Annotated in this window: 53 protein-coding genes and 1 tRNA gene (2 of these 54 running past the window's edge); 31 read left to right on the top strand and 23 right to left on the bottom strand. The window is 58.2% G+C overall.

Annotation, left to right across the window (positions count from 1 at the left end; all coding sequences use genetic code 11):
• Positions 1 to 677: the 3' portion of a deoxyguanosinetriphosphate triphosphohydrolase gene (locus tag BQ4888_RS01640; protein ID WP_240746286.1), read on the top strand. It extends 490 nt beyond the left edge of the window; 677 of the gene's 1,167 nt are visible here — the last part of the coding sequence; its start codon lies beyond the left edge, outside the window; it ends in the stop codon at positions 675 to 677.
• A gap of 182 nt (positions 678 to 859) precedes the next feature.
• Positions 860 to 2,908: a putative bifunctional diguanylate cyclase/phosphodiesterase gene (locus BQ4888_RS01635; RefSeq protein ID WP_092052786.1), complete on the top strand. Its 2,049-nt coding sequence runs from the start codon at positions 860 to 862 to the stop codon at positions 2,906 to 2,908.
• Positions 2,909 to 3,049: 141 nt separating this feature from the next.
• Here the strand turns inward: BQ4888_RS01635 and yhbY are convergent, their stop codons facing one another.
• On the bottom strand, positions 3,050 to 3,343 hold the full coding sequence (yhbY, locus tag BQ4888_RS01630) for a ribosome assembly RNA-binding protein YhbY (protein WP_092052784.1): 294 nt from the start codon (positions 3,341 to 3,343) through the stop codon (positions 3,050 to 3,052).
• Positions 3,344 to 3,790: 447 nt separating this feature from the next.
• Between yhbY and BQ4888_RS01625 the strand changes: the two genes are divergently transcribed.
• Both BQ4888_RS01625 and BQ4888_RS01620 read left to right on the top strand, forming a co-directional pair.
• A complete protein-coding gene (locus BQ4888_RS01625) occupies positions 3,791 to 4,375 on the top strand; it encodes an acetate uptake transporter (protein WP_092052781.1) in 585 nt (194 codons plus the stop codon).
• Between the two features lie 67 nt (positions 4,376 to 4,442).
• Positions 4,443 to 5,276 (top strand): alpha/beta fold hydrolase, encoded by an 834-nt coding sequence (locus BQ4888_RS01620; protein ID WP_170232763.1) that lies wholly within the window; start codon positions 4,443 to 4,445, stop codon positions 5,274 to 5,276.
• 100 nt (positions 5,277 to 5,376) lie between these two features.
• Here BQ4888_RS01620 and BQ4888_RS01615 read toward each other — a convergent pair whose 3' ends face one another.
• Positions 5,377 to 6,006, bottom strand: coding sequence for a lysophospholipid acyltransferase family protein (locus BQ4888_RS01615; RefSeq protein WP_092052777.1), 630 nt, complete (start codon positions 6,004 to 6,006; stop codon positions 5,377 to 5,379).
• Between the two features lie 134 nt (positions 6,007 to 6,140).
• On the opposite strand from BQ4888_RS01615, the gene BQ4888_RS01610 reads away from it, so the two are divergent.
• Entirely contained in the window at positions 6,141 to 6,500 is a 360-nt protein-coding gene (locus BQ4888_RS01610; protein WP_092052775.1) for a VanZ family protein, read from the top strand.
• Here BQ4888_RS01610 and bioA read toward each other — a convergent pair.
• Genes bioA through bioB form a run of 3 tightly spaced genes read right to left on the bottom strand, consistent with a single transcriptional unit; the run spans position 6,487 to position 9,537 of the window.
• Positions 6,487 to 7,836, bottom strand: a complete 1,350-nt coding sequence (bioA, locus tag BQ4888_RS01605; RefSeq protein ID WP_092053439.1) for an adenosylmethionine--8-amino-7-oxononanoate transaminase — start codon at positions 7,834 to 7,836, stop codon at positions 6,487 to 6,489. The genes BQ4888_RS01610 and bioA overlap by 14 nt on opposite strands.
• Before the next feature lie 2 nt (positions 7,837 to 7,838).
• On the bottom strand, positions 7,839 to 8,564 hold the full coding sequence (bioD, locus tag BQ4888_RS01600) for a dethiobiotin synthase (protein WP_170232762.1): 726 nt from the start codon (positions 8,562 to 8,564) through the stop codon (positions 7,839 to 7,841).
• Positions 8,545 to 9,537 carry a biotin synthase BioB gene (bioB, locus tag BQ4888_RS01595; protein WP_092052771.1) on the bottom strand — a complete coding sequence of 331 codons (993 nt, stop codon included), beginning with the start codon at positions 9,535 to 9,537 and terminating at the stop codon, positions 8,545 to 8,547. The genes bioD and bioB overlap by 20 nt, the downstream gene beginning before the upstream one ends.
• 190 nt (positions 9,538 to 9,727) lie before the next feature.
• Here bioB and BQ4888_RS01590 point away from each other — a divergent pair, with 190 nt between their 5' ends.
• From BQ4888_RS01590 to BQ4888_RS01470, 25 genes are all read left to right on the top strand, one after another.
• Positions 9,728 to 10,294, top strand: a complete 567-nt coding sequence (locus tag BQ4888_RS01590) for a helix-turn-helix domain-containing protein (RefSeq protein ID WP_092052769.1) — start codon at positions 9,728 to 9,730, stop codon at positions 10,292 to 10,294.
• Positions 10,295 to 10,334: 40 nt separating this feature from the next.
• Positions 10,335 to 10,901 carry a helix-turn-helix domain-containing protein gene (locus tag BQ4888_RS01585; RefSeq protein ID WP_092052767.1) on the top strand — a complete coding sequence of 189 codons (567 nt, stop codon included), beginning with the start codon at positions 10,335 to 10,337 and terminating at the stop codon, positions 10,899 to 10,901.
• 19 nt (positions 10,902 to 10,920) lie between these two features.
• The gene (locus BQ4888_RS01580) at positions 10,921 to 12,177 is read left to right on the top strand and encodes a tetratricopeptide repeat protein (protein WP_092052764.1); all 1,257 of its coding nucleotides are present in this window, start codon (positions 10,921 to 10,923) and stop codon (positions 12,175 to 12,177) included.
• 130 nt (positions 12,178 to 12,307) lie between these two features.
• The gene (locus BQ4888_RS01575) at positions 12,308 to 12,586 is read left to right on the top strand and encodes an integration host factor subunit beta (protein WP_092052762.1); all 279 of its coding nucleotides are present in this window, start codon (positions 12,308 to 12,310) and stop codon (positions 12,584 to 12,586) included.
• Between the two features lie 170 nt (positions 12,587 to 12,756).
• Positions 12,757 to 14,211, top strand: coding sequence for an OmpA family protein (locus tag BQ4888_RS01570; RefSeq protein WP_092052760.1), 1,455 nt, complete (start codon positions 12,757 to 12,759; stop codon positions 14,209 to 14,211).
• Positions 14,212 to 14,259: 48 nt separating this feature from the next.
• Positions 14,260 to 14,739 (top strand): cyclic nucleotide-binding domain-containing protein, encoded by a 480-nt coding sequence (locus tag BQ4888_RS01565; RefSeq protein ID WP_092052758.1) that lies wholly within the window; start codon positions 14,260 to 14,262, stop codon positions 14,737 to 14,739.
• A 26-nt stretch (positions 14,740 to 14,765) separates the two neighbouring features.
• Positions 14,766 to 15,410 (top strand): hypothetical protein, encoded by a 645-nt coding sequence (locus BQ4888_RS01560; RefSeq protein WP_092052756.1) that lies wholly within the window; start codon positions 14,766 to 14,768, stop codon positions 15,408 to 15,410.
• 128 nt (positions 15,411 to 15,538) lie between these two features.
• Positions 15,539 to 17,230: a Na/Pi cotransporter family protein gene (locus BQ4888_RS01555; RefSeq protein ID WP_092052753.1), complete on the top strand. Its 1,692-nt coding sequence runs from the start codon at positions 15,539 to 15,541 to the stop codon at positions 17,228 to 17,230.
• The gene (locus BQ4888_RS01550) at positions 17,231 to 18,136 is read left to right on the top strand and encodes a Ppx/GppA phosphatase family protein (protein WP_092052751.1); all 906 of its coding nucleotides are present in this window, start codon (positions 17,231 to 17,233) and stop codon (positions 18,134 to 18,136) included.
• Positions 18,137 to 18,196: 60 nt separating this feature from the next.
• Positions 18,197 to 19,966 (top strand): indolepyruvate ferredoxin oxidoreductase subunit alpha, encoded by a 1,770-nt coding sequence (gene iorA / locus BQ4888_RS01545; protein WP_092052749.1) that lies wholly within the window; start codon positions 18,197 to 18,199, stop codon positions 19,964 to 19,966.
• Positions 19,956 to 20,534: an indolepyruvate oxidoreductase subunit beta gene (locus BQ4888_RS01540; RefSeq protein ID WP_092052747.1), complete on the top strand. Its 579-nt coding sequence runs from the start codon at positions 19,956 to 19,958 to the stop codon at positions 20,532 to 20,534. The genes iorA and BQ4888_RS01540 overlap by 11 nt, the downstream gene beginning before the upstream one ends.
• A 37-nt stretch (positions 20,535 to 20,571) precedes the next feature.
• On the top strand, positions 20,572 to 21,876 hold the full coding sequence (locus tag BQ4888_RS01535; RefSeq protein WP_092052745.1) for a phenylacetate--CoA ligase family protein: 1,305 nt from the start codon (positions 20,572 to 20,574) through the stop codon (positions 21,874 to 21,876).
• A gap of 27 nt (positions 21,877 to 21,903) precedes the next feature.
• Positions 21,904 to 22,335 (top strand): ACT domain-containing protein, encoded by a 432-nt coding sequence (locus BQ4888_RS01530; protein WP_092052742.1) that lies wholly within the window; start codon positions 21,904 to 21,906, stop codon positions 22,333 to 22,335.
• 23 nt (positions 22,336 to 22,358) lie between these two features.
• Complete coding sequence (locus BQ4888_RS01525) at positions 22,359 to 23,699, top strand: phenylacetate--CoA ligase family protein (RefSeq protein ID WP_092052741.1); 1,341 nt, start codon at positions 22,359 to 22,361, stop codon at positions 23,697 to 23,699.
• Between the two features lie 103 nt (positions 23,700 to 23,802).
• A tRNA-Pro gene (locus BQ4888_RS01520) sits at positions 23,803 to 23,879 on the top strand.
• Positions 23,880 to 23,958: 79 nt separating this feature from the next.
• Positions 23,959 to 25,707, top strand: coding sequence for an arginine--tRNA ligase (gene argS, locus BQ4888_RS01515; RefSeq protein ID WP_170232761.1), 1,749 nt, complete (start codon positions 23,959 to 23,961; stop codon positions 25,705 to 25,707).
• Between the two features lie 267 nt (positions 25,708 to 25,974).
• On the top strand, positions 25,975 to 27,723 hold the full coding sequence (locus tag BQ4888_RS01510) for a DEAD/DEAH box helicase (RefSeq protein ID WP_092052738.1): 1,749 nt from the start codon (positions 25,975 to 25,977) through the stop codon (positions 27,721 to 27,723).
• A gap of 262 nt (positions 27,724 to 27,985) precedes the next feature.
• Positions 27,986 to 29,260, top strand: a complete 1,275-nt coding sequence (locus tag BQ4888_RS01505; protein ID WP_092052735.1) for a DUF4236 domain-containing protein — start codon at positions 27,986 to 27,988, stop codon at positions 29,258 to 29,260.
• 209 nt (positions 29,261 to 29,469) lie between these two features.
• The gene (locus BQ4888_RS01500) at positions 29,470 to 29,715 is read left to right on the top strand and encodes a type II toxin-antitoxin system Phd/YefM family antitoxin (RefSeq protein WP_092052732.1); all 246 of its coding nucleotides are present in this window, start codon (positions 29,470 to 29,472) and stop codon (positions 29,713 to 29,715) included.
• The gene (locus tag BQ4888_RS01495; protein WP_092052730.1) at positions 29,705 to 29,989 is read left to right on the top strand and encodes a type II toxin-antitoxin system RelE family toxin; all 285 of its coding nucleotides are present in this window, start codon (positions 29,705 to 29,707) and stop codon (positions 29,987 to 29,989) included. The genes BQ4888_RS01500 and BQ4888_RS01495 overlap by 11 nt, the downstream gene beginning before the upstream one ends.
• A 111-nt stretch (positions 29,990 to 30,100) precedes the next feature.
• Complete coding sequence (locus tag BQ4888_RS01490) at positions 30,101 to 30,379, top strand: type II toxin-antitoxin system Phd/YefM family antitoxin (RefSeq protein WP_092052727.1); 279 nt, start codon at positions 30,101 to 30,103, stop codon at positions 30,377 to 30,379.
• A complete protein-coding gene (locus BQ4888_RS01485) occupies positions 30,376 to 30,672 on the top strand; it encodes a type II toxin-antitoxin system RelE/ParE family toxin (RefSeq protein ID WP_092052725.1) in 297 nt (98 codons plus the stop codon). Before BQ4888_RS01490 ends, BQ4888_RS01485 begins: the two co-directional genes overlap by 4 nt.
• Before the next feature lie 56 nt (positions 30,673 to 30,728).
• On the top strand, positions 30,729 to 31,754 hold the full coding sequence (gene trpD, locus BQ4888_RS01480) for an anthranilate phosphoribosyltransferase (protein WP_092052722.1): 1,026 nt from the start codon (positions 30,729 to 30,731) through the stop codon (positions 31,752 to 31,754).
• 4 nt (positions 31,755 to 31,758) lie between these two features.
• Positions 31,759 to 32,469: an indole-3-glycerol-phosphate synthase gene (locus BQ4888_RS01475; RefSeq protein WP_092052720.1), complete on the top strand. Its 711-nt coding sequence runs from the start codon at positions 31,759 to 31,761 to the stop codon at positions 32,467 to 32,469.
• On the top strand, positions 32,466 to 33,146 hold the full coding sequence (locus BQ4888_RS01470; protein WP_092052718.1) for a phosphoribosylanthranilate isomerase: 681 nt from the start codon (positions 32,466 to 32,468) through the stop codon (positions 33,144 to 33,146). The genes BQ4888_RS01475 and BQ4888_RS01470 overlap by 4 nt, the downstream gene beginning before the upstream one ends.
• A 51-nt stretch (positions 33,147 to 33,197) precedes the next feature.
• Here the strand turns inward: BQ4888_RS01470 and BQ4888_RS01465 are convergent, their stop codons facing one another.
• The 15 genes from BQ4888_RS01465 to lepA form a co-directional block, all read right to left on the bottom strand.
• Positions 33,198 to 33,866 carry a flavodoxin family protein gene (locus BQ4888_RS01465; protein WP_092052715.1) on the bottom strand — a complete coding sequence of 223 codons (669 nt, stop codon included), beginning with the start codon at positions 33,864 to 33,866 and terminating at the stop codon, positions 33,198 to 33,200.
• A gap of 24 nt (positions 33,867 to 33,890) precedes the next feature.
• Complete coding sequence (locus BQ4888_RS01460; protein ID WP_092052713.1) at positions 33,891 to 34,202, bottom strand: RNA recognition motif domain-containing protein; 312 nt, start codon at positions 34,200 to 34,202, stop codon at positions 33,891 to 33,893.
• 17 nt (positions 34,203 to 34,219) lie between these two features.
• The gene (gene ylqF / locus BQ4888_RS01455) at positions 34,220 to 35,077 is read right to left on the bottom strand and encodes a ribosome biogenesis GTPase YlqF (RefSeq protein ID WP_092052711.1); all 858 of its coding nucleotides are present in this window, start codon (positions 35,075 to 35,077) and stop codon (positions 34,220 to 34,222) included.
• Positions 35,078 to 35,442: 365 nt separating this feature from the next.
• Positions 35,443 to 35,790: a type II toxin-antitoxin system RelE/ParE family toxin gene (locus BQ4888_RS01450; protein ID WP_092052709.1), complete on the bottom strand. Its 348-nt coding sequence runs from the start codon at positions 35,788 to 35,790 to the stop codon at positions 35,443 to 35,445.
• Positions 35,771 to 36,046, bottom strand: a complete 276-nt coding sequence (locus BQ4888_RS01445) for a hypothetical protein (RefSeq protein ID WP_092052706.1) — start codon at positions 36,044 to 36,046, stop codon at positions 35,771 to 35,773. Before BQ4888_RS01445 ends, BQ4888_RS01450 begins: the two co-directional genes overlap by 20 nt.
• Before the next feature lie 99 nt (positions 36,047 to 36,145).
• A complete protein-coding gene (gene recG, locus BQ4888_RS01440; protein ID WP_092052703.1) occupies positions 36,146 to 38,299 on the bottom strand; it encodes an ATP-dependent DNA helicase RecG in 2,154 nt (717 codons plus the stop codon).
• A 15-nt stretch (positions 38,300 to 38,314) separates the two neighbouring features.
• On the bottom strand, positions 38,315 to 38,518 hold the full coding sequence (locus BQ4888_RS01435; RefSeq protein WP_092052700.1) for a DUF1858 domain-containing protein: 204 nt from the start codon (positions 38,516 to 38,518) through the stop codon (positions 38,315 to 38,317).
• 17 nt (positions 38,519 to 38,535) lie between these two features.
• Positions 38,536 to 39,012: a transcription elongation factor GreA gene (greA, locus tag BQ4888_RS01430; protein WP_092052697.1), complete on the bottom strand. Its 477-nt coding sequence runs from the start codon at positions 39,010 to 39,012 to the stop codon at positions 38,536 to 38,538.
• A 94-nt stretch (positions 39,013 to 39,106) separates the two neighbouring features.
• Positions 39,107 to 42,352 carry a carbamoyl-phosphate synthase large subunit gene (carB, locus tag BQ4888_RS01425; protein WP_092052695.1) on the bottom strand — a complete coding sequence of 1,082 codons (3,246 nt, stop codon included), beginning with the start codon at positions 42,350 to 42,352 and terminating at the stop codon, positions 39,107 to 39,109.
• A 75-nt stretch (positions 42,353 to 42,427) separates the two neighbouring features.
• On the bottom strand, positions 42,428 to 43,564 hold the full coding sequence (gene carA / locus BQ4888_RS01420; protein ID WP_092052693.1) for a glutamine-hydrolyzing carbamoyl-phosphate synthase small subunit: 1,137 nt from the start codon (positions 43,562 to 43,564) through the stop codon (positions 42,428 to 42,430).
• A gap of 82 nt (positions 43,565 to 43,646) precedes the next feature.
• Positions 43,647 to 44,918, bottom strand: a complete 1,272-nt coding sequence (locus tag BQ4888_RS01415) for a dihydroorotase (protein WP_092052690.1) — start codon at positions 44,916 to 44,918, stop codon at positions 43,647 to 43,649.
• A 33-nt stretch (positions 44,919 to 44,951) separates the two neighbouring features.
• Positions 44,952 to 45,884, bottom strand: a complete 933-nt coding sequence (locus tag BQ4888_RS01410) for an aspartate carbamoyltransferase catalytic subunit (RefSeq protein WP_092052688.1) — start codon at positions 45,882 to 45,884, stop codon at positions 44,952 to 44,954.
• Positions 45,885 to 45,905: 21 nt separating this feature from the next.
• Positions 45,906 to 46,442, bottom strand: a complete 537-nt coding sequence (pyrR, locus tag BQ4888_RS01405) for a bifunctional pyr operon transcriptional regulator/uracil phosphoribosyltransferase PyrR (protein WP_092052686.1) — start codon at positions 46,440 to 46,442, stop codon at positions 45,906 to 45,908.
• A 214-nt stretch (positions 46,443 to 46,656) separates the two neighbouring features.
• Positions 46,657 to 47,322: a signal peptidase I gene (gene lepB / locus BQ4888_RS01400; RefSeq protein WP_092052683.1), complete on the bottom strand. Its 666-nt coding sequence runs from the start codon at positions 47,320 to 47,322 to the stop codon at positions 46,657 to 46,659.
• The gene (gene lepA, locus BQ4888_RS01395) at positions 47,322 to 49,127 is read right to left on the bottom strand and encodes a translation elongation factor 4 (protein ID WP_092052681.1); all 1,806 of its coding nucleotides are present in this window, start codon (positions 49,125 to 49,127) and stop codon (positions 47,322 to 47,324) included. The genes lepB and lepA overlap by 1 nt, the downstream gene beginning before the upstream one ends.
• Before the next feature lie 241 nt (positions 49,128 to 49,368).
• Between lepA and BQ4888_RS01390 the strand changes: the two genes are divergently transcribed.
• Positions 49,369 to 51,264 (top strand): AMP-dependent synthetase/ligase, encoded by a 1,896-nt coding sequence (locus BQ4888_RS01390; RefSeq protein ID WP_092052679.1) that lies wholly within the window; start codon positions 49,369 to 49,371, stop codon positions 51,262 to 51,264.
• Positions 51,265 to 51,494: 230 nt separating this feature from the next.
• Here the strand turns inward: BQ4888_RS01390 and BQ4888_RS01380 are convergent, their stop codons facing one another.
• The 3 genes from BQ4888_RS01380 to BQ4888_RS01370 form a co-directional block, all read right to left on the bottom strand.
• Positions 51,495 to 54,218 (bottom strand): response regulator, encoded by a 2,724-nt coding sequence (locus BQ4888_RS01380; protein ID WP_092052675.1) that lies wholly within the window; start codon positions 54,216 to 54,218, stop codon positions 51,495 to 51,497.
• Positions 54,219 to 54,359: 141 nt separating this feature from the next.
• Entirely contained in the window at positions 54,360 to 55,001 is a 642-nt protein-coding gene (locus BQ4888_RS01375) for a class II aldolase/adducin family protein (protein WP_092052672.1), read from the bottom strand.
• A 94-nt stretch (positions 55,002 to 55,095) separates the two neighbouring features.
• On the bottom strand, positions 55,096 to 57,157 hold the 3' portion of the coding sequence (locus BQ4888_RS01370; RefSeq protein ID WP_170232760.1) for an AsmA family protein. Its footprint extends 329 nt past the window's final position; 2,062 of the gene's 2,391 nt are visible here — the last part of the coding sequence; its start codon lies off the right edge, out of view — the gene reads right to left on this strand; it ends in the stop codon at positions 55,096 to 55,098.

The following is a 57,157-nucleotide window of genomic DNA, read 5'->3' as shown; positions in this document are numbered from 1 at the left end:
GCGAGGGGATCATCAAGCATTCCACCGACTACGACCAGGCGGCCGATGCATCCGTCGCCGAATACGATCCCAAACTGCGCCCGACCCTGGAAGCGCAAATCATCGATCTCGCCGACGAAATCGCCTACAACAACCACGACATCGACGACGGGCTGAAGGCGGGGTACATCGGGCTGGAGGATTTGGACACCCTTTCCCTGTGGCGGGATACCTGGCGGAGGGTAGAGGGGAAGTTTCCCGGGCTCGATCGCCAGCGGCATATTCACCAGACGATCAGCCATCTCATCGGCGTGTTGATCGACGATCTGGTGCGAACGACCGAAGACGGTCTGCGCCATGCGGGCATCACGACCCAGGAGGAAGTTCGCCGCCAGCCCCGTCGGCTGGTCCGGTTGAGTGACGAAATCCGCCTGAAAAACAACGAATTGAAGATCTTTCTGCGCAACAAACTCTATCGCCATTACAAGGTAGAACGGATGCGGGTCAAGGCCGAACGCATCCTTGAGTCCCTTTTCGAGAACTACCGCCGCCATCCGACCCTGCTTCCCTACGAAATCCAGGACAAATTTCCCCAGCACGGTATGGAGCGTTCCATCTGTGACTATGTCGCCGGTATGACTGACCGCTTCGCCATGGATGAATATATTCGTTTCCATGAACCCTACGAGCGGGCTTAATCCTGCTGGCGTGTTAATTGCAAGTGATTAAAAACGTTTACCCGTGATCAAATAAAGTTCCGGGAAAGACTGTATTTTCATTTGGTTAGAACTTAGATAGGGATGGCAGAAATGGATTTCAACCGGAGAGAGACATCCGGTTCAGTCATTTGGCGGAATCCTTATCGCCTTTTGGGGGTTCGATGAAGTTTACCCTTAGCCGCTTACGTCCTTATGGAAGCCCCGGGCTGATCCGGCGGATCGTTGCGGTCTATGTCGGATTGGGGATCCTCTGGATTTTAAGCTCAAACTATTTGCCCCGTTTTTTCTACGAGGATTCGACGCAGCAGGCCCGCCTGGAAATCGTCTTCGACATTCTTCTGGTCATTCTCAGTAGCTTCGCCCTGGCTTGGTTTGTCGGCCGCTTTTTCCGCGCGCTCAACGCCCAGCAGGATGAGTTCTACCGCATGATCCGGGATGTCGGTTCGGCTCGCGGCAGCGACTTTTTTGCCACGCTGGTTCGCAGTCTGAGTGAAATAGCCGGTGCTGATTATGCTTTCGTCGCTCGTTTCAGCGATGAAAGCGAACGGCGAGTGCGCACGGTCGCGGCCTTCGGCCATGGCCAGCTACTGGAAAATTTTGAATTCGAACTCGAAGGGACTCCCTGCGGTATCGCCGTCAAGCAGGGGCGCGAGCTGGTTGTCGATCAGCTTCGGCAGTTTTTCCCCATGGATCATCTCGCCGAGCAGTTGGATGTGGACAGCTACGTCGGCATCGCCCTGACCGACTGTTCCGGCAAGGTGCATGGGGTGATGGCGGTGACCGGCAAGGGACCTCTCCAGAAACAGCGCCTGGCCGAAGCCATGTTGGAGCTCTTCGCTGTGCGGGCGGCGGCCGCTCTGGAAGGGATGCTCAGCCGCGAAGCCGTCGATTATCTCTCCCTCTATGATTCCCTCACCGGACTGCCCAACCGGCGCATGTTTGCCGAGCAGTTGGCGCCGATTCTCGTCCAGGCCCGGAAGCACTCGGAGATTCGTGCGGTTCTTTTCCTTGACCTGGACCGTTTCAAGAATATCAACGACAGCCTCGGTCATGCCATCGGCGATCTACTGCTCAAGGCGGTCGCCACCCGCCTGACCCGCAGCCTCCGTCATGGCGACCTGATCGCCCGTCTCGGCGGCGACGAATTCATGATTCTGCTGCAGGGGCTCACGAACAAGCAAGATGCCGCCAAGATCGCGGTCAAGGTGCTCGACTCCCTCCGCCCGCCCTTCAAGATCCAGGGGCACGACCTGCATGTCGCTTCCAGCATCGGCATCGCCATTTCTCCTGAGGATGGCGACGATGTCGATACCTTGCTGAAAAATGCCGATACCGCCATGAACCGCGCCAAGGAGATGGGACGCAACAACTATCAATTCTTCGCAGTGGAGATGAGCGATGTTTCCATTACCCGCTTGGGTCTGGAGAACGATCTGCGCAAAGCGCTGGAGAGGCAGGAACTGGTTCTTTACTACCAGCCGCAGTATTTTATGGATTCGGAGCGGATTAACGGGGTCGAGGCGCTACTGCGTTGGAATCATCCCAAACGGGGAATGATTCCCCCGGGAGATTTCATCCCCATGGCGGAGGAAACGGGGCTGATCGTGCCGATCGGCAGCTGGGTGTTGCGCACCGCCTGCGAACAGTGCATGGCCTGGCAGCATGCCGGACTGGCACCGATCCGCGTGGCCGTGAATCTTTCCGCCCGCCAGTTTCATCAGCAGGATCTCCCCGATGTGGTCGCGGGCATTCTGCAGGAGACGGGGATCGATCCGGAATGCCTCGAACTGGAAATCACCGAGAGCATTCTCATGCAGAATATGGAAACGACCGTCGATCAGCTGGTGCGGCTGATGTCTCTGGGGGTGAAGATCTCCATCGACGATTTCGGTACCGGCTATTCTTCCCTCAACTACCTCAAGCGCTTCCCGCTGCACGCCCTGAAAATCGACCGTTCTTTCGTCAAGGATATCGGCGAGGATTCAGACGACACCTCCATCGTCAGCGCGGTCATCGCCCTGGCCCATACGTTGAGTCTCGAGGTGGTGGCCGAAGGGGTAGAGACGGAGGCGCAGCGTCAGTTCTTGCGTGACCAGAACTGCGACCGCTATCAAGGATTTCTGATGAGTCGCCCGGTACCGGCAGAACGCATCCGCGAGATGCTGGTGGAACGCAGCGCGGCGGACTGCGAAGTGGCGGCAAACGTTTAGGCCGCTGAATAAACACATCGTCGGGCAGCCGACCGTGGCTGCCCGACTCATTTCTTCCTAGGACGAGGGCTGGCACCGAGGCCTGCTCCTCCAGCGTTTTCACGAAGGTTTTTTCGGTTTATCCTCTGTCCCCTTGTGCAATCAAGGAAGTTCGATCTTCCGTTCTTCCGCTGGGCGATAAAGCAGGATTGTTCGTCCAAGAACCTGCACCACCGCCGCGCCACTCTCTTTCGCCAGCAGGGCCGCAACCTCCTTGCGGTCCATCACACACCCCTCCTGAACCCTTACCTTAATCAATTCATGCACCGTCAGGGCTTCGTCCAGGGAAGTCAAAAGGGCGGGAGTGACTTCTTCCTTGCCGACCATCACCACCGGATTGAGGTGATGACCCAGGCCCTTGAGGAAACGTCCTTGCTTGCCGGTCAGTTTTGTCATCGGCGTATTCCTTTCTTTGCTTAAAGCATGATGTCTTTTGGAAAGCATCAAATGGTGGCGCATTATACGTGAACGACCGCTTCGCGCAATCCTTTTGCCGGTGGAACACTTTCGCATAAATGCAAAATATATAAAGCTGTTTTGATTTTTTTGAGAGAAAGCCCAAAGGCACTTGCAAGTAACCGTCATCTTTATGGAAAAGTTATTTTTCCGTTTTATTCAGAGACTCCTGGGAGCCGATAGGGTGTGTTTTGCGTTATCTGGTTCGCATTCGTGCAAAATCCATTCGTCTGTAAAATCTCTCTTTTATGGTTTTTGCCGTTTGTAATATCCCGATAATACTAAGAAATAAAAAAATTAGAAAATAACTAAAACAATGGTATACGAATTGCTCTTAAAAAAGACGACAGACAGCCAATCATATTCGTCCGCCCCTTGGAGGTCCCCATGCTCAATACATCCCATCTCAGTCGTACCGATCTGATTTCCGTCACCGAGTCCAACATCACCTCTTCCGGCCTTTTCGGTTTCGGTCTCTGCGCCATCCTCGTCAATCTTTTTTCCGCCGGCCTCTTTCCCGTCGCGCCGGTGATCCTGGCGATGGGGGTAGGGTACGGCGGTCTCTCGCAGATCGTCGTCGGCCTGATGGAATGGCAAAAGCAGAATGTCTTCGGCGCGATTACTTTTGTCTCTTTCGGCCTTTTCTGGCTCTCCCTCGTCGGTTTGCTGGTGTTGCCCGAAGCCGGTCTCGGTACCCTGCCGCAAGGGGTGGTTCTCTCGGCCTATCTCCTCTTCTGGGGAGCTTTTTCCGGCCTGTTGCTGGCAAGTGCGGTCAAGGTCAGCCGGTTAGTGCGCGGGATGTTCTTTCTCCTCCTTGGCTACTTCGGTCTTTACTTCCTGGGCGAAGTGACCGCAACTCCGGCGCTGAGTCGTCTAGCCAACCTTTCCGGTCTGGCCAGTGGCTTTGCCGCCCTGGCAGCCGGCGCCGAACTTATCATTCGGCAGATCATTGAGCGCTCCACCAGCCGCTAGGCGGAGGAGCCAATCGAATTTAGTCTTGATCCTGTCCCCATCAAATAGCATGCAAAGGAGATCGCCCATGCAGGCAACCATCCACGGAATTTCCCTGGCCTATGACGATTTCGGCGCGGGTCCGGCGGTTGTATTGGTTCACGGATTCCCCCTTGACCGGCGCATGTGGCAGCCGCAGACGGCGGAACTGGTTCGGTCCGGTTATCGAGTGATCGTTCCCGATCTCCGCGGCTTCGGTGAAAGCCAGGTGCCGGCCAAAGGCTGGACCTTGGGCCATCTGGCCGCCGATCTGGTTGCCCTCCTCGGTTATCTGGGGATTGGTCGCGCGGCCTTCTGCGGTTTCGGCATGGGCGGTTCGATTCTGCTGCAACTTCTGGAGAAGCATCCCGACAAGGTCGCCGGCGCCTGCTTCGTGTCGAGTCGCGTCCGCACAGACGACATCCTCGAAAAGGTTCGTCGTTCGGAGCTCGTGGATAAGCTCGCGGCGGGGAACCGGGAGGAGGTTCTGGCGGTGCTGTCTTCAGAGCTGCTGGGAGAGGGGGGCGGAACGCGCCGACCCGAACTAGCCGCCACCCTGCGGGAGTGGCTGGAACTGGTCGATACCCGCAGCCTGATCTGGGGTTTGCAGGCGATCCGCGACCGCAAGGATCACAGTTTAGGGATCCGCGAATTTTTCCAGCCGACCCTGGTGATTTCCGGTGATCGCGACACCCTGGTCAACCCGGAGCACGGTGAGCAGCTGGCCAAAGGGGTTCCCCTGGGAATCGGTCTGGAATTTGCCGAAACGGGGCATCTGGTCAATCTTGAACAGCCCGAACAGTTCAACGCCTGCCTCCTTGATTTCCTCGGCGACATCCGCCAAAAGCGCCGCAAGCGGGTCGAACTCAAAGACGTTGCCTGACAAAAAAGCCCTCCGCGAAAGCGGGGGGCTTTTTTACGTCAATTTCGAAGCCGCGAGCCGGTTGCAGAAACGCAGCCGGTGGTGAGTTTTGGCGACGCCATCAGCTTTCCAGCTGTCGGCCGATAGCCTGCATCACCCGTTCGACGATGAGGACGTGGGTTTCCTTGCAGTCCTCCAGTTCGAACAGGTCGGAGAAGTCGAGAGGGGGACCGAACACGACCCGCGCCTTCTGGCCGAAGCCCGGAAATTTCCAGTGATTCAGCCCACTCAGGGCGGTGGGGATGACCTGGGGCCGGACTTCGTAGATGAGCTTGCCGACGCCGCGATTACCGGGGCCGAGTCGGCCGTCCCGGTGGCGGGTGCCTTCGGGGAAGAGCATGACCTTGTCCGTGCGCAGCAGCTCGTTCAAGGTCTTGCCGGCGCGCACATCGCGCCCGCGCTTGACCGGGAAAGCCCCCCAGGAACGGAAGAGCCGACTCCAGAAGGGATGGCGGAAAAGCTCTTCCTTAGCCGGCGCCCAGAGCATCTGCAGGGGATGATGCTTGATGACCGCCCAGGGAAGGAAGACCGTTTCGTATTCGGAAATATGGTTCGAAGCCAGAAGAACGCCGCCGGAGGCGGGAATATGCTCACCGCCGACAATCTCAAAACGGTTTAAAAATGACGCGTAAATACCTATGATATAAGCGGAAAAAGTTACCCAGATACGTCTTGCCAGGGAAGTCTTCACCTCGCCCTCCATCCTTCTTCGTAAAAATTTGATCGTTACTGCGCCGCTATCCTTTGGCCTTCCGGCCGAATTTTGTTGTATATACCACCGGTCCGCATAAACAACAACCCCGCGCAACTGCTACGGAGTTCCCCTTGCCCTGGATTGCCCTCGCCACCCTGACGGCGCTTTTGTCCTGGTTGTCTCTGACCCCGGCCCCGCCGAAGATCGACCATGAACTTCTCGGTTGGGACAAGTTTCAGCATGCCCTGGCCTATGCCTTTTTGACCCTGGCGGCAGGTCGTGCCTTTCGCCGCCTTCCCATTCAGTCAAATACCGCCTGGATGACGGCGGCGGTTTACGCAGCACTGGTCGGCGGCGGGCTGGAGGTTCTGCAAGGGCTTTCCCGCACCGGCCGCTTCGCCGACTGGGCCGACCTGGTGGCGGATCTGCTCGGCATCCTGGCGGTATTGATCCTTGTGAGCTTCAGGCGCTTTCGATCTAGTCGGCCGTGACCTCGACAATCGCCTCATAAGCAATATCGACCAGCCGGCTCAGATCCGCTTTTTCAATAGTTAAGGGCGGCATGAAGTAGACGACATTCCCTAAGGGGCGCAGGAGCGCTCCCTTTTCCAGCGCCTTACGATAAACGGCGTAGCCGCGCCGTTCCTGCCAGGGGTAGGGGGTTTTCCCCACCTTGTCCCGCACCAGTTCGATGGCGCCAACCAGCCCCAGTTGCCGGAACTCGCCGACCTGGGGGAGGGCTTCGAAGCGGTGCTTTTGGCTCGCCAGAATCGCCATCTTCGGCACCATTTTCTCCAGAATCTTTTCCTCCGTAAAAATATTCAGAACTTCGCAGGCCAGGGCGCAGGCCAGGGGATTGCCCGAATAGCTGTGGGAGTGAAGAAAGGCCTTGAGGGTCGCGTAGTCGTCATAAAAGGCGTCGTACATTTCCTGGCGGGTCAGAACCACGGAAAGGGGCATGTAGCCGCCGGTGATCCCCTTGGAAAGACAGAGCAGATCAGGACTCACCCCGGCGTGTTCGTTGGCGAAGAGGCGCCCGGTGCGGCCGAAGCCGACGGCGATTTCGTCGGCGATGTAATGAATCCGCCAACGGTCGCAGAGTTCTCGAAGCTTTTTCAGATAAATCGGCGGATAGATGCGCATCCCCGCCGCGCACTGGATGAGCGGTTCGATGATGACGGCGGCGATCTGCCGATGATGCTCGGCGACCACTTCCTCCATGGCGGCGAAGCACTCGGCGTTACAGCTTTCGCGCTCGCAACCGTAGGGGCAGCGGAAGCAGTCGGGACCTTGAACCTGAAAACCGTCGAGGAGGAGCGGCTGGTAGATGTCTTTGTAAAGACCGCAGCCACCGACAGAGAGGGCGCCGAGGGTTTCACCGTGATAAGCCTCGGTGATGGAAACGAACCGGGTCTTCTCCCCCTGTCCCGTCTGCCGCCAATACTGGAAGCTCATCTTCAGCGCGGCTTCCACCGCGGCAGAACCGTTGTCGGTGAAAAAGACCTTTTCCAGCCCCGGTGGCGCCAGTTCGCAGAGGCGGGCAGCAAGGGTCGCGGCCGGCTCATGGGTGAACCCGGCGAAGATATGATGAGCGACCTTGCCCGCCTGTTTGCTGAGGGCACGGTTGAGCCGGGGATGGTTGTGGCCGAAGAGATTTACCCACCAACTGGAAACCCCGTCGATATAGCCCTTGCCGTCAAAATCGTAGAGATAGGCGCCGTCCCCCCGGGCGATGGGGATCGGCGGCAGGGCTTCGTGATCCTTTTCCTGTGTGCAGGGATGCCAGACGTGGCGCCGGTCAAGACGGAGGATTTCTTCTTTGGTCATCATCAGACGTCGAGCCCGGAAAAAAGCCAGTGCAGGGTCGGCACCCGTTCCAACTGGTCGGCCAGGGCTTGGGCCTGCTCCCGGGGCGTTCCCGGCACCTGCCCGAGAACCGCGAGCAGGTCGCCGGAGGCGACCTCGACCAGGGCGTTGGGCGCCTGGGCCTCGGCTTCGCTGGGGGTTTGCGGCATATTGTTGACGATGTAGCCGGCCAGGGGAATGTCGTTGCTGCGGGCGGCATGCATGGTCAGCAGGGTATGGTTGATGGTGCCGAGGGTCGGGCGGCAGACCGTCAGCAGGGGATGGCCGAGGGCCTTGACCAGATCGAGCAGCAACACCGCCCCGGAGAGGGGGACCATGAGGCCGCCGGCCCCTTCGATGAGCAGATAGCCGTGGCGCTCGGAGAGGGTCTGGGCCGCTTCGAGCAGATCGCCGAAAATGATGCGCTTCCCCTCTTTTTCCGCCGCCAGGGAGGGGGCCAGCGGCGCCCGCAGACGGTAGGGACAGATCAGGTCGATCTCGTCGCCGCTGTCGGCGGCCCATTGCAGCAGTTGTCCGTCAGCGCCCAAGCCGGAAGGATCCTCCACGCCCGTCTCCACCGGTTTCATTACCCCCACGTCATAGCCCCGCCGGCGCAAAAAGAGCGCCAGGGCGGCGGTCACCAGGGTCTTGCCGACGCCGGTATCGGTGCCGGTAACGAAGAGGCCTTTCTTAGTTCGTGTCACGCTCATCGAATTCCATCTCCAGATCGCGGAACATGCGCAAGTCATCCTCCAGCTTGCGTCCGCTGGTCGTCAAATAGTTACCGATCATGACGCCGTCGGCGCCAGCCATAAAAATCCAGGATTGCAGATCGCGCAGGTTGTGCTCCCGTCCGCCGCAGACGCGGAGCGATGTCTTAGGTAGCAGATAGCGGAAGAGGGCGATAGCCCGCAGGCAATCGAGGGGAGTCAGGAAGGAACTCCCCGCCAGCGGTGTGCCGGCGATCGGGTTGAGAAAATTCAGCGGCACCGAATCGACCTCCAACTCGCGCAGGGTCAGGGCCAGTTCCAGCCGCTGCTCCGGCGTTTCCCCGAGCCCGAGAATCCCTCCGCAGCATACGCGCAGGCCCGCCGCCTTGGCAACCCTGACCGTGGCGATGTCCTCCTCGTAGTCATGGGTGGTACAGATCTGCGGAAAGAAGGAGCGGGCGGTTTCCAGATTATGATGATAGGTGACGCAGCCCGCTTCAGAGAGGGCGGTGGCCGTCTCCTTATCTAGTATGCCGAGGGAGGCGGAAGGGTGGATCGCGGTCGTCGCCCGGATCTCGCGGATCGTCGCAAGCAATTCGTCGAATTCACGACCGGGCGTCACACGGCTGCCGCTGGTGACGATGCCGAAGCAGTGCGCGCCGACAGCGTCAGCTTTTCGCGCCTCTGCCACGATCTCCCGGGAGCTTTTCAGGGGATAGACCGGCGCTTCGGTCTGATGATGGGAAGACTGAGCGCAAAAGGCGCAGTTTTCGGCACAGCGTCCCGATTTGGCGTTGACGATGGCGCAGGAATGCACCTTGTTTCCGAAATTATGTTCACGCAGCAGTTGCGCTCCGGCGAGGATAAAACCGAGGTTTGCTCCTTGCGCGGTGAGGATTCCGAGGGCTTCCTCGCGGGTGAGGGTTTCCTCCCGCAGGGCCTTGTCGAGTATCTTACGATGGCTGGGTTCCATATCCACTCCTTTAAATTAGGTCGTGATTATAGGCATCTTGATGATCCTGTCAACCACTTCCAACAATCTGGTTCACAACTGATTTCTAACCTGGACCCAAAATATGGAATAAATTTCCCCTATTCGTATTGACAGCATCTTTTGACGATGATAAAACGCTATTCTATTTAACCGTCGATGGGGGCTTTTCATGGTCAAGAAAATGATCGGCAAGAAACTCAAATCCACCCGTTTAAAAAACGAGATGACGATCCAGGACTTGGCGGACCGCTCCCGCGTCTCCTCCAATATGATTTCCCGGATCGAGCGCGGCCTGACCGTTCCTTCCGTCGAAATCCTGATGAAATTGGCCAACGCCTTCGGCATGAGCATCAACTATTTTGTCGAGGAAGCGGAGAAAGGATCAACCGTCGTTTTTACCAAAGCTGGGCAGGGGGAGCCGATCTTTTTCTTTGAGGACAAGCATCAGATCACCAGCCTCACCCAGGGTATCCGCGACCCCAATTTCGCGGTTTTCTATGATGCCCTGGAGAAAGATTGCAGTAGCGGCGAGGGGGGGATGATTCACACCGGGGAAGAGTTCGCCCTGGTCCTCGAAGGGCGCATGCAATTTATGATCAACGGCGACACTTACGTGCTGGAAAAGGGGGATTCCCTGGTTTTCAAGGCCTCTTTGCCCCATACCTGGAAAAACCTCCACGACGGCCAGACGATCGTGATGTGGGTGGTTTCTCCGGCCCCGAACCTGGCGCAATGATCCGTCGCTCGATAAAGGCCGTCCCCAGAAGGAATACGCCATGAAAATCAAAAAGATCGTTGGGAAAAAGCTGAAGAATATCCGCCTCAAACGGGATCTCACCATTCAGGAGTTGGCCGATCGTTCCAAGGTGTCGTCGAATATGATTTCACGTATCGAGCGGGGGTTGACGATCCCCTCGGTAGAGATCCTGATGAAACTGGCGGCGGTTTTCGACAAAAGCATCAACTACTTCGTCGAAGAGGTCACGACCACTAACGAAATCGTCTACACCTCGCCGGGGAATCGGGATCAGACGGTTTACGATGACGAGCACAACATGCATACCGAGTCTTTCACCTCGGGCTTGCGCGACCCGCAATTCATGTCTTTTTTCTGCACGGTAAAAAAAGGTGGGACAAGTGGCGTCCAGAAAATGTATCATCCGGGCGATGAACTGATCTACATCCTGGAAGGCACCCTGGAAATCACCATCGCCGGGGAGCGCTATCTGCTACGTCCGGGGGACAGCATCTCCTTTAAATCCCATTTGCCTCACCGTTGGGACAATGTCGGTGAGCAGGACGCCAAGGTCATCTGGACCCTCTCTCCCTTCACCACGATCTAATCATTGAAAGGCCCCGTTCATGGGCTTGCTGAGCCGTTTTTTTGCCCCCAAGGATCCGTTGGAACATCTTCGCCGCCTGGCCCGTGAAGAACGCTGGGCCGATCTTCTCCGTCAGGGAGAAGAGCCCGTGGAGGGGCTGGCCCCTGATGCCCGGGCCGAGTGGCTGTCTCTGTTGACTGAGGCCGGGGATCGCCTGGCGGAACTCAATCTCGCGGAAGGGGAGGCCTGCCTCCAGATCGACGACCGGGAACGGGCTTTGGAACATTTTCAACTGGCCGCTGAACAGGGTCGGTCCCCCGCTTTATGCGAAACCGCGCAAAAACGCCTTACTGATCTTTCCGCTCCCACTGTTGTGAATCCTCACGCAAAAGCGAATGCTTCATCCTGTTGTGCCTCAGGCTGCGCCTCTACGGCTTCGTCTTCGGCCGAAGAGGCCGATATGCCCGATCCGGAAACGCGACTGGAGCTGGTACTAAGCAACTATCCCGCGGATTTGGCTGAACGTTACTGGCATACCGGCGCAGACTTCCGCCAAGCCTTTCTGGCCGCCCACGAAGGGCGCGATGTCGAGGCTTTGGCCGGTTTCGATGCTCTGCCTGGCAGCGAGCGGGATGACCTTTTCCATTTCGAGCGGGGTGCCCTGCGCGCCCGTATGGGGGATGTCGCCGCCGGGCGTCAGGACCTGGAGCAGGCGGTGGTGATGAATCCCGCCCATGCTCTTGCTTTCGAAACCCTGGTGCGCCTCGATTTTCTCGAAAACCGTCCGAAAGAGGCTGAAGCGCGTCTTAATCGCATGCTCTCCGCGAACCTGGTACCGGCCTTCTGCCATGGCTGTCTGGCCCGTCTGCGAGCGGCCGAGGGGAACCTGCCCGCGGCTTTGGCCCATGGCGAGGAAGCCCTGCAGGAAGGTCCGGCGGAGCTGGAGGTTCTGCTCCTGGTGGCGCGCCTGTATGAGCAAAATGGACGTTTCGCCGAAGCGGAGGAGCTGTTGAAACGCCTGCCGTCTTCTGGCTGTGGCGGCGCCCCCCATGTTTTGCTTGCCGAGTTCTGGCTGCGGCATGGACAATCCCTGAAAAAAGCCCTGGAATCGTTCCGCGCCGAGGCTTCTCGCGATCCCGCCAACCCCCGTTGGCCGCTGCGCATGGCTCAGGCCTGCGCGGCCCTGGGCCGTCTCGGTGAGGGGCGCCCCTGGCTGGAACGGCTGCCGACGGTGGACGAGCTCGCTTCCGATTTGCGCGAAGAGGCCCGCGAAACCCTGATGCGCTATGGTAAGTAGCTGATAATTCATAAGCTCCTATTGACAGAGGTCGGCCAGAAAGTATATTGTTAAAAACATTGCGGGAACGAAAAAGCTACTATGCAAGGGGAAGAGCGAGTTCGCAGGGTTCATACCTTTAGGAGGCGTCATGAACAAGTCGGAACTGGTGGAAAGCCTGGCCAACAAGAAGAATCTGACCTATAAGAAGGCCGAGGAAATCGTCAATCTCATTTTCGATTCCATGACCCAGGCTCTGGTCGAGGGGGGGCGCATCGAGATTCGCGGTTTCGGCAGCTTTGTGGTCAAGGATTACAAGTCGTACATGGGGCGCAACCCCAAGACCGGCGAAGTGATTCAGGTGATGCCCAAAAAACTACCTTTTTTCAAAGTCGGCAAAGAACTGCGCGAGCGGGTTAACAATTCTTAGAGACGCTTTCTCTCTCTTCCTCCCCATATTGAAAAATGTCCGAACCGGGGCCCAGGCCCCGGTTTTTTCATGATATTGAGGGGAGTACGTTGCATTCTGGGTCCATGAAATGGTATTTTCATCCCTGACCCCATTTTCCTTTTTCCGACGCGCTTCCGATTCGGGACTTCATGAAACGCTGGCCGATCATCCTGCTTTTTTCCTTCCTGCTTATCGGCGGGCCAGTTCGACAGGCCTCGGCCAATCCCACCCAATATGGCGACACCGGCCTTCTGTCGCAACCTTCCGCTGAAACCCTCAACGCCGGCAATATCTGCATCGGACTCTGGGCCAATTGTGCCGCATCCAAAGGGGGAGGGGGGGAAGCCACCATCCTGCCGGCGACCATCACCCTCGGGTTGGGAACCTTCATGGAAGCCTACGGCTCCTTTCCCAATCTGCTCTTCAATGATGACGAACTCGAGAGCGGCCGCGGGTACGCCAATCTCGGCTTCAAACTTCGCGTCCTCGGAAAACGTTCTTCCCCCTTCAAGCTCGCTGTCGATGGCCAGATGCGGCGCCTGGTGACGGACGATCCCGAATACGACGGCCTGACCGATGTTCTCGGGCGGCTGATCGCCAGTTACAAACCGGGGAAGTTCGGGATCCATCTCAACGCGGGTTATCTCACGACCGAATCCCCTCCCGATATCGACTATGACGATCAGTATATTTTCGGCGCCGGCCTTGAATTCCTGCCGGCTTACCGCCTGCGTCTGATTGCCGAGCTCGAAGCCCAGACGGAAAAGTTCAAAGGGGCCGATGCGCCGCTGGAGGCGACCTTGGGCATGCAATATTTTCTGATGCCGCACCTGACCCTCAACTTCGGTGTCGGTCTCGGAATGAGCAATGCCAGTCCGGACTGGCGGGCGCTGGTAGGGCTCAGTGGTTGCCAGGGCGTCGGCAACTTCATCACTCCCATCGAGCGGGTCACCGAAGATGCCCCGGAAAATGGCGGGGACAAGGCTGAGGAACAAGAGAAAAAGATCCGTCTCAAGACCCTGACGCCGTTGCTCTCCCTCGGCGAGCAGGATACGTCCCCCGTTGCCCGGTGGGAGTTGCCGGTGCCCGCCGATGAACCGGAAATCATTGTCGGTCCCGAGGAAAACCTCAAGGTCGAGACCCAACCGGTGCTGGAAGGGTTGGCGGTAGCTTCCTTCGATGCCGGCCAGGTTGCGCCGTCGGCGAGTGAATCCGTCGTCCCGACCCGTGCCGCTGTTTATCGCCAATTCCGTCTGCCCGATACGATTTTCGCTGCCGACCAACGCAGCCTTTCCGACGAGGGGCGGGAAAACCTTGCTCTGCTGGCCGAAGCCTTGCGTGCCGACCGGCAATGGCTGCTGGTGCGGATCGATGCCCATACCGACAACGTCGGGCCCGACCAGTACAACGAGGAACTCTCCCGGCAGCGGGCGGCGACCGTCGCCAGTTATCTGGTGCTGCGTCAGGGGATCGAACCGAAGCGGGTCTTCGTCAAAGGCTTTGGTGAGAGCCTGCCGATTGCCGATAACGCCCTCCCGGAAGGGCGTACCGAAAACCGCCGGATCGAAGTGCGGGTCTTGACCCCTCGGGAGATCGTGGAATGAGTTGGCCCCGCCCTTTTTTGTCGAACCTCTGTCCGGATCGGACTGACCATGAGTGACATCAATCTTTTGCCGCTCAAGGCAAGCGCCCTTTTCGTCGGCATGTCCGAGGCGGAAATCGGGTCCCTGAGCGGCCTCTTTGAAGAGAAGCCGGTTCCGGCGGGTAAGACGGTTTTTATCGAAAACATGCCCGGGGAATCCCTCTACCTGATCCGCGAGGGAACCATCCGCATTTCCAAGATGCTTGCCGAAGGGGACGAGCAGACCCTGGTGGTCCTCGCCGCCGAGGACACTTTCGGCGAGATGGCGGTGCTGGACAGCGCCCCCCGCTCCGCCACCGCCCGGGTGATCGAGGATGCCCGCCTGCTGAGCATCGGCCGGACGCCTTTCGAGCGTTTTTGCGACAGTCACCCGGCCTTGGGGCTGAAGCTGTTGCGGAACCTCAGCCGCATTCTCGCCCGTCGGGTGCGCGAGGAGCATGAGGATTTCCGCGCCCTGCTCAATCTGGCCCTGGGGCGCAAAGAGTCCTGATCCTTAAAGCGAAAAGAGGCCTGCCCATGAAGACCACCGGAGCCTGCTTGCTGGTTGTGCTTGTTGTCTGTCTGAGTGGCTGTGGCGTTACCGTCGTTCCCCGCGCCACCGCGACCGCTCGGGTCGACCTGGCCGACAACTCCATCAGCGAAAGCCGCGACGGCGTCACGGTCAAGGCTCGTCTGCATGACCCGGATTTCGCCCCCGTCCTGAGCGAGGGGAATCTCTCCGCTTTCGAGCTGACCGTCGGCAATCGGACGGGGAAATCCTTGTCCTTGCCCCTTTCCGCGTTTCTGCTGATGGATGATCGCGGAACGCAGTATTCTCCGCTGCCTCCCGAACGCGTTAACGAAATCCTCCGCCGCAATTCTCCTTACCTGCTTCCTTATCCCTACGTCGGCTACTATTATCTGGAAGATATGGAGAAAGCCGCGGCGGCGCGGGGATTCACCAGCTCGCGACCTTATTTCGCCCAGAACCGTCCCGCCGATGCCCTGGTCGGAGCCCTCGACAACCTGGACCTGGTTCCCGATGCGCAGGTGACCGGCCTGGTCTTTTTCACCATCGATCTGACCCGCGTCCGTTCGGTGGAATTACGTGCCTACCTGTCCGAGTCGGCCAAGGACGGAATTGCCGATTTTACGCTCCCCTTTTCCGTTGAAAAAAAGTGATGCCTCCTTTATAGTTCCCCCGCGTTTTTAAAACCCATCCCTTTAATCCTCCTCGACGGCCCGATGAGTCGTACACTGGCGGCCTTCATTTCCGCGTGCCGGTCCGCTCCATTTTAAGGGAGTAATATATGCTGGATATTCTTCTCAATGAGAAACTGATTTTCGGCCTGGTCGGCGGACTGGGCATTTTCCTTTTCGGCATGAAGATCATGTCCGAAGGGTTACAGAAGATCGCCGGCGACCGCATGCGCAAGATTCTCGCGGCTCTGACCAACAACCGGGTCATCGGCACCCTGGTCGGCATCGCCGTGACCGCCATTATCCAATCTTCCAGTGCCACCACGGTCATGGTCGTCGGCTTCGTCAATGCCGGTCTCATGTCCCTGGTCCAGTCCATCGGCGTTATTCTCGGCGCCAATATCGGCACCACCATCACCGCCCAGCTCATCGCCTTCAAAATCACCAAATTCGCCTTACCCGCCATTGGCCTCGGCGCCGGACTCAAGCTCTTTTCCCGCAGTCGTAAATGGATGTACATGGGGGAGGTTCTGCTTGGTTTCGGTTTCCTCTTCTTCGGCCTGCAGATCATGGAACAGGCCTTCAACCCCCTGAAGACGAGCGACGAGTTTCGTGACATTTTTATGCTGGTCGGCGATATGCCCTTGCTGGGTGTCATGATCGGGGCGATTCTGACCATGATCGTGCAGAGCAGCAGTGCCACTTTGGGGATCACCATCGCCCTGGCCAGCGCCGGGCTCATCTCCTTCGAGGCGAGCATCGCTCTGGTTCTGGGGGAAAATATCGGCACCACCATTACCGCCAACCTGGCCGCCATCGGCACCAACCTGGCGGCCAAGCGTACGGCTTTTGCTCATTTTCTTTTCAACTTTCTCGGCGTCGCTTACATGCTGTTGCTGATGCCGTTTTTTCTCTCCTTCGTCAACAGCATCACCCCTGGGGATGCCGATTTTGTCATTCAGACCCAACAGCAGGCCCAGACCCTGGGTGGCGTCATCGGCGACAAACCCTTTATCGCCCGACATATCGCCAATACCCATTCGCTCTTCAATATCATCAACACCATTATCTTTCTGCCCTTGGTCGGTATCCTGGCCAAATTGACCACCTTCATTATCCGTGGCCGGGACGAGGAGATGGAATTTCATCTGAAATACATCGATAACCGTGTCCTCAATACGCCGCCGATCGCCTTGGGGCAAGCCCAGGCCGAAACCCGGCGCATGGGCCAGATCGCCTTGGAAATGCTTGACGAAACCCTGCTCTTTTTAAAGGACGGCAACGACAAGCACATTGCCGTCCTGGAGAAGAAGGAGGACATCGTCGATTTGCTGCAAAAGGAAATCACTGACTTCCTTGTCGCTCTGTCGCAGAAATCGATCACCCAGGACACCTCCCAGGAGATCGCCTCGATGATGCACATGGTCAACGACCTGGAGCGGGTGGGGGATCATTGTGAAAATCTCTGGCGACTGGGTCAGAAAAAAGCCGCCCAGAAGATCTGTTTCTCGGATGTCGGCGAAGCCGAATTGGTGGAGATCGGCGAAAGCACCAAGGGCCTGCTGGAATTCGTTCTGTCCGGATTGGCCAGGGAGGATCAGACCATTTTGGAGAAGGCCCGGCACATGGAAGACAACATCGATTATTTGGAAGAGTCGATGCGCAACAATCACATCGCTCGGCTCAACACCGGAGAATGTGCCGTATTACCCGGTCTGGTCTTCATCGATATGCTGCACAACTTCGAGAAGATCGGCGACCACACCTACAATGTTGCGCAAGCGGTGGTGGGAGAGAAGTAGTTGCTCGGCGCCATCGACATCGGCACCAATACGGTTCGCATGTTGCTGGCCGAAGTCGGACCTGAAGGTCTGGCGCCAGTTCGTTACGAACGCAGCATAACCCGCCTTGGCGGCGGATTTTGCCCCGTGAAGGGTCTGGCTCCCGATGCCCGGGATCGGACCCTTTGCGCGTTGCGCGCCATGAAAGCGTGTCTGGATGCACACAACGTCCCCCGGTTGCGGGCGGTCGGCACTCAGGCCCTGCGTCTGGCGGCGAACGGCGCGGATTTCGTGCACGCCATCCGGCAGGAACTGGGCATCGCCATCGAAATCATCAGCGGCGACGAGGAGGCTCGCCTCAGCGCCCTCGGCGTCCGCGAAGCGCTGCATCCCCGGCCGCCGTCCTCTCTGATTTTCGACATCGGCGGCGGCAGCACCGAGTTTATCCTGCTCGAAGGAGAGGAGCGCCGGTTCGTCCGCAGCTATCCCCTGGGCGTGGTTCGTCTGGCCGAATCGTCAGAGAACCCGGATGAGGTCATCGACGGCATACTTGACCGCCTGGAAGGGGATCTGCGCGAAGCCGGGATCGAACTCGTCGACACCACCGCGCTGGTCGGCACCGCCGGCACCGTCACCACCATCGCCGCCCTCGACCTGGAAATGACCGATTACGATTGGCGGCGAGTGAACAACCACCGGGTTTCCCGGGGACGGGTCGAGGATTTTCTTCACCGCCTGCGGCCCATGTCCGTGGCAGAACGGGAAGCTCTTCCAGGGATGGAAAAAGGGCGCGGCGATCTTATCGTTCCGGGTCTTTCGATCGTCTCCGGTCTTCTTCACAGATTCGACAACCAGGAAATTATCGTCAGTGATTTCGGGCTTTTGGAAGGAATTGTTGTGGATCTGGCGCATGCTTCCGTAAATTGACTTTTCCCCCCCAATTGTCTATATTCGCCTTTCTTCATTACATCCCAACCGAGGAGTTCTATGTCACAGGCTATTCTGTCCGGCAATGAAGCCTTCGCCCGCGGCGCTTTCGAGGCTGGTGTGCGTGTTGCTTCGGCCTATCCCGGCACGCCAAGCACCGAAATTCTGGAAAATATCGCCCAGTACCAGGAAATCGATTCCAGTTGGGCGCCCAACGAGAAAGTCAGTCTTGAAGTCGCCATCGGCGCCAGCTTCGGCGGCGCTCGCACCATGGTGGCGATGAAACATGTCGGCCTCAACGTCGCCGCCGATCCCTTCATGACCATGTCCTACATCGGTGTGCGCGGCGGACTGGTGGTGGTGGTCTGTGACGACCCGGAAATGCACTCGTCGCAGAATGAGCAAGACAGCCGCCATTACGCCCGTCTGGGTAAGGCGCCGATGCTCGAACCGGCCGACAGCGCCGAGGCCCTGGCCTTCACCCGTTTGGCTTTCGAGTTGAGCGAGCAGTTCGACACCCCGGTGCTGCTGCGTTCCAATACCCGCATCTCCCACGGCAAATCGATCGTCGCCCTGGGCGAGCGGGTCACCGGTCTGCCCGAAGCGAAAATCGAGCGTAATCCCGGCAAGTTCGTCATGCTCCCGGGTAACGCCCGCAAGCGTCATCCGGTGGTGGAACAGCGCCTGCTCGATCTGAAAGCCTGGGGTTGCGACCACGAAATCAACCGTATCGAGGAAGGGGAGGGGGAGATCGGCGTCATCACCGCCGGCATCTCCTACCAATACGCCAAGGAAGTGCTGCCCAAGGCGCATATCCTCAAGCTCGGCATGGTCTATCCTCTGCCCGAGCAGTTGATTCGCGACTTTGCCGCCCGCTGCAAGATCCTCTATGTCATCGAGGAGCTCGACCCCTTCATCGAAGAGCAGGTCAAGGCGATGGGGATTGAGGTCAAGGGGAAGGAGATTTTCCCCATCTGTGGCGAATTCTCCCCCAGTCGCGTTGCCGCCGCTTTGGGCATGCCCCAGCCACAGGGGGTCGAGGTAGCGTCGGAACCGCTACCGAATCGGCCGCCGAATATGTGCCCCGGTTGTTCTCATCGTGGGGTCTTTTTTGCGCTGAAACGCCTTGGCGCCTTTGTCACCGGTGATATCGGCTGCTATACCCTGGGCGCGCTGCCGCCCCTGTCGGCCATGGATACCTGCGTCTGCATGGGCGCCGGCATCAGTAACGCCACCGGCGTCGCCAAGGCTCTGGGCGAGGCGGAACGGTCCAAGGTGGTTGGGGTCATGGGCGACTCGACCTTTCTCCATTCGGGCATCACCAGCCTGATGGACATGGCCTACAGCAACACCCCGGCCACGGCCATCATCCTCGACAACCGCATCACCGCCATGACCGGTCGCCAGGACAATCCCGGTTCGGGCCACACCCTCGCCGGAATCGAAGCGATTCCCGTCAACCTCGAGGCGATCTGCCGCGCCGTCGGCATCCGCCATGTCCAGATCGTCGATCCCTACGATCTCGCCCGTACCCAGCAGGTTATCGACGAAGAGATGCGCCGTCCGGAACCGTCGGTGGTCATCGCCCGCCGTTCCTGCATGCTCGACCGCCATGGACGCGGGGTGCGGAGCACGCCGCTTTTCGTCAAGGCGGACGCCTGCACCGCCTGCAAGGCCTGCGTGAGGATCGGCTGTCCTGCCATCGAATGGCAGGCGGGAGAAGAAGGCGGCAAGGGCTGCGCTCATGTCAACCAGGCACTCTGCGTCGGCTGTGGTCTCTGTCGGCAGGTCTGTAAATTCGATGCTTTTGGAGTCGGTCATGAGTCCTGATGTGAAAAATATCCTGTTGGCTGGGGTTGGCGGCCAGGGCACCCTGCTGGCGAGCGAGATCCTTTCCGAAACCCTGATGCTCGCCGGCTTCGATGTGAAAAAAAGCGAAGTTCACGGCATGTCCCAGCGGGGCGGCAGCGTCACTTCCCATGTCCGCTACGGCAAAAAGGTCTACAGCCCGCTGATCCCCGATGGGCAGGTCGACGTGCTCTTCGGTTTCGAGCTGCTCGAAACCTACCGCTATCTTTCCACTCTGCGTCCCGGCGGGGCGGTGGTGGTCAACGATCTGAAAATCATGCCTTCGACCGTGGCCATGGGGACGGAAACCTATCCCGAGGATATCCCCGGGAAGATCCGCGCCATCTGTCCCGAAGCCAAGATCGTCGACGGCCTCGATCTGGCCCTGAAGGCCGGGAACATCCGTACTGTCAACACCGTCCTTCTCGGCGCTCTGTCGCAACGGATGGAGATCGCTGAAGAGCTGTGGCTGGCGGGTTTGCGGAAGATGGTTCCGGAGAGGTTCCTGCAGGAAAATCTCGCGGCGTTCCAGTTGGGGCGTCAGGCCTGATTTCTGGAACGACCGCATTTTGGAAAAAGGGTGTGTCATGATCTGGAACGATGAATTTGAAACCCTTCCCCGGGAAGTCATCGAGTCGCTGCAAGTCAAGCGTCTGCGCCAGACTTTGCAGCGGGTCAACGCTACGGTCCCTTTTTATCGTGAGCAGTTCCGCAAGGCCGGGGTGACGCCGGAGCAGATCAAAAGCCTCGACGATCTGCGCCGTCTGCCGTTTACCCTCAAGCAAGACATGCGCGACAACTACCCCTACGGCCTCTTCGCCGTACCGCTGGAGCAGATCGTGCGCATCCACGCCTCCTCCGGCACCACCGGCAAACCGACGGTGGTCGGCTACACCCGGCGCGACATCGACACCTGGTCCGAGCTCATGGCCCGTTCCTTCGTCGCTGCCGGCGCCCACAAGGGAGACGTCATCCATAACGCTTACGGCTACGGGCTCTTCACCGGCGGTCTCGGCGCCCATTACGGCGCGGAGCGTCTCGGCGCCTCGGTCATTCCCATGTCCGGCGGCAACACCAAGAAACAGCTGATGATCATGCAGGATTTCGGCTCGACGGTGCTGACCTGCACCCCTTCATACAGCCTCTATCTGGCCGAAGTGGCGGCCGAGGAGGGGATCGATTTCAAATCCCTGAAACTGAAAGTCGGGATTTTCGGCGCCGAACCCTGGAGCGAGGAGATCCGCAACGAAATCGAGGCCAAACTCAATATCAAGGCGATCGATATCTACGGACTCTCGGAAATCCTCGGCCCCGGCGTCGCCATCGAGTGCATCGAGGCGCAGAAAGGGCTGCATATCTGGGAGGATCATTTCATCCCCGAGATCATCAACCCCGATACCGGCGAGGTGCTTCCCCATGGCGAACGGGGGGAACTGGTGATTACCACCATCACCAAAGAGGGGATTCCCATGATCCGCTATCGCACCCGCGACATCACCCGGATCATCCCCGAGCCCTGTATCTGCGGCCGCACCCATGTGCGTCTCGAACGGATGAGCGGGCGTAGCGACGACATGCTCATCATCCGCGGGGTCAATGTTTTCCCGTCCCAGATCGAGAGCGTGCTGATCACCATCGAAGGGGTCGAACCCCATTACCAGCTCATCGTCGACCGGGAAGAAAATCTCGATACCCTGGAAGTGCAGGTCGAGGTCAACGAACAATCCTTTTCCGATGAAATCAAGGTTTTGCAAGGCCTTTCCACGCGCATTCAGAAGGAGATCAAGGAAATGCTAGGCGTCACCTGCAAGGTGCGCCTGGTGGAGCCGAAGAGCATCGCCCGCAGCGAGGGCAAGGCCAAACGGGTGATCGACAAGCGCAAGGAACAGTGACCGTTCGCAACCAGTCAAGGGGGTACCATGAAGGTCGAACAGATTTCCATTTTTATAGAAAACAAATCGGGACGGCTGGCGGAAGTCACCCGGGTGCTGGGCGAGGCGGGTGTCAATATCCGCGCCCTGTCCCTAGCGGATACTTCGGATTTCGGTATCTTGCGGCTCATCGTTAATAAAACGGATGAAGCCAAGGCGGTGCTGAAAAGCAAAGGTTTCACTGTCAACAAAACCGACGTGGTGGCGGTGGAAGTTCCCGACCGCCCCTTGGGTCTGAACAGCATTCTTGAGATTCTCGACCAGGGTAAGGTGAATGTGGAATACATGTATGCCTTCGTCGAGCGCTGCGGGGAGAATGCCGTGATCATTTTCCGCTTCGACAACACCGATGATGCTATTCAGGTCTTGACCCAGGGCGGCATTACGATTCTCACAGGTGAACGCATCTACAATATGTAGAAAGATTGGATTGTTGATTTCTGATGTCTAGTATCGAAAATAAGCAGCGTGTAGCCCCGGTCGAACGTATCTGGGATCCGACCAACGAATGCATGTCGCGGGAGGAACTGGATAAGCTTCAGTTTGCCCGTCTGCAAGAGACTCTGCGTCGGGTCTGGGAACGGGTTCCCTGTTATCAGGCGAAATTTCGTGAACTCGGCCTGGTCCCCGAAGATATCCGCAGTCTCGCCGATCTCGCCCGACTGCCTTTCACCACCAAGGAAGACCTGCGGCTGAACTATCCTTACGGCATGTTCGCCGTGCCGTTGCGCGAAGTGGTGCGGATTCATTCCTCTTCCGGGACCACCGGCAAGCCGACGGTGGTCGGCTATTCCCGCAACGATCTCGATAACTGGTCGGAACTGGCAGCCCGCTTCATGACCGCCGCCGGTGTCACCCAGGACGACATCGTCCATATCGCCTTTGGCTACGGCCTCTTCACTGGCGCCTTCGGCCTGCACTACGGCGCCGAACGCATTGGCGCCTCGGTCATCCCCATGTCCAGCGGCAATACCGACAAGCAGCTGATGATCATGCAGGATTACCGCTCCAGCGCCCTCGTCTGCACGCCCTCCTACGCCCTGACCATGGCCGAGCGCATGGACAAACTCGGCATCGACCGTTCGCAGCTCTCGTTGCGGGTCGGACTCTTCGGCGCCGAGCCCTGGAGCGAGGAGATGCGCCGCGAGATCGAAAATCGCCTTGGCGTCATCGCCACCGACAACTACGGCCTCTCCGAGGTCATGGGGCCGGGCGTCGCCGGCGAGTGTCAAGAGCGCTGCGGCATGCACGTCTTCGAGGATCACTTCCTGCCCGAGATCATCGATCCGGACAGCGGCGAGGTGCTCCCCCCCGGCTCCGTCGGCGAACTGGTGCTGACCAGCCTCACCAAGGAGGCCTTCCCGGTCATCCGCTACCGCACCCGCGACATCACCTGCCTCGATTACGCCCCCTGCGCCTGCGGCCGCACCCTGGTCCGCATGCGCAAGACGATGGGCCGTAGCGACGATATGCTGATTATCAAAGGCGTCAACGTCTTCCCGACCCAGATCGAAGAGGTGCTCTTCCAGGTTGAAGGCTGCGAGCCCCATTATCAGCTGGTCGTCGACCGGGTCGGCAATGTCGATACCCTGGAAGTGCAGGTCGAAGTCTGCGAGAGCATCTTCTTCGATGAAATGAAGAAACAGCGGGCCTTCGTCGAAATGCTGGAGAAGCGCCTGTTCTCCACGCTCGGGGTCGGCGCCAAGGTCAAGCTGGTCGAGCCGTCGTCCATCACTCGCCACGAGGGGAAGGCCAAACGGGTCCTCGACAAACGTCAGCTCTGATTGCCAACCACCTGACTTTATAGGATAAAATAAAATTCAAGCCGGATGAATTTATCCTTGACATTCCCGGCGCTATCGCCGATAATCCGGCCTCGTTGATTGACGGGGCGTAGCGCAGCCTGGTAGCGCACGTGCATGGGGTGCACGGGGTCGGAGGTTCAAATCCTCTCGCCCCGACCAACGAGAAAAAGGGAGTGACTTGGTCACTCCCTTTTTTTTCGGCGTGGCTCTTAAAAGTCCGCCGAGAAGGATGAAGATCATGAAAGAACAGATTCAGCTCTTGCTGGAAGAAGCCCTCACCGCCCTGAAAGGGAAGGGGCTCCTCCCCACCGACCTCGAACCGGCCATTCAGATCGACCGCACCAAGGACAAGGCCCACGGCGACCTCGCCACCAACCTGGCCATGATCGGCGCCAAGGCCGCGAAAAAAAATCCCCGGCAACTGGCCGCCGAGATTATCGAGCATCTGCCGCCGTCAAAACTGGTGCGCCAGGTCGAGATCGCCGGTCCCGGCTTTATCAACTTCTATCTCAACCCCGATTGGCTGGCCGAGCAGCTGGAAAACGCCCTGGCCGATCCGCGTCTGGCCATACCTCTTGCCGCGCCGCCGCAGACGGTGGTGGTCGATTATTCCTCGCCCAATCTTGCCAAGGAAATGCACGTCGGCCATCTGCGTTCGACCATCATCGGCGATGCCGTCTCCCGCACCCTGGAATTCCTGGGCCACAAGGTCATCCGCCACAACCATGTCGGCGACTGGGGTACCCAGTTCGGCATGCTGCTGGCCCATATGGAGGAACTGCAAGGGGAGGGGAGTGCGATCCGCATGCAGCTCGCCGACCTGGAAAGTTTCTACCGCGAAGCCAAGGGGCGCTTCGATGCTTCCCCCGTCTTCGCCGACCGCGCCCGGCAATTGGTGGTCGAACTCCAATCCGGCGACGCCCACTGCAATCGCCTCTGGCGGGAATTCCTCGACATCTCCCTCTCTCATTGCCAGCAGATTTACGACCGCCTCAACGTCGCCCTGACCCGCGCCGATGTGCGCGGCGAGAGCGCCTACAACGACGACCTGGCCCAGGTGGTCGAGGATCTGACGGCCGCCGGGTTGCTCACCGAGGATCAGGGCGCCCGCTGCGTCTTTCTCGACGAGTTCAAGGGGAAAGATGACGAGCCCCTGCCGATGATCGTGCAGAAGAAGGATGGCGGTTATCTCTACGCCACTACCGACCTGGCGGCCATCCGCTACCGCCTGAGCGTCCTCAAGGCCGACCGGCTGCTCTACTTCGTCGATCACCGCCAGTCCCTCCATTTCCAGCAGCTCTTCGCCGTCGCCCGCCAGGCCGGCTTCGCCGGTCCCGACACCCAACTCGAACACATGGCCTTCGGCACGGTCATGGGCGAGGACGGCAAGCCTTTCAAGACCCGCTCCGGCGGCGTCGCCAAGCTCGCCGATCTGCTCGACGAGGCCGAGGCTCGCGCCTATGAGCTGGTCAAGGCCAAGAATACCGAGATGAGCGAGGAGGAGTTGCGCCACATCGGCCGGGTGGTCGGCATCGCCTCGGTCAAGTACGCCGATCTCTCCAAACACCGCACCAGCGATTATGTTTTCAGCTTCGACCAGATGCTCAGCTTTGAGGGAAACACCGCCCCCTATCTGCTCTACGCCTACACCCGTGTGGCGAGCATATTCCGCCGGGGGGAGATCGACGCCGAGGCTTTGCAGGGGAGCATCCGCCTGGAAGAGGAAGTGGAGAAGGAACTCGCCGGCAAGCTCGCCCAGTTCAGTGAAGTAGTCCAGCGCGTCGCCGAACGCGGCTGGCCGCATCTGCTCTGCGCCTATCTCTACGACCTGTCCGGGATTTTCTCCAGTTTCTACCAGAGCTGTCCGGTCCTCAACTGCGAGGACGCCGCCATCCGCGCCAGCCGCCTGAAACTCGCCCGCCTCACCGCCCGGACGATTCAACAAGGCCTGGCGCTCCTCGGCATTGAAACGCTGGAGCGGATGTGAATTGTCTTGAAAAAGCATTTTTTACAGGGATGAAGGGGATGAAAGGGATAAAACCAGATCCTGTTTATCCCCTTCATCTCTGTATTACTTGCCTGTAAGCGTCCAATCAACTCGGTCGCCGCTTCATCGCCGTATTGTCGCGAACAGCTTTTTTCAGATTTCTCAAGGCGTCCTGACTTTTCCCGTCACGGCGCCTTTTGTTTTTCTTCTTGAACGATTATGATGGGGCAATTTTCCATTGTTCCACTCCCTCCGCAAAGGATTCCCATGAGCGAAGAAGCCATCGTCAGTTTTGCCGAGCTCGCCCTGGCCCCGGCCGTTTTCCGGGTCATCGACGAAGTTGGTTACGAAACCCCCTCGCCGATCCAGGCCCAGAGCATCCCGCCACTCCTCGAAGGGCGCGATCTGCTCGGTCAGGCGCAGACCGGCACCGGCAAGACCGCCGCCTTTTCCCTGCCGCTCTTGAGCCGTATCGATCCGGCGCTGAAGTATCCGCAGATTCTGGTGCTGACCCCGACCCGCGAGCTGGCCTTGCAGGTCGCCGAGGCGATGCAGACCTACGCCCGGCATTTACCGGATTTTCAGGTGCTGCCGGTCTACGGCGGGCAGAACATGAGCCAGCAGTTGCGTCAGTTGCACCGGGGCGTGCAGGCGGTAGTGGGGACGCCGGGGCGGATTCAGGACCATCTGCGCCGGGGGACGCTCAAGCTCGATCGCCTGCTGGCGGTGGTGGTGGACGAAGCGGACGAGATGCTCAAGATGGGCTTTATCGAAGAGGTCGAGCAGATTCTCGAACATGCGCCGCCCACGCGGCAGACCGCGCTCTTTTCCGCGACCATGCCGAGCGAGGTCTTGCAGGTGGCCCGCCGCCATCTCAAAAATCCCGTGGAAATCCGCATCAAGAACAAGACCTCGACGGTCGAGACCATCAGCCAGCGTTTCTGGCAGGTGAAGGGGCTGCACAAGTTGGACGCCCTGACCCGGATTCTCGAAGCGGAAGATATCGACGGCATGATCATCTTCGTCCGCACCAAAATCGCCACCGTCGAGCTTGCGGAAAAACTCGAAGGGCGGGGCTTTTCCTGCGCGCCCCTCAACGGCGACATGACCCAGGCGATGCGCGAGAAGACTGTCGAGCGTCTGAAAAACGGCAGCCTCGACATCGTCGTCGCCACCGATGTGGCGGCCCGCGGCCTCGACGTCAAGCGCATCAGCCACGTGGTCAATTACGACATTCCCTACGACACCGAGGCCTACATTCATCGTATCGGCCGCACCGGGCGGGCGGGAAGGGAAGGGAAGGCAATCCTTTTCGTCGCCCCCCGCGAACGGCGCATGCTCAACGCCATCGAACAGGCGACCCGCCAGCCGATTACGCCCATGACCCTGCCGAGCCGCAAGGATATCACCGACCGGCGCATCGGCCTCTTCAGGGAGATGATCGCCGAGACGATGGAGTCGCAGGATCTGGAATTTTTTGAGGAGTTGATCGACAACTATCAGGATGAATACGATGTCGGCCTGCGCCGCATCGCCGCGACTCTGGCTTATCTGGTACAGAAGGACAAACCCTTGCAAATGGAGGGCGGCGCCGAAGAGAAGATCGAGGCGGCGCCCGAGTTCGTAGACCGTCCCCGCGTCCGCGAAAAGACTGGTGATAGCCGCCGTTACCGCATCGAGGTCGGCCGCATCCACGGCGTCGAGCCGCGTCACATCGTCGGCGCCATCAGCAACGAGGCGCAACTGAGCAGCACCCACATCGGGCAGATCAAACTCCACGACGCCTTCAGCCTGGTCGACCTCCCCGCCGATCTGCCCAAGGAAACCATCCGCCTGCTCAAGGACGTCTGGGTCTGCGGCCAGCGCCTGCAACTCAGCCTCGACGGGGGAAGGCCCGAGTCGGGCAAAGAAAAACCGTTCAAGAAAAGACCGGGGAAGAAGGTCGAAAAAGCGGTCAGGGCAAAACCGATTGGGAAAAAACCACCGGTGAAGAGGAAAAGCAAGGGAGAGAATTGACAAGACCTAAGGAAGGGGCTATAAAAAACGTCTTTAATGTGTGATGGTTCTGTTTTGGTTGGTCGTGGAGGGAACGTGAAAATCTCCGATTGATTCAATAAAAGCCGCCGATTTCGGATTTCATGCCGAAATGGCGGCTTTTTGTGTCGAGAGCTCTGGGAATCGGAATTTTATTCGGATCCGTCTAGATATTGATAGATCTTAACAAATGATACGTCCGTGAACTTTATTCCCATGGATATTTTGCATAAAGGAGGAAGAAATGGGGTTTTTCATAAGAAAAAGCTTTAGAGCTGGTCCTATAAGATTCAACCTGTCAAAAAGTGGAATCGGAGTCTCGGCTGGAGTAAAGGGCGCTAGAGTTGGGGTAGGTCCCAGAGGTGCCTATGTTGCTGGTGGCCGCGGAGGTTTGTACTTTAGAGAGACAATCGGTGGCAGCAGTGCGAGATCTGGAAATAGAATTTCATCAACTTCTGTTCAGGCACCAAGGGGAACGGGTGAACTGTTCGATGAATTTCTAGATACGGGTTTAACTTACGAATCCCCAATTAAAAAATCAACGCTGCATATCAAGCAACCTCCCGCCCTTCCAGAACCTAAATCCTTTAAAGCAACACTTGTAATCGGAATAATTTTTCTTCTGATTAGTTTGCTCAATTTTAGTCCAAAAAATCCGCCGATTTTTTCAATCATAGTAACAATCGTTTTTCTAGGAACATCAGCATATTTCATTCTTTACAACAAGGATGTCAAGCAACATGCTGAATTAACTAAACAGTTTCTAGAAAAGTTGTTTAAAATAGTTGAAGAGGGGAAAAAGCCGCCATCTACCTATATCCCAGAGTCTTTATCAAATGCTTCATCCAATTTTAAAAAACATTACAGCAATAAAGCTATTCGCGCCTATATAGCATCGTTTTGTAATGAGGTGATCGCTGAAAAAGAGCTTGAAACTGCCAAAATGAAACTTGAAATATCTAATGACGAATTTTTAAATGCAAAACTTCACGTATTTTCAAATCTTTTTGATACCTACCTAGAAGACGGGGAGTTAGACGTCGAGGAGGAAGCCAGCATTAAGAGCGTTGCAAAAAAGTTGAATATTCCAAGAGAAACTATTGAAAGCGAGATGCAAGTCATTTCGGTTATGTCTAGCATCAGAGAAGATGTGAATTCCGCATTATCCCCAATAGAGACCCCCTTGCCTTTGCAAAAGGGCGAAATCTGTTACTACCGTTCAGATGCAAAAATACTCAAAGAAAAGACACTTAGCACACAGACCATAAGTGGAACAAAATACAAAAAGAAAGGTTTTGACATAGAAAAAGAAGGGACAGCGTACCTCACCAATAAAAAAATTGCTATTGTTGGTGCTGGCGTTTATACAATTCCGATCAGTAAGATTGTCGATGTCGTTCTAAATATTGAAAACAGTATTATAGAGCTATCACTAGACAATAGAAAAACATCTCTTTATTTAACTCTTGCAATGGCAATACCATTTGCGGCAAAATTAGAGAAAATAATGCAGAAGTAGTTTGTTTTTTGCCTCTTCCGCTAAATCTGTGGGTCGGGGGGGTCGCGGGGTCTGGGAAAGTCGCTGGGGTCGCGTCTTGCTTCGAAATACTGCTTGAAGGCATTCCATAAAAATCAATTGTTTTCTCCCTTGAGAAAAATAAATCTTTTGTTCCCTGCGATTCACACGCTATTATGGTGCCATATTTAAACCTATTTCGAGGGCTTATTATGGACCGAATTTTTGCCTCCGCATCCGTCAGCATCAGCGACCTCAAGAAAAACCCCAGTCGCGTCATCCTTCAGGCCGAAGGCGCTCCCGTGGCGATTTTGAATCACAACAAACCGAGCGCCTATCTGGTTCCGGCCGCGACGTTCGAGGCGGTTATGGAAAAACTCGAAGAGTACGAGTTGGCGAAACTGGTGGAAGAACGGGCCGAGGAAGCGACGGTGAAGGTCGGCCTTGATGACCTATGAACTCGAATTCAAGGTGTCCGCGCTCAAGGAATGGCGCAAACTCGACGAGTCGGTTCGTCATCAGTTCAAGAAAAAACTCGTCGAAAGACTTGTCCAGCCCAGAGTTGAAGCAGACCGTCTGCGCCACTTGCCGGATTGTTACAAGATTAAACTGAGAAATGCCGGTTATCGGCTGGTCTACCAGGTTGACGACCGCAAGGTTCTGGTGATTGTGGTGGCGGTCGGCCGCCGTGACCGCCTGACCGTCTACCGCGCGGCCAAGGATCGCACCTGAACGCGAAAGCCCCCTGCCTCCAAATCAAAGGCGTGACATCACCCGAAAAAAGATCGTTGCGTCAGCCACCTCCAGATGCTACTTTCAAAAGTACAACAGGAGGTACAACCAATGCCAAGAGTCCCGAAAATTATCCCCATCTCGGATCTTCGCCAGGACGCCAGCGGCGTCATCAAGCGCGTATCCGCTTCCCGCGAACCCCTGTTTATCACCCAGCGCGGAAGGGCCGCCGCCGTGATGGTCAGCATGAAAGAGTACGAACAAACCCAGCATGAGCTTGAAATCCTGCGATTGCTTGCTCGTGGCGAGCGGGACATCGAGGCCAGCGTCGGCTTCAACCTGGAAGCCGTGCTGGCTGACGCGGATGCGCTGCTGGCGGAACAGCAATGAAAATCGTCTTTACCCCAGCGGCACGCGATCAGTTTCTCCACGCATTGGTCTATATCCGCCGCGACAACCCGTTCGCGGCGATTTCTTTTCGGCAGAAAGCCGAAAAAATCCTCTCTCGTCTCCGCGATTATCCCGAAACCGGGCGAATCCTTCCTGAGTTTCCGGTCATTCACTACCGTGACATCATCGTGACGCCCTATCGGTTTTTCTATCGGGTCAAAGACGATGTGGTCTGGGTCGTGGCCGTCTGGCACGGCGCACAGATTCCTGAAGACCCTTCAGAAATCATCTAAAAACGTGAAAGCCCCCTGACTCTGCCCTTTCAAAAATAATCTAGAGGGAAATAGGCATGTATAAAAACGTACTGCAAAAGGCAACGACCAATCAGGAGTTGTCTGAACAAGAAATCTTCGGACTCATCAACGCCATCAACAAGGATGAAGTCAGTAACTTGCAGATCGCCGGTTTCCAGGTCGCCCTGCTGATGAAAGGTTCTTCTCTCAAGGAAATTACCTATCTCGCCAAAGCGATGCGGGAAAACTGTGTTCCCTTGCGACCTGCCTTGCAGGAAGAACTGATGGATACCTGCGGGACCGGCGGCGGTCTGAGCACCTTCAATATCTCCACGGCAACAGCCATCGTCGCGGCCTCGGCAGGGATTCCCGTGGCCAAGCACGGCAGCCGTTCCATCTCAAGTCTATCCGGAAGCGCCGATGTGCTTGAGGCCCTGGGCGTCAATATCCATCTTTCTCCGGCCCAGGCCGAAAAAATGATCGAAGAGATCGGCATCGCCTTTCTCTATGCCCCGTTATTCCATCCGGTGATGGGCAAAGTTCTCCCGGCTGAATCCGACCTTGGCATCAAAACGATTTTTTATACGATCATCGGCCCCCTGATTAATCCCGCTTTTGCCACCCGGCATCTCCTCGGTGTCTACAAGCCGGAGTTGCTGGATACTGTTGCTCAGGTGGCCAGGGATCTGGGCTACACCAGGGCCATGTTTGTCCACGGTGAGGACGGTCTGGATGAAATTTCCCTCATCGGTGCAACAAGAATCAATGAACTCAAAGATGGTACGATCACCTCGTACACCATTCAGCCCGAAGACTTCGGCCTGGAACGCTGCACCTTGGAAGAGATTAAAACAGGGACACCCGAGGAAAACGCACAGACCATCCGCGGTGTCTTTTCGGGCGAAATCACCGGCCCCAAACGCAACGTTATCGTTCTCAATGCGGCCGGCGCCCTGATTGTCGGCGGCAAAGCAGCCAGCTTTGCCGAAGGCCTTGCCCTTGCCGGCCAATTGATCGACAGCGGCGCAACGGCGAAAAAACTGCACCAGCTAAGCGCGCTTTCCAATTCGTTCGCGGGGTAAACCGATGTACACCAGGTTTTCAGATGCGCTGATCGCAAGAAAAGAGGCCGGTTTTATTCCCGTCATCCCCGATATCAAATGCATCTCCCCCAAAGAGGGCGACCTGCTGCGCGGAAGAGACCCACTGGCGGTGGCACAGCTCCTGGCCCGGGCCGGCGCACCGGCCTTGTCGGTGGTCACGGAAACGAAAGACTTCGGCGGTTCGCTGGAGCTGCTGCGGCAACTTGCGAAAAACACCACCCTGCCGATCCTCCGCAAGGATTTCATCACCAGCTGTGAAGATATGACCCTGTCCAGAGAATGCGGCGCGCAGGCCATCCTGCTGATCTGCGCCCTGCACACCCTGGATTCACTGACAACCCTTTACAACGAAGCACTGAAAATCGGACTGGAACCACTGGTTGAGGCGCATACCGAGGAAGAATTGGGTTGGGCGGGAAAAATCGGGGCAAAACTGGTGGGGATCAACAACCGGGACATTCTGAAGCTTGAAAAAGATGACGGAACGGTATCCGCAACAGAGCTCTTGGCCAGTCATAAGCCAAAAAATGCGATCCTGATCAGCGAAAGCTCCATTCGCACGCCTGCGGAAGGGCAGGCCGCCATTCGGGCGGGCGCCGATGTGCTGTTGATCGGCACTGCGCTCTGGCAGGCGGACGACATGGCGGCATCGTATCAGGCCTTCAGCCGGAGCAGTGAGATTCCACCGGCATGAATGGCATCACGGTCAAAATCTGCGGTTTGCGACGACCATCCGATGTCCAACTGTGCCAGCAACTGGGGGTAGATATCCTCGGTTTTGTGACGGAGTACCCCCTTCCGGTTCCCTGGAACCTGAGCCGCCAGGAGGCTTTGCCCCTGTTGCAGTTGGTTCGACCTGTCTGCCGAAGCTGCCTTGTCACGGGCGGCCCCCCTGAAAAAGTGATCGAACTGGCCTCCAGCCTTCGGCCCTCCATGGTGCAGATCCATTACAAGGAAACACTGGAGGAAACGATCAAAATATCTGATGCTCTGCACAAACTCAATATTCAGGCGATCAAGATCGTACCGACCCAAGCGGAGGAGCGCATGGCCCAATTCGGCACAGTGGATATTGCCGCAATTGTCGCCAAGCTCTGCACAACCAGCCTCTACGGATTGCTGGCCGATTCCCGAACGCCAGACAACGCTTTACAGATCGGTGTCCCGCTAAATCAGAGTTTCTGCACAGAGATCATCAAAGTATCATCGAAGCCGGTTTTCATAGCGGGCGGAATCAATCCGGAAAATGTCCGCCTTCTTCTGGAACAAACCGGTGCGAAATATATTGATGTCATGACAGGCGTGGAAAGTAGTCCAGGGATCAAAGATGCAGAAGCATTGTCCCGTCTAGTGTCGTCTCTTGGACATTAGATCAGGAAGGGGTAGGGGGGCGGGCCATGCTCCGCAACATTTATCCATCCTTCATCCCAACAGATGCTCCCGCCAGTATTGATGTTCCGCCGGACACTCTCCCTTGCGGTATTCCACCAGCCGTTTCATGCGCGCCTTGAAAGTCGTTCGATAGTCGGCCTGAGCGGGGAAATCCTTCTTTTCCTCGATGCTGCGGCAAAGATCCCGGCCCAGATCGCGGGCCTGGTTGAAAAGGATGGCTTCGTCGGGGAAGGTGCGCTCGCCGGCCATGGGGGAACCGACGCCACCGACGGATTGAGCGCCGGTCGAGTTGATGAACCGCTCCATATAGCGCATGACTTCGTCATCCTCGCCGCCGCCTGACGTCTCTACGACAGCGCCGTATTTCCCTTCGAGCAAGAGACAGTGCAGAATGTTGCCGCTGCGGTCGAAAAGGGCCTTGAGTTGGGCGGTAACGCTGAAGATGTAGTTGGGACTCGCCAGGATGAAGCCGTCGCACTCCAGCAGGCTCTTCTTGATCGCCTCGTAATCGTCCTTCAGCGGGCAGACGCCGGTTTTGTGGCAGTGATCGCAACCGATGCAGGGGAGAACCTTGCGCTTGGAAAGGTCGATCAATTCGGTCTTGACGTCCTTGTCCAACCCCGCCAGAACCTCTTCGAGCAAACGACCGGTATTGCCTTTCATGCCGCGAGGGCTGCCAATGATGACGGCGATCTTCATAAGCTTCCTCCTGGATGGAAAATGTTACAGGCGGCGCTTTCCGGGACGGTTGGGCTTTTTTCCGCTTCCGGGCCTGGCGGGTGGCCCCGGTTTTTGCGGCCGGGCTTCCGAAACCTCAATCTTGCGCGGACCGAGGAGGGCGCCGTCGAGGGTATCGACCACCTCGCGCACCTTGACGTCGGCCATCTTGACGTAGGCGCAGCCCTTGAACTGACCGGTCTGGTGATCGGTGATCATGTGGATGGAGCGCACCTTGCCCGCCACCTCGAAAAGCTTCTGCAGTTCCTCTTCGGTGGTCTCGAAGGCGATATTCCCGACGTAAAAATCGACCAGCATAAAATCTCCAGTATTATCTATGAGTTATCGGTTGAATCTAAGGTTTCTTCTGAAGGCTCCTCGAAGCTGATGCGGCCGAGCTTGCCGCCACGCAGTTCGCGGATAAAGGCCTCGGCAGCGCGGTGCATATCGATCTCGCCGCCGGCCATCAGGCAACCCCGTTTGTGGCCGATCGCCTCGACCAGCGCGGTGGGCGTCTCGGGAAGATCGTTCAGGCCGTAGCGCTCGCGCAGCATTTCGGGATAGCGGCGCAGTAGATAGTCCCCGGCATAGAGCGCCACTTCGAGATAATCGATGGCGCTGTCGCCGATGGCGCCGCTCGCCGCCAGCCGATAGGCGACATCCTGATTTTCCATATCCGGCCAGAGCAGCCCTGGCGTGTCGGAGAGCATAATGCCGTTGCGCAAGTCGACCTGCTGGTGGCAGGTGGTGATGGCCGGGCGGTCGCCGACCCTCGCCATCTTCTTGCCGGCGAGGGTATTGATCAGGGTCGATTTGCCGACATTGGGGATGCCGACCACCATGGCTCGCAGGGGAAAGCCGGGCTTGGCGCGCTTGGGCGCAAGCTGTTTGCACAATTTGGTGATGAATCCGACCTGGCCCCGGTCACGAGCATCGTAGGGGAGGGCGCGCACGTCTTTCTGGGCATCGAAAAAGCGTACCCACGCCTGGGTGATCTCCGGGTCGGCGAGATCGCTTTTGTTCAGAATCTTGATGCAGGGTTTATGGCGACGCAGGGTGCCTAGAATCGGGTTGGCGCTGGAAACGGGAAGACGGGCGTCAAGCACTTCGATAATGACGTCGAAGGATATGATGACATCGGCCACCTGCCGACGGGCTTTCGCCATGTGCCCGGGGTACCACTCAATTTTCATCGATCTAAAGTTCCTTCAGTTGAAAAACGTCTTGATTGGCGGGCAATTTAACATAGTCCCACCGAAAATGTCGAAAATTTCCGTGGGCGACAACTCATGCATCATTCCGGAGGAGACGTGCCTAGACGGCGACGGCAAAAGCCGGACGTAAACACATTACGTCGCATAAGATATATTATGTAAACTAAAGTGAATCTGAAACCAGAGGGGTATCGAAAGAAAGAGGATCTTGAAAACGGGTCACGGTTGTCAAAATGTCGCTGGGGACACGATTTCCGCCTATACCCAAGCCAGCCCCGGTCGATAAAAGTTGATTACAGGGCAAATTTGGAGGCCGGGACTTCACCGCCTCCAACTAACTGTTTTTATTTATTATTTTCCCATATCCGAAGAAGCGAGTTGGTTCTACGAATACCCATGCCGTGCCAAAGCGCAACCAGGCCGACATATTGATCGGTTACTTCATAGATGATGCAATATTTCACCGGACCCGAGTCGACATACAACTCTTTCAGGATCACCTGTTCCCCAGCCAGCAAATAAGGAGAATCGGTACCGACAAGGTTATTTTCGTATAAAAGTTTTTCCGCTTCTGCAATACGGTCGAGAAACGCCTCCGCCACCTCAACTCTGTAGCGGTCCGCTAAATTCCGCGCATATCGCCGAACCTGAGTCTGGTATTCGAGCGAGCGCTTAAGCGGACGTTTTGCCATTCCGCAGCTCTTTCTTGATTGAATTGAAGAAATCATCTTCTTCCGCCACCACTGTACCCACTCCTGAACGCAATTCGTACCAACCCCGTTCAACGGAATCGATGATTTTTTTTTGTTCGTCTGCGTGCTGAACATACATCCGCAACGAATCCCGGAGCACATCCTGTTCGTTACGCCCTTCGCGTTGGGCAATCCGTTTAAGGTTCATGCTGTCGGCTTCATCAAGCCTGAGTCCCAGTTGCCTGTTACTTTTCATAACCCTACCTCCATGGTATCTTTGTTACCAAGATACATCATCAAATATCACCTGACAAGTTTCCTGATGTACTAGGCTCGAAGCAGAAATAGCTTTTCCTCAGCCGATACTCGCCAACTCCAGCCGATTCCCCCAGCGCTCCATCAGCACCTGCCGTACTTCCTCATATTGCGGATGGGTCATGAAATCCTCCTCGGCGGCGAGGCGGAAGGCTTCGCGGCGGGCGTCCTCGAGGACACGGCCGTCGCGGAGGAGATTGGCGACGCGGAAGTCGGGCAGGCCCGCTTGCCGGGTGCCGAGAAATTCGCCGGGGCCGCGGATTTCTAGGTCGGCTTCGGCGATGCGGAAACCGTCGCTGGTTTCGGTCATCACCTGCAAGCGTTTCATGCCGTCCTCGCTGCAACGCTGGGAGCGGATCAGCAAACAATGGCTCTGATCGGCGCCGCGCCCGACCCGCCCGCGCAGCTGGTGGAGTTGGGCCAGGCCAAAGCGCTCGGCATGTTCCACCAGCATCACCGTAGCGTTGGGCACATCAATGCCGACCTCGATGACCGTGGTCGATACGAGAATATCGATCCGGCGCTTTTTGAAATCCTCCATCACCGCTTCTTTTTCGTCCGGCTTCATCTGTCCGTGCAGCAACCCGACCTTGGATTCGGGAAACACCTCAGCTTGCAGTTGGGCGGCCCCTTCGCTGGCGGCGAGAAGATCGGATTTTTCCGATTCCTTCACCAGCGGATAGACAATATAGGCCTGCCTCCCCTGCCCTATTTCTTTTTTAATGAAATTATAGGCCCGCTCTCTGTAATTTTCCGTCAACACCTTGGTGACGACGGGGGTTCGTCCCGGCGGCAGTTCGTCGATGACGGACAGGGCGAGATCGCCGTAGAGGGTCAGGGAGAGGGTGCGGGGGATGGGCGTGGCGGTCATGACCAGGATGTGCGGGGAGATTCCCTTGCGTTTGAGCACACCCCGCTGACGCACCCCGAAACGGTGCTGCTCGTCGATGATCCCAAGGCCAAGCTGCCGGAATTCCACCCCTTCTTGCAGCAACGCATGAGTACCGACGACGAGATGGATGGCGCCTGTACGGACGGCTTCGAGGACTTCCCGTTTCTCCTTGCCGCTTTGCGAGCCGGTCAAGAGCGCACAGCGCAGCCCCAGGACTTCGAGCCAGCGGTGAAACTGCAGATAGTGCTGCTCTGCGAGGATTTCCGTCGGCGCGACCACCGCCACCTGGGTGTCGTTTTCGATAGCAATGAGCGCCGCCATCAGGGCGACGATGGTCTTGCCGCAACCGACATCCCCCTGTACCAGCCGATTCATCGGATGGGGGGCCATGAGATCGGCTTTGATTTCGCCAAGCACCCGGCGCTGGGCGGCGGTGAGCTGGAACGGGAGCATCTTCGCCAGGGGCCGGGTGTAACGGTGCTCGACTTGGAAGGGAATCCCTTCCTCAAGAACGACGCCCCGGCGTTTCAGGGCCAGACCGAGTTCGAGAAAGAAAAATTCGTCGAAAACCAGGGTGCGGCGAGCGGCATCCCTCCCCTCTTCCAACGCGGCCAGTGAAACGTCGGCCTCGGGCCAATGGGCTTGGCGGAAGGCTTCGTCCAGGGGGAGTAGTTGCGCGCGGGAAGCGATGTCATCGGGGATGGCGGAGACCGCGAGGGAGGCGTAGCAATCGACCACCTCTTTCATGATCTTGCGCAAGCTCTTTTGCGGCAGGCCTTCGGTGAGGGGATAGACCGGCAGGATGCGGCCGAAACTCAAAGGATCGGCGCGCAGGATCGTCTCGGCATCGGCCCCTTCGGGAAGGAATTCCACGTCGGGGTGGTGCACTTCGCGCAGGGCGCCAAAGCGCTTGATCTCGCCGATGAAAACCGCCTTGCGGCCGACGGCGAACTGTTTTTTCATCCAGTCGCCGCGATAACGAAACCATTTAAGCGCTACCTGGCCGCTGCCGTCGCTGACCATCGCCTCAAAAATCTTTTTGCGGGCGCGGGGGGTGACGGTCTCGGCGGCATAGGTGATTTCCCCAGTGAAAACCTGTTCGGTGCCCGGGAGCAGTTGCGCTATTTTTTTGAGTTGGCGACGGTCTTCGTAGCGGAATGGCAGGCAGTAGAGGGCGTCCTCCACGGTGTGGAGTCCGAGTTTGGCGAGTTTTTCCAGAACACGGGATCCGACCCCCCGGATGGTCTCCAGGGGGGTGGCAAGCAGTTGCGTACTGCGTTTTCGGGTGGGAGTCAGAGACATCCCCTCCCCTCCCGGTTACTTTTCGAAAATAGCGTTGAGCGCCTTGAGCAGCTCGTTGACATCCAGGCCGTGAGCGGTGGCGCCCTGCTCCAGACTTTCGTTCATGGCGCCCATGCAACCGACGCAGCCGAGATTAAACTGGCGCAGAACTCCGACAACTTCCGGGCTCATCTGCATCACTTGGTGAAAGGTCATATCCTTGGTGACTTTCTGGCTCATGATTTTGTCTCCTTTGATTATTCGTATTTGATGTCGATGATTTCGTAGATGCGCAGCCCCGAGGGCACCTTGATACGCACTTCGTCATCGAGCTTGTGGCCAATAAGAGCCTTGCCCACCGGGGAGGTGACCGAGATCTTCCCCTGCTTGAGATCGGCTTCATCCTCGCCAACGATCTGATAGGTCACTTCCGTGCCGGAATCGACGTCGAAGATGGTCACGGTCGCACCGAAAACCACCTTGTCGGTATCGAGTTCCGCCGGGTTGATGACCTGGGCGCGGGCGATTTTATCGTTCAGTTCCTTGATGCGACCTTCGATGAAACCCTGACGATCCTTGGCCGCATCGTACTCGGCGTTTTCCGAGAGATCTCCATGGCCGCGGGCTTCGGCGATGTCCTGGACAACTTTCGGACGATCGACACGAATCAGCTTCTTGAGTTCTTCCTGAAGGCGCTGATAGCCTTCCTGGGTCATGGGTATGGAATGGGACATGGCTGCTTCTCTTTCCTTTTCCAAAAATAGTGTCGGGCAGGTTACCCCGCCCGACATGTGTATAGATACCGGTTTTTTGCTGAAAAGAAAACCTTTATTTCGCTGGATAATACTCTTGGAGGGGCGTCACGTCAAGACCTTCGCGCCCCATGGCAAGGATACCGTCGACAGCGGCGTTGATTCCGGCGGCGGTGGTGTAGTAAGCGACGTTGTTCATCAGCGCCGTGCGACGGATGGAATAGGAGTCGGCAACGGACTGAGGTCCGAAGGTGGTGTTGAAAACCAGCTGGATTTCCCGGCTCTTCAGGGCGTCGACAACATGGGGGCGCCCTTCCTTGACCTTGTTGATATGGCTGACGGGGACACCGTGGGATTCCAGATAGCTCGCCGTGCCGTGGGTCGCCACCAGCCGGAAGCCGGCTTCCGCCAGTTTCCGCGCCGATTCGAGAATATGGCGCTTATCCGCATTCTTGACGCTGATGAAGGCGCTACCGCTCAAGGGCAACTTGACATTGGCCGCCAGCTGCGACTTGGCGAAGGCCTTGCCAAATTCGTAGTCGATGCCCATGACTTCGCCCGTCGATTTCATTTCCGGACCAAGCAGGGTATCGACGCCGGGGAATTTGACGAAGGGGAAGACCGATTCCTTGACCGAGATATGCTTGGGAATGATTTCTCCGGCAATGCCAAGCTCTTTCAGAGATTTTCCGGCCATGACCCGGGCGGCGATCTGGGCCAGCGGCCGACCGGTGGCCTTGGAGACGAAGGGGACGGTCCGACTGGCGCGGGGGTTGACCTCCAGCAGGTAGACGACGGCGTCCTTGACCGCGAACTGGATATTCATCAGGCCGATGACGTTCAGCTCCAGGGCCAGAGACTCGGTCTGTCGGCGGATGTCGTCAACGATGGCCGGGGCCAGGGAATAAGGCGGCAGGGAGCAGGCCGAATCGCCTGAGTGAATACCCGCCTCTTCAATATGCTGCATGATGCCGCCGATGACAACCTCGGTACCGTCGCAGAGGGCGTCCACATCGACCTCAATGGCGTCTTCGAGAAACTTGTCAACGAGAATCGGATGCTCGGGCGAGGCCTCGACCGCGTACTTCATGTAATTACTGAGCTGTTCCAGGTTGTAAACGATCTCCATCGCCCGGCCGCCGAGCACATAGGAGGGGCGCACCACCACCGGGTAGCCGATGCGCTCGGCTACCTTCTGGGCTTCCTCGAAGGAGCGGGCCAGGCCGTTTTCCGGCTGTTTCAGGTCGAGCTTGTGCAGCAATACCTGAAAGCGCTCCCGGTCCTCGGCGCGGTCGATGGCATCAGGCGAGGTGCCGATGATCGGGACTCCGGCCTGTTCCAGGGCGACCGCCAGCTTGAGCGGGGTTTGCCCGCCGAATTGAACGATGACGCCGACCGGTTTTTCCACGGCGACGATCTCCAACACGTCTTCCAGGGTCAGCGGCTCGAAGTAGAGGCGATCCGAGGTGTCGTAGTCAGTGGAGACCGTCTCCGGGTTGCAGTTGACCATGATCGTCTCGAAACCGTCCTCGGCCAGGGCGAAGACGCCGTGCACGCAGCAGTAGTCGAATTCGATCCCCTGGCCGATGCGGTTGGGGCCGCCGCCGAGAATCATGATCTTCTTGCAGTCGCTCGGCGCCGCCTCGCACTCTTCTTCGTAGGTCGAGTAAAGATAAGGGGTAAAGGCGACGAACTCGGCGCCGCAGGTATCGACCCGTTTGTAGACCGGGAGCACGCCGAGGCGGTGACGCAGAGCACGAACCTCCCCTTCCGGCATTTGCCAGAGTTGGGCCAGGCGCTTGTCGGAAAAGCCGTTTTGCTTGGCCTCGCGCAGGATTCCGGCATCTTCCCGAGCGCCAGGAGCCAAGGCGGTCAGCTCCGTCTCCATCGCCACAATCCCGGCCAGATGCTGCAGGAACCAGGGATCGATGTTGGTCAGCTCGAACACCTCTTCGATGGAAAAGCCGGCGCGGAAAGCGTCGCCGACGTACCAGAGGCGCTCCCAGCTGGGGACCCGCAGCTTGGAGTTCAACAGGGCCTGTTCCGTTTCTGTCAGTTCCCGACGCGAATCCTCACCTTGTCCGAAGAGGCGGCTCTCCAGGCCGTGGGAGCCGATCTCCAGGGAGCGCAGCGCCTTCTGGAAGCTCTCCTTAAAGGTCCGGCCGATGGCCATCACCTCTCCCACCGATTTCATCTGCGTGGTCAACGTCGCGTCGGCCTTGGGAAACTTCTCGAAAGTGAAACGGGGAATCTTGGTGACGACGTAGTCGATGGTCGGCTCGAAGGAGGCGTAGGTTTCCCGAGTGATGTCGTTGCGGATCTCGTCCAGGGTGTAGCCGACGGAGAGCTTGGCGGCGATCTTAGCGATGGGGAAGCCGGTGGCCTTGGAGGCCAGCGCCGAGGAGCGGGAGACGCGGGGATTCATCTCGATCACCACCAGTCGGCCGTCCTTCGGGTTGATGCCGAACTGGATGTTCGAGCCCCCCGTTTCCACGCCGATTTCGCGGATGATGCGCAACGAGGCGTCGCGCAGGATCTGGTATTCCTTGTCGGTCAGCGTTTGCGCCGGAGCGACGGTGATGGAGTCGCCGGTATGCACCCCCATGGGATCGAGGTTTTCGATGGAGCAGATGATGACGACGTTGTCGGCGAGGTCGCGCATGACCTCCAGCTCGTACTCTTTCCAGCCGATGACCGATTCCTCGACCAGGATTTCATCGGTCGGCGAGGCGTCGATCCCGGCCATGGCCATGGTTTCGTACTCTTCCCGGTTGTAGGCGATGCCGCCGCCGGTGCCGCCCAGGGTGAAGGAAGGCCGGATGATGGCCGGGAAGCCGACATGCTCAATGACCTCCAGGACTTCCTGGTAGTTGTGCGCCAACCCCGAACGGGGGACGGCCACACCGATGCGCTCCATCGCCTGCTTGAAGAGGGTCCGGTCCTCGGCCATTTCGATGGCCGGCAATTTGGCGCCGATGAGTTCCACGCCGAATTTGTCGAGGGTGCCGTTCTTGGCCACGGCCACCGCCGTGTTGAGCGCGGTCTGCCCGCCGAGGGTCGGCAGCAGGGCATCGGGACGCTCCTTCTCGATGATGCGCGCCAAAACCTCAGGGGTCACTGGCTCCACATAGGTACGGTCGGCAAAGCCGGGGTCGGTCATAATGGTGGCCGGGTTGGAATTGAGCAGTACGACTTCGTAGCCCTCTTCCTTCAACGCCTTGCAGGCCTGGGTGCCGGAATAGTCGAACTCACAGGCCTGACCGATGACGATCGGCCCCGCGCCGACGATGAGAATCTTTTTGATGTCCGTACGTTTGGGCATATTTTATCTTTCATTCACGAGGAGAAAGGTTAAAGGACAAAGGATAAAGGAAAAGCTATAAGTACCTTTTTCCTTTTACCTTTTTCCTTGAGCCTGCTTTGCCTCTGCCATCATCGCGATGAAGCGGTCGAAGAGATAGCGGGCGTCGTGGGGACCGGGGGAAGCCTCGGGATGGTACTGGACGGAGAAGGCCGGGAGCGTCCGATGACAGATCCCCTCGACGGTGTTGTCGTTGAGATTGACATGGGTTTGTATCGCGCTGTCGGTGATGGAGGCGGCATCGACGGCGAAGCCGTGATTCTGCGAAGTGATCTCCACGGCGTGCTGATCCCCCTGCAAGACCGGCTGGTTGCCGCCGCGATGGCCGAACTTGAGCTTATAGGTTTTGCCGCCCAGGGCCAGGCTGAGCAGCTGATGGCCGAGGCAGATGCCGAAAATCGGCTTCTTGCCAAGAATTTTGCGGATGTTTTCCTGAGCGTAGTGGATCGGCTCGGGATCACCGGGGCCGTTGCTGAGGAAAACCCCGTCCGGATTCATCGCCAGCACCTCTTCGGCCGGAGTCTCGGCGGGAACGACGGTGACGTCGCAACCGAGACTGACCAGATTGCGCAGGATGTTGCGTTTGATGCCGAAATCGTAAGCCACCACCTTGAAGCGCGCCGGCGCCTCGGGGCGCGTATAGCCCTGGCCCAGTTCCCACAACCCTTCGTCCCAATGGTAGGGGGCCTCGCAGGTCACTTCCCGCACCAGGTCGCGGCCGACGATGGAGGGCGCCGCCTTAGCCTTTTCTACCAGGCTCGCGCTATCCGTATCGACCGAGGAGATAATCCCGGTCTGGGCGCCGTGGTCGCGGATGTGGCGGACCAGCGCCCGGGTGTCGATCCCCTGGATGCCGACGATGCCGTTCTCCTTGAGATAGGCGTCGAGGCTCATGCGTGCACGCCAGTTGCTCGGCACCTCGTGGTATTCCTTGACCACGAAACCGGCCAGATGTGGGCGGGAGGATTCCACATCCTCGGGGTTGATGCCGCAGTTGCCGATCATCGGGTAGGTCATGGTGACGATCTCGCCGCGATAGGAAGGATCGGTAAGGATCTCCTGATAGCCGGTCATGCTGGTGTTGAAGACCACCTCGCCGGTGACTTCGCCGGTGGCGCCGAAGGATTTTCCGTGGAAGACCCGGCCGTCGGCCAGGGCCAGAATGGCTTTCATTATGCGTGGGACTCCTTTTGGTGGGCGAGCGCCCGTCGAAACGCCATCGGTCGCGCTTCGACGGGCGCTTATAGTCAGTGATTTAACGCTGATAGACGACTTTGCCGCCGACGATGGTGCGAACCGCCGCGCCCTGGACGTTCCAGCCATTAAAAGGTGTATTCTTGCTCTTCGATTGAAACTTGGCAGCTTCGACCGTCCATTTCAGCTCCAGGTCGATCAAAGTCACATCGGCGACAGCGCCGACACTCAGGGTGCCGCGGGGAATGCCGAGAATCCCCGCGGGCGCGGTCGTCAACTTAGCGACCATGGCGCCGAGGGAAAAAACGCCGTCGCGGACCAGGGCCAGGCTCAGCGGCAGGGCGGTTTCCAGACCGACAATGCCATTCAGGGCAACGTTGAATTCGACATTTTTCTCGTCGATATGATGGGGAGCATGGTCGGTGGCGATGGCGTCGACGGTGCCGTCGGCCAGCCCCTGGCGCAGAGCCGCCAGATCCTCGGCGGTACGCAGCGGCGGATTCATCTTGGCGTTGGTGTCGTAACCGCGCACCGCTTCTTCGGTCAGGGTGAAGTGATGGGGGGTCGCCTCGCAGGTCACCTTGACCCCGCGCTTCTTGGCGGCGCGGACGATCTCCACCGAGCCCTTGGTGGAAACATGGGCGACATGCAGCCGTGCGCCGGTGAATTCGGCGAGGAGCACGTCGCGGGCGGTAGCGGCATCCTCGGCGACCCAGGGAATCCCCTTGAGCCCGAGTTCGGTGGCGACGAAACCGTAGTTCATCACCCCTTCGCCGACCAGGGAAAGATCCTCGGCGTGGGAAATCAGCGGCAGATTGAAGGGCTTGGCATATTCAAAGGCGCGGCGCATCATCTCGCCGTCGCTCACCGGCTTGCCATCGTCGGAGAGGGCGACGCAGCCGGCCTCTTTAAGATCCCCCATCTCACTGAGGGTGTCGCCTTTCAGCCCCTTGGTGATGCTGCCGATAGGAAAAACGTTGGCCGCCCCTTCCGCTTTCGCCTTTTCGATGATGTAGCGGGTAACCGCCTTGTTGTCGTTGATCGGGTTGGTGTTCGGCATGCAAGCCACCGAAGTAAAGCCGCCGGCGACCGCCGCTTTTGTGCCGGAGACGATATCCTCCTTGTACTCTTGGCCGGGATCGCGCAGATGGACGTGCATGTCGATCAGTCCCGGGGTCACCAGCAGCCCGCCGGCGTCGATGACTTCGGCGCCTTTGCCGTCCAGGTTCTTGCCAACCTGGGCGATGCGCCCATCCTGAATCAGCAGGTCAAGGGTATCGTCGATGCCGTTGGCCGGATCGATGATCCGGCCGCCTTTGATAAGAATGCTCATATCCGTCACCTCTTTAAGAAAAATCGTCAATAATCAGGATTCGCTCGCTTCGCCGCCGGCCACCAGATAAAGCAGAGCCATGCGCACCGCCACGCCGTTTTCCACCTGGTCGAGAATCACGCTCTGCTTCCCGTCCGCCACATAGGAGGAAATTTCCACCCCACGATTCAAGGGGCCGGGATGCATGACAATGGCGTCGGGCTTGGCCAGGGCCAGGCGCGCCGGGTTGAGGCCGTAGAGGCGGGCATATTCGCGCAGGGTCGGCAGCAACGTCTTACCCTGGCGCTCCAGCTGGATCCGCAGCATCATGACGACGTCGGCATCACGCACCGCGTCGTCCATGTCGGTGAAGACCTCGGCGCCGAGGCGCTCGATCCCCGGCGGCATCATGGTGCCGGGGCCGCAGAGACGGACCTTCATCCCCATCTTGGTCATGGCGTAGAGGTCGGAGCGAGCCACCCGGCTGTGGGTGATGTCGCCGACGATGGCGACGGTCAACCCCTCGAGTTTGCCTTTGTGCTGACGAATGGTGAGCAGGTCGAGGAGCGCCTGGCTGGGATGCTCGTGGGCGCCGTCGCCGGCGTTGATGACCGAGCAGTCAATACGCTCGGCCAGATAGTGCGGGGCGCCGGAGGCCGAATGGCGCATGACGATAATGTCGGGCTTCATCGCCTGGATGTTCTTGGCGGTGTCTTCCAGCGTCTCGCCTTTGGTCACCGAAGAGGTGGAGGCGGTCATGTTGATGGTATCGGCGGACAAGCGCTTGCCGGCGATTTCGAAGGAGGTGCGGGTGCGGGTGCTCGCCTCGTAAAAGAGGTTGACGATGGTCTTGCCCCGCAAGGTCGGTACTTTCTTGATCTCGCGGCTGTTGATTTCCTTGAGGCTGTCGGCGGTATCGAGAATCAGTTCGATGTCTTCTCTGGAGAGCTGTTCCGTGCCAAGGATGTGCTTATGGCGGAAAGACATGGGGGCCTCCCTGCTGGGCTGTTAGGGTTTGACGAGACGGACTTCGACCGGGTTGTTGTCGCCGGAGAACTCGACGAGAATTTTCTCCTCGCGGGAGGTCGGCACGTTGCGCCCGACATAATCAGCGCGGATCGGCAGTTCCCGGTGGCCCCGGTCGATGAGCGTCGCCAGCTGGATGTTTTTCGGCCGACCGATATCGATGAGGGCGTCCATGGCGGCGCGGATGGTGCGGCCGGTGAAGAGGACGTCGTCGACCAGAACCACCTTGCGTCCGTCGAGGGGGAAGGGAATTTCGGTCTTGCCGAGGGGCAGGCTGCCGCGGGAACCGAGATCGTCGCGATACATGGTGATGTCGATGGTCCCCAGAGGAACCTCCTCCCCTTCGATCTGGGCCATACGGTCCCGCAGCAGGCGGGCCAGGTGGTCGCCGCCGCTGCGAATACCGATCAGAACAACCCCCGCCGTCCCTTTGTTGCGCTCGAGAATCTCGTGCGCAATCCGGGTGAGAGCGCGACTGATGCCGGCGCTGTCGAGAATCACCGTTTCGTTGCTAGCCATGCCCGAATCTCCTTTGGTTCGTGGTTACGGCACAAAAAAATACCTTCCCGCCGGTGGGCGAAAAGGTATGAGTGTACGAATTGCGGAACTGGATTTTCTGCATCTTTGCCACCCTTGCTAATCTCTCGGGATTAACGTTAAAGGGATAAGTCGAATTTTCGGAACTATAGCAACACAAAATCCGTCAAGTCAACGGAAAACGCTCGGGCGGAAATTACTCGATGGGACGGCCGAGACGGTTCCAGCGAATTTTTTTCAGCCAACTTGCCTGCGAGTCCCAGGACCAGTATTTGATGAAGGCCAGCCCCTTGATCTTCGATTCTTCGACAAAGCCCCAGAAACGGCTATCGTAGGAACGATCGCGGTTATCCCCCATGACGAAATAATGCCCCTCGGGAACCTCGATGGCGGGCATAAAATCCCGGGGACCGAAACCGGGGGCGACGATATTATTCTCTTTATGGATTTCCTGGGGGATCTGGTAGGGCTCGCCGTTGACCAGAACCTTTTTGTCCAGAACTTCTACCGTGTCGCCGGGAAGGCCAACGATGCGCTTGATGAAGTCGCGACGCTGGAAGAAGTTTTTTCCCTCATCCTCGGGGAATTCGAAAACGATGACATCCCCCCGCTCAGGATGGCGGATGGTCAGGTAGCGGCCATCGACGAAGGGGACCTGCACGCCATAAAGAAACTTGTTGACCAGCAGATGATCGCCGATCAGCAGGGTATCTTCCATGGACCCGGAGGGAATCTTGAAGGCCTGAACAACGAAGGTGCGGATGATCAGCGCCAGGATGGCGGCGACAAAGAGGGCTTCGGCATACTCCCGATACCAGGGTTTTTTGACCGCCGTCGGGGTGGAAATTTCGGATTTCGACATTATTTCTGCTCTTTCACCTTGAGAATGGCGAGGAACGCTTCCTGAGGCAGTTCGACGTTGCCGACCTGCTTCATGCGTTTCTTCCCTTCCTTCTGTTTTTCCAGCAGTTTCCGTTTACGGGTGATGTCACCGCCGTAGCACTTGGCGGTAACGTCCTTGCGCAGCGCCTTGACCGTCTCGCGGGCGATGACCTTGCCGCCGATGGCGGCCTGGATAGCCACCTCGAACTGCTGCCGGGGGATAAACTCTTTCATCTTCGACACCAGATCCCGTCCGCGGTATTGGGCCTTGTCGCGATGGACGATGAGGGAGAGGGCGTCGACCAGATCGCCGTTGATCAGCACGTTGAGACGCACCAGGGCGCTTTCGCGGTAGTCGAGATGCTCGTAGTCGAAGGAGGCGTAGCCGCGGGTGATGGACTTGAGCCGGTCGTAGAAATCGAGGACGATTTCGTTCAAGGGCAGCTCATAAACGACCATGACCCGATTGGCGGTGAGATATTTGATCTCCCGCTGGATGCCGCGTTTTTCCTCGCACAGGGCGAGAACGGTCCCGACGAATTCGTTGGGGACATGAATCGAGGCGAGGATGAAGGGCTCGTCGATGCGTTCGATGAACTGCACCTCGGGAAGCTTGTTGGCGCTCTCCACCCGCAGGTGTTCCCCTTTGACCGTGGTCACGTTGTAAACAACGGTCGGCGCGGTGGTGATGAGATCGACGCCAAACTCCCGCTCCAGGCGTTCCTGGATGATTTCCATATGCAGCAGGCCGAGAAAGCCGCAACGAAATCCAAAACCGAGAGCCAGGGAGTTTTCCGGCTCGAAGGAAAAAGAGCTGTCGTTGAGACGCAGCTTTTCCAGAGCGTCGCGCAGGGAGTCGTACTCGCCGGTGTCAATGGGATAAAGGCCGGAAAAAACCATCGGTTTCACTTCTTTGAAACCGGGTAGCGGGGTTTCGGCGGGCCGGTGCAGATGGGTGAGGGTGTCGCCGACCTTGGCGTCCTGCACCACTTTGATGCCGGCAATGAGAAAGCCGACCTCGCCGGCGGAAAGTTCCTTCATCTCCACCGGATGCGGGGTAAAGACGCCGACCTTGAGGACCTCATAGCTTTTTTTATTGGCCATGAGCTGTATTTTGTCCCCTTTTTTCAGGCAACCGTCGAAAATCCGCACGAGAACGATGACCCCCTGGTAAGAGTCGTACCAGGAGTCGAAAATCAACGCCTTGAGGGGCGCATCGGGGTTCCCTTTGGGGCGGGGAACCTTCTTGATCACCGCTTCGAGGATCTCGTGGATGCCGATCCCTTCCTTGGCGCTCGCTTCTACGGCGTCGGCGGTGTCGAGACCGATGATCTCTTCGATCTCGGCTTTGACCGCCTTGGCGTCGGCGCTGGGCAGGTCGATTTTGTTGAGCACCGGAAAGACTTCGAGGTTCTGGTCGATGGCCAGATAGACGTTGGCCAACGTCTGCGCCTCGACCCCCTGAGAGGCGTCGACCACCAGCAGCGCCCCTTCGCAGGCGGTCAAAGAACGGCTCACCTCATAGGTGAAATCCACATGTCCCGGGGTGTCGATGAGGTTGAGAACATAATCATGGCCATCGTCGGCCCGGTAGTTGAGGCGCACGGCCTGGGCCTTGATGGTGATGCCGCGCTCCCGTTCCAGTTCCATTTTGTCGAGGAACTGTTCGGTCTTTTCCCGGTCGGTCAGGGCGCCCGTGGTTTCGAGGAGACGGTCGGCGAGGGTCGATTTTCCGTGATCGATATGGGCGATTATGGAAAAATTTCGGATATACTGTTGGTCCATAAAGGGCTTTTCGGCTTGATGTTAGGATTAAAGACGCAATCCCGTAAAATAGTGAATTCGCCGACTTTTGTAAAGGACAAATGCGGTGTGCGGCCCCGTCAGGGATTTTGGGGAGACTCCACCCTCCCCGTCCAGAGGAAGGATTCCCAATAAAGAAGGCGATTTTTGTCCTTGCTTTATCCGTGGCTTGTCGACATGATTTGAGGCCTGGAAACCGCATTTTCCGGAGGTTTCAAGCGTTGTGAACAATATCATCTCCCTCATCGCCGACAGTTGCCGGATCCACAGCGACCGGGTCGCTCTGCGGGAAAAGGTCGCCGGCACCTGGACGGGACTTTCTTACGCCGACCTCTGGAGCCGAGTCCGGACGCTTGCCGCTGGGTTGCGGGAGCATGGTTTTGCCCCCGGCGCTCACGCCGCCATTCTCGCCCCGTCTTCGCCGCGCTGGGTGCTGGCTTATCTCGCCATACTCCACGCCGAAGGGGTCGTGGTGCCAATCGACAAGGAATACAAGGCGGGGGAACTGCGCCATGTCCTGAGCGACTGCGAAGCCCGCCTGATTTTCACGACGCCAAGCTATCTGGAATCCCTTTCGGAACTGCGGGAGAGCCTGCCGCACCTGGAGCGGATCGTGCTGCTGGAAACCCTTCCCGAGGATTCCCCGCCGCGCCGGGAGCTGGCTCAGTCCATCGATGCCCTGCTCGATGAGTGGCAACGACTGCGCCGTGATCTCGATCTGCCGGAAGCCCGCAGTCTGGCGCTGGAGGAACTGGCCCATCGCGTCTATCAACTGCTGGCGCCCCACCATCCTGCCACAATGAAGCTTTCACCCGCCGCCGGCGGACGGACTCCCCCCTTCTGTACGCGGCGCAAATCCCAGCAATCCCCCTGCTTGCTCACTTTCGACGAACTGCTGGACGGGGCGCCGACGGATTCTCCCGAAATTCCCTCTGACCGGACCGCCGTCATCCTCTATACTTCCGGCACTACCGGGCGCTCCAAGGGGGCCATGCTCAGTCATGGCAATATCGTCTCGAATATCCAGTCGGCGGCGGAACTCTTTCGTCTCGACGCCGACACTCACACCCTCTCTTTTCTCCCCATCAACCATGTCTTCGAACAGGTCTGCGGGGTTCTCCTCCCCCTGTCATTGGGGGGCTGCGTCTCCTTCGCCGAATCCCTGAAGAAGCTCGGGGAAAACCTGACCGAGGTCAAACCGACCTGCTTCCTCGGCGTTCCCGCCCTTTACCGAATCTTCTACGACCGGATCATGAAAGGTATCCAGAGCAAGGCCCTGTCCCGCACCCTCTTCGCTCTTCCCTTCACCCGGTCCCTGGTCGCCGCCAAGGTACGCAAGTCTTTTGGCGACAACACCCTCTTCGTCAGCGGCGGCGCCGCCCTCGACCCGGAAATCGCCCGGGGTTTTCAAAGTCTGGGACTCAAACTTGTGCAGGGCTACGGCATCACCGAGACGGCGCCGGTCATCTGCGCCGAACCCCCCGATGCCCCGCGCATCGGCACGGTCGGAGTGCCTTTGCGCGACGTCCAGGTCAAAATCGACCAGCCCAATAGTGAAGGGGTCGGGGAGATTCTCGTCCGCGGGCCGAACGTCATGCGCGGCTATTACAACAATCCCGAGGCGACGGACGAGGTGCTGACGGAGGGCTGGTACCGTACCGGCGATCTCGGTTCCCTCGACGACGACGGCTATCTGACCATTCGCGGGCGCGCCCGCAACCTCATCGTCACTCCCAACGGCAAGAACGTCTATCCCGAGGAAGTCGAACTCGAACTCCTGAAGAGCCCCTATATCGCCGAAGTGATGGTCTACGGACACAAACTCTCGGCCAGCGCTGAAGAGGTGCATGCCCTGATCTATCCTGATGCCGACACCTTGGATGGCCTGGCGCGCTCACGCAATGAGACGGTGCTCTCGGAAAGAGAGATGGAAGAGCTTTTTCGGCGGGAAGTGATGAATGCGGGAAAACAACTGGCGGATTACAAGCGGGTAAAAAAATTCACCCTGCGCGAGGATGAATTCCCCAAGACGACGACCCGGAAGATCAAACGCTTCGCCGTCGAGGCCCGGATTCCCATCCCGGAACCTCAGCGAAGTGCGGAAGAGGAGAAACATTGAAAAAAGGCTGTGAATTGAAAAAGGACTGTCCCTTTTACCAAAAATTCCACCAGCGGCGGAGTAATGTCTGGCAAGGAATTTTCAATAGTTTCTGTCGCGGGAAAACGTCCTATCTGTGCCATCGCCGGAAACATTTCCTTGATACGGGGGTACATGCCGGCGCCAACCTCATGCCCACCGGCAAGCCGGTCCCCGGCTCCTTTCTGCTCCTCCCCTAGCCTGTCCCAGGCTCACCCCGCCAGGCGATAGCGGTCGATCAGTTCTTGCCGAAGCCGACGCAGGGCCGCATCCAAATCCTCGAAAAGCGTCCCCACTTCCGCCAAACGATCTTCCCGGGCACACGTTTCCAGTTGCCGGGCCAGTTCCATGGCCTCTTCGGCCTGAAAAAATCCAACGACCGACTTGATGTTGTGCGCCACCATTTCCAGTTCGCGACGATCTCCCTGATTTCTGCCCCGCCCCAGGTTTTCCAGGGTTTCGGGGAAATCCCGGAGAAACTCCAGGGCCATGTCGGCCAGCAGATTGCCCTTATCCGCAATCTGTGCGCCAAAATCAGATCGGGAAGTTCCACCACCTTCACGCGGGTCGGCGGACTGTCGCAAGAAACGTTCAACCACTTCATAGAAGAGTTCGGGACGAATCGGCTTGGCGAGATATTCATCCATCCCTGCAGCCAGACAGCGTTCCCGGTCCCCCGCCATGGCGTGGGCGGTCATGCCGATCACCGGGATATCGCGACCCCGCTCCCGGTTCAGTTGGCGAATGGTGCGGGTCGCCTGCAAACCGTCGACCTCGGGCATCTGAACATCCATGAGCACCAGATCGAAATCCCCCTGGGCGACGGCATCAATGGCGGCCTGGCCATCACTGACCAGGGTCAGTTTCCAGTTTTTGTTACGCGCCAGTGCCAGGGCCAGTTTCTGATTGAAGGCATTATCCTCGGCCAGAAGTAGATGATAACCATTTCCTTGCACCTGCGAAAGTGTCGGCTGCCCGCCGTCATCGACGGGATCGGAATGGGCTTCATCCCAGGCTTGACGGGTGAGGCAACTCGCCAGCGCCAAGAGGATCTGCCGCGGCGCAACCGGCTTCAGCAGATAATCGCGCAGGCCAGCCTCCTGGCAACGGGCGATCTGAAGTCCAGGGTCGACAGTCGTCAACAGCAGCAGGATCGGCATCTGGGCATCCAGGTGTTCTCGAATGATCGTCGCCGTCGTCAAGCCGTCCATCCCCGGCATGGTGCCGTCGAGGATCACGCCGTCGAAAGGCGCCTGACGATGACGGGCTTCATGAATCCTCTGGATGGCTTCGTCCCCGGCCGCGCAACTCAGGCTTTCGGCGCCCAGCCGGCGCAGCTCCTCAACGAGCAGAGCGGCGCTCAGGGGATGGTCGTCGACCACCAGCAACTTCTTGCCGAAAAGAACTTTTGGCGGCATGGGAGCTTGGGCCGGGGAGACGGCAAAGGGCAGTTCCACGGTGAAGGTACTCCCCTGCCCCGGCGTGCTGCGCAGGGAGATGGTTCCCCCCATGCCTTCGGCCAGGGCCTTGCTGATAGCGAGCCCCAAGCCGGTCCCACCATATTTACGACTGGTGGAAACATCGGCCTGACTGAAATTCTGAAACAGACGCTCCTGGGCCGATTCAGAAATGCCGATGCCGGTGTCGCTGACGGCAAAGCGCAAACGGCAGTCGCCATCAGTGGACTCGGCCATTTCAACCCGCAGCACAACCTCGCCCTTTTCGGTGAATTTGATGGCGTTACTCAGCAGGTTGAGCAGAATTTGCCGCAGGCGCAGGGGATCACCGAGCAATCCGTCGGGAATTGTGGGGGAAACGACGAAGAGAAACTCAATACCCTTTTTATGCGCGGTGACCGCCAGGCTGCGCATGACCGTTTCCACGCTCTCCCCAAGGGAGAAGGGTACATTTTCGAATTCGAGCATGCCCGCCTCGATCTTGGAAAAATCGAGGATATCATTGAGTAGCCCGAGGAGCGATTCCGCAGAAAATTTAACGGTTTCCAGACAATCCTTCTGGTGCGGACTCAAGTTGCCGTCGAGGGCCAGATCAGTCATACCGATGATGGCGTTCATCGGCGTGCGAACCTCGTGGCTCATATTGGCGAGAAACTCCCCCTTGGCGCGATTGGCCGCTTCCGCCGCCCGAGAAGCGGCGATCAGATCGTTCTGCATCCTTTGCCGAGTCCGTTCTGAGGCGGCATATTGACAGAAACCGAGGCCGATGGCCAACAAGCCGAAAAGCCAGATCAACACATGATTGAAGCCCTGGCTGAAAATTTCGCTCCGTGCCTGCTCTTCGTAGGGCTTCATCGGCACGACGACGGTGAGCCCCCCACAGAGGTCACCAGGGACAAAACCGTGCTTTTCATGACACTGGAGACAGCCCGCCTCCCCTTTGAGGGGGGTCATCAGCCGCAGTACGCGCCCCTCCGACCGTTCTTCAATCGTTGAAACGTCCGGCTCCCCTTGCTGCAACAAGCCGAGAGCGGCGCTCTCCCAGTCATCCGGCTGATTTTTGGGATTCAATGGGCGACTGCTGGTCATGCCGGTTTTGATCCCCAGGCTGGGATCTTCCATGGCATAGACCATCTGACTCATATATTCGGGATTAACCAGGGTCAGGGTCTCCCCCGTTTCGGTACGGATATCCCGGTCGGGAAAGTCGCTAAGCAGGGGGTTGGGCTCAATGCCGGTGGCGAGATTGACATAGATGCCGCCGTAGTTGGAGCCCCAACGACGGTAGAGGACATCCTTGGCGGAGAGGGTTCGCGCTTGGACCAGTGCCAGCTGTTCCAGATTCTTACTGGTGGCGTGGGCGGTCCAGGCCAGGGAAGCGGTGATGAGCAGCGTCCAGATGCCGACAAACAGGAGAAGATATTTGATCAGATACCTCGGCAACGACCTTTCGCCGGGGAGTGACTGTTCAAGAAACATCGGAGATTCCAGAGGGGGGTGAACGAAGCGAATGGATCGGAATCCGGAAGGGAAAACCCTGATCGAAGAACCGGATCGGCTTAGCTAAAATACACTAAAAAGAATTTATGTATAGTGCAAAAACTCGCCGTCCCCATCCGTTCAGAAGGGTCGATAAGCCTCGGCCAGAACGGTCAACAGGGCACATCCGGCCTGGGAAAGGGAGGGCCCGAAGGCGACGACACCATCCTCATGCCCGAGCATGACAAAGACCCGACGGCGACGGTTTTCGCGCTGGGCCAGCAGATCACGGACCGCCTGGGCCATGGTCGGCGACCCGTAATCGGCAACCGCCGGGGTCTGAGGCAATCCCAACCAGCGGGCGGCCTGCCAGATATGAGGGGAATGGACATGAATGACCGCCCGAGTGCGCTGATCGAGGGCGTAAATGCCGGCATGGGTCATCGCCTCGGAAGAAGGCTGAATGGGGCCTTTAGAGAGGATCCGATTCTCGTGAGGGATCCAGTCGGTCACGGTGGCGAAATGCTCGGGCCCCAGTTCCGGCAGGGCCCCGGTCTGGGTGCCGCTGATGAGAAAGGGATAGCGTGCGCCGCCCGTAGCGGGTAGCCGTACGCTCAGATTACCGAAGCCGAAGCCGCCGTACCGTTTCGGGTCTTCACCGATCAGATCAAGGCGGTGCAGAATTCGGCGCCAGGCGATGAGATCGGCGACGGCTTCCGGAGCAACCGGGGCCTCCGGTTGGTGGGAAAGATGATACTTGATGACTCCTTCTTGTTCCGTCACGTTTCTGTCCCCCCCTTGTCTTAGAAAACCCCTTGTTACATCTCTAAATACTCAGCGGTAACGCCGCCGGTGGACGTTTTTCATCCGCGCCTTGTTATCGGCCGAACAATCCTTGAAGGGCGTCCTTCATCAGTTGTTTCGCTGGTTCAAGCTTCTCCCCGGAGGTTCCCGAGGGGTCCAGTTTCTCCATAACCTTCTCTTCGAGTTTTTGCCGCAATTCTTCTCCCGCCTGCTCCTTGAGCGCTCTCGAATCGAAAACGAAGCGGGGCCGCTCCAGCGTTCCCCCCAAGGTCAACGGAATACGCGTCCAGCCCTGCTCATCACTGAAGTAGCCTGCAACCTTCCCTTTCTTATCCAGTTTGGCGCTGAGATGGGGGGAGAGTCGCGCGGCCAGGTCGAGATTAAGTCCGCCGTCCAGACCAATCGTGCCGGTTGGAGTCAGGTGCAAATCCTGCCCGCTCATCTTTCCGTTGAGGTGCAGTTGCCCCTGGCGAATCCGGTAATTTCCGGAACCGTCCTTGAACGAAAGGTCCTTCAGTTCAGCGAGACGCAGAAGATCGGCAAAGCCTTGAGTCAAAGGGGAGGCGGTCAGGCGACCGTTGACGAAGGAAAAATCACCTTCGGCGGTGAGATGTTCGCGCAGGGTCGCGGCCTGGGTCCCGCGACCCTGGAAGTCTGTAGCGAGGGAGAGCGCGCCCAGCACCGTCCCCTGGGCCCGGGGGGCAAAAAGCCTGGTCAGGGTGTCAAGAGCCAGGCTGCTCAACTCGACGCGCCCTTGATAGGCCAGCCCCTTGCGGCTCAAATCGACGGTTCCCGATTGTTTGAAAGTACCGCCCGCGACCTGGCCGGAGAGCGTTTCGACAGTCAGCAGGTTTTTGTCCAGACGATAGAGCAGCAGCAGGTTGTCGATCGGCATCCCTTGATAGATGGCCTGCTTGATGCGCATTTCTCCATCAGCCTTGATCGGCAGATCGAAGGGGCCAACCTCTTGGGAGACCTGCGCCGGCGGAGAGTCGGGGGGGGAAGCCTTGCTCACTTCGGCTTCAGCGGGCTTCTTTGTTTCCAGTAAGGGATCGACCCGGAAGCGGTCGGCGGTTACCGAGCTGGTGATGGCGATCGTCTCGGCAAAAATGTCGGGGATCTGCAGATCGATGAGGGCCGAATCCTCGCCCAGGGCAAGCTGAAGCTTTTCCGCCGTCAGCTCCTGCCCTTGCAACTGAAGACGACCGTTCAACACTGGACGCAGCCCGGCGGCCGCCCCCTGAAGGTTGGTCAACTGAAAATCCCCTCTTTGCAAAAGGCCCTGGGGATTGTCGACGGGGCCGGCGAGTTCCACACGCGCGGTCACAAAGCCTGCCGGATCGAACGCCTGCAGAGAGGAAACGAGCCCGGCGGGAAGGGCATTTAGGGCCGAACGCAATTCCAGATCGGTCAGGCTTAACTGCAAATCAGCCTGCGGTGTCTTCTTGTCGAGCCCGGTCAATTCCCCTTGCAGATCGAGAGGGATGCCGTTGAGGTCGACACGCATACGGTTGACCGCGAGTATTCCGGCGGAGGTTTCATAAAGGAGATCGTAATCGACCGCCAGACGGGCTTGGGCGATCGGCGCTTTAGGCAGGGCGTTGAGGTTGACGGCGATATCGCGCAAGGTCAAGTTGCCGCTGCTGGACAGGCTCTGCTCCTGCGCGGCGACAGACAACGTGAGATCGAGCTTGAGTGAGCCGAGATGTCCGGGCAGATGCTCGCGAAAATAGGGAAGAAATGCGGTCAGATCGAGGTCGCTGAGTTGGATGGCCGCTTGCCCCGCGCGGTCTTTCGGGTTCAGCTTTCCATCGACGGAGAACTCCGCGCCGTTGAGGCGGGCTTTGACAGAAAAGGGAAATGCCTGTTCCAGGGAGATATCTGTGGCTTCGACGTTCAGGTTGTCGATCTGATAGCGGTAAGGCGCCTGAGCGTTGATCTGATAGTCAACGAAAGACATTTCGCCACCGCCGACCGCCAGTCTGGAAACAAGCAGGTCGATCGCCTGTCCTTCATCCCGGTCGGCGGAAACCGGCGAGGGCGATGGCTCCACAGCCGCATCGGAATCGTCAGTCGTCTGCAACCAATCGGAAATATTGAAGCTGCCGTCGGCAAGCCGAATCAGGGTAATGCGG

This window comes from Desulfuromonas acetexigens (genome assembly GCF_900111775.1).
GTDB classification, from domain to species: Bacteria; Desulfobacterota; Desulfuromonadia; order Desulfuromonadales; family Trichloromonadaceae; genus Trichloromonas; species Trichloromonas acetexigens.
This window is presented reverse-complemented; position numbering and strand designations above follow the sequence as displayed.

Coding starts and splice junctions, on each gene's coding strand:
- lepB (WP_092052683.1), bottom strand. CDS start 47,322: ATGTCGAAATCCGAAATTTCCACCCCGACGGCGGTCAAAAAACCCTGG.
- BQ4888_RS01450 (WP_092052709.1), bottom strand. CDS start 35,790: ATGGCAAAACGTCCGCTTAAGCGCTCGCTCGAATACCAGACTCAGGTT.
- yhbY (WP_092052784.1), bottom strand. CDS start 3,343: ATGACAAAACTGACCGGCAAGCAAGGACGTTTCCTCAAGGGCCTGGGT.
- BQ4888_RS01465 (WP_092052715.1), bottom strand. CDS start 33,866: ATGAAGATCGCCGTCATCATTGGCAGCCCTCGCGGCATGAAAGGCAAT.
- BQ4888_RS01435 (WP_092052700.1), bottom strand. CDS start 38,518: ATGAGCCAGAAAGTCACCAAGGATATGACCTTTCACCAAGTGATGCAG.
- BQ4888_RS01625 (WP_092052781.1), top strand. CDS start 3,791: ATGCTCAATACATCCCATCTCAGTCGTACCGATCTGATTTCCGTCACC.
- recG (WP_092052703.1), bottom strand. CDS start 38,299: ATGTCTCTGACTCCCACCCGAAAACGCAGTACGCAACTGCTTGCCACC.
- BQ4888_RS01570 (WP_092052760.1), top strand. CDS start 12,757: ATGAAACGCTGGCCGATCATCCTGCTTTTTTCCTTCCTGCTTATCGGC.
- BQ4888_RS01560 (WP_092052756.1), top strand. CDS start 14,766: ATGAAGACCACCGGAGCCTGCTTGCTGGTTGTGCTTGTTGTCTGTCTG.
- BQ4888_RS01585 (WP_092052767.1), top strand. CDS start 10,335: ATGAAAATCAAAAAGATCGTTGGGAAAAAGCTGAAGAATATCCGCCTC.
- BQ4888_RS01505 (WP_092052735.1), top strand. CDS start 27,986: ATGGGGTTTTTCATAAGAAAAAGCTTTAGAGCTGGTCCTATAAGATTC.
- bioD (WP_170232762.1), bottom strand. CDS start 8,564: ATGAGCGTGACACGAACTAAGAAAGGCCTCTTCGTTACCGGCACCGAT.
- greA (WP_092052697.1), bottom strand. CDS start 39,012: ATGTCCCATTCCATACCCATGACCCAGGAAGGCTATCAGCGCCTTCAG.
- BQ4888_RS01470 (WP_092052718.1), top strand. CDS start 32,466: ATGAATGGCATCACGGTCAAAATCTGCGGTTTGCGACGACCATCCGAT.
- pyrR (WP_092052686.1), bottom strand. CDS start 46,442: ATGGCTAGCAACGAAACGGTGATTCTCGACAGCGCCGGCATCAGTCGC.
- BQ4888_RS01485 (WP_092052725.1), top strand. CDS start 30,376: ATGAAAATCGTCTTTACCCCAGCGGCACGCGATCAGTTTCTCCACGCA.
- BQ4888_RS01475 (WP_092052720.1), top strand. CDS start 31,759: ATGTACACCAGGTTTTCAGATGCGCTGATCGCAAGAAAAGAGGCCGGT.
- trpD (WP_092052722.1), top strand. CDS start 30,729: ATGTATAAAAACGTACTGCAAAAGGCAACGACCAATCAGGAGTTGTCT.
- BQ4888_RS01540 (WP_092052747.1), top strand. CDS start 19,956: ATGAGTCCTGATGTGAAAAATATCCTGTTGGCTGGGGTTGGCGGCCAG.
- bioB (WP_092052771.1), bottom strand. CDS start 9,537: ATGGAACCCAGCCATCGTAAGATACTCGACAAGGCCCTGCGGGAGGAA.
- lepA (WP_092052681.1), bottom strand. CDS start 49,127: ATGGACCAACAGTATATCCGAAATTTTTCCATAATCGCCCATATCGAT.
- BQ4888_RS01380 (WP_092052675.1), bottom strand. CDS start 54,218: ATGTTTCTTGAACAGTCACTCCCCGGCGAAAGGTCGTTGCCGAGGTAT.
- carB (WP_092052695.1), bottom strand. CDS start 42,352: ATGCCCAAACGTACGGACATCAAAAAGATTCTCATCGTCGGCGCGGGG.
- BQ4888_RS01555 (WP_092052753.1), top strand. CDS start 15,539: ATGCTGGATATTCTTCTCAATGAGAAACTGATTTTCGGCCTGGTCGGC.
- iorA (WP_092052749.1), top strand. CDS start 18,197: ATGTCACAGGCTATTCTGTCCGGCAATGAAGCCTTCGCCCGCGGCGCT.
- BQ4888_RS01495 (WP_092052730.1), top strand. CDS start 29,705: ATGACCTATGAACTCGAATTCAAGGTGTCCGCGCTCAAGGAATGGCGC.
- ylqF (WP_092052711.1), bottom strand. CDS start 35,077: ATGAAAATTGAGTGGTACCCCGGGCACATGGCGAAAGCCCGTCGGCAG.
- BQ4888_RS01445 (WP_092052706.1), bottom strand. CDS start 36,046: ATGAAAAGTAACAGGCAACTGGGACTCAGGCTTGATGAAGCCGACAGC.
- BQ4888_RS01635 (WP_092052786.1), top strand. CDS start 860: ATGAAGTTTACCCTTAGCCGCTTACGTCCTTATGGAAGCCCCGGGCTG.
- BQ4888_RS01525 (WP_092052741.1), top strand. CDS start 22,359: ATGTCTAGTATCGAAAATAAGCAGCGTGTAGCCCCGGTCGAACGTATC.
- BQ4888_RS01590 (WP_092052769.1), top strand. CDS start 9,728: ATGGTCAAGAAAATGATCGGCAAGAAACTCAAATCCACCCGTTTAAAA.
- BQ4888_RS01535 (WP_092052745.1), top strand. CDS start 20,572: ATGATCTGGAACGATGAATTTGAAACCCTTCCCCGGGAAGTCATCGAG.
- BQ4888_RS01500 (WP_092052732.1), top strand. CDS start 29,470: ATGGACCGAATTTTTGCCTCCGCATCCGTCAGCATCAGCGACCTCAAG.
- BQ4888_RS01565 (WP_092052758.1), top strand. CDS start 14,260: ATGAGTGACATCAATCTTTTGCCGCTCAAGGCAAGCGCCCTTTTCGTC.
- BQ4888_RS01410 (WP_092052688.1), bottom strand. CDS start 45,884: ATGTCTTTCCGCCATAAGCACATCCTTGGCACGGAACAGCTCTCCAGA.
- BQ4888_RS01490 (WP_092052727.1), top strand. CDS start 30,101: ATGCCAAGAGTCCCGAAAATTATCCCCATCTCGGATCTTCGCCAGGAC.
- argS (WP_170232761.1), top strand. CDS start 23,959: ATGAAAGAACAGATTCAGCTCTTGCTGGAAGAAGCCCTCACCGCCCTG.
- BQ4888_RS01620 (WP_170232763.1), top strand. CDS start 4,443: ATGCAGGCAACCATCCACGGAATTTCCCTGGCCTATGACGATTTCGGC.
- BQ4888_RS01530 (WP_092052742.1), top strand. CDS start 21,904: ATGAAGGTCGAACAGATTTCCATTTTTATAGAAAACAAATCGGGACGG.
- bioA (WP_092053439.1), bottom strand. CDS start 7,836: ATGACCAAAGAAGAAATCCTCCGTCTTGACCGGCGCCACGTCTGGCAT.
- BQ4888_RS01575 (WP_092052762.1), top strand. CDS start 12,308: ATGAACAAGTCGGAACTGGTGGAAAGCCTGGCCAACAAGAAGAATCTG.
- carA (WP_092052693.1), bottom strand. CDS start 43,564: ATGAAAGCCATTCTGGCCCTGGCCGACGGCCGGGTCTTCCACGGAAAA.
- BQ4888_RS01415 (WP_092052690.1), bottom strand. CDS start 44,918: ATGAGCATTCTTATCAAAGGCGGCCGGATCATCGATCCGGCCAACGGC.
- BQ4888_RS01460 (WP_092052713.1), bottom strand. CDS start 34,202: ATGCTGGTCGATTTTTACGTCGGGAATATCGCCTTCGAGACCACCGAA.
- BQ4888_RS01580 (WP_092052764.1), top strand. CDS start 10,921: ATGGGCTTGCTGAGCCGTTTTTTTGCCCCCAAGGATCCGTTGGAACAT.
- BQ4888_RS01510 (WP_092052738.1), top strand. CDS start 25,975: ATGAGCGAAGAAGCCATCGTCAGTTTTGCCGAGCTCGCCCTGGCCCCG.